Annotated in this window: 52 protein-coding genes, 1 tRNA gene and 2 pseudogenes (1 of these 55 running past the window's edge); 19 read left to right on the forward strand and 36 right to left on the reverse strand. The window is 71.0% G+C overall.

The features are described 5' to 3' along the window. Nucleotides 1-97: 97 nt before the first annotated feature. Nucleotides 98-2,116, reverse strand: coding sequence for a bifunctional glycosyltransferase 87/phosphatase PAP2 family protein (locus ACFTXQ_RS26275; RefSeq protein ID WP_382644821.1), 2,019 nt, complete (start codon nt 2,114-2,116; stop codon nt 98-100). A gap of 119 nt (nt 2,117-2,235) precedes the next feature. Here ACFTXQ_RS26275 and ACFTXQ_RS26280 point away from each other — a divergent pair, with 119 nt between their 5' ends. Then, nucleotides 2,236-2,562, forward strand: a complete 327-nt coding sequence (locus ACFTXQ_RS26280) for an antibiotic biosynthesis monooxygenase family protein (RefSeq protein WP_382644823.1) — start codon at nt 2,236-2,238, stop codon at nt 2,560-2,562. A gap of 136 nt (nt 2,563-2,698) precedes the next feature. On the opposite strand, the gene ACFTXQ_RS26285 is transcribed toward ACFTXQ_RS26280, so the two are convergent. After that, nucleotides 2,699-3,094, reverse strand: coding sequence for a nuclear transport factor 2 family protein (locus ACFTXQ_RS26285; RefSeq protein ID WP_382644825.1), 396 nt, complete (start codon nt 3,092-3,094; stop codon nt 2,699-2,701). Nucleotides 3,095-3,201: 107 nt separating this feature from the next. Between ACFTXQ_RS26285 and ACFTXQ_RS26290 the strand changes: the two genes are divergently transcribed. Then, complete coding sequence (locus ACFTXQ_RS26290) at nt 3,202-3,696, forward strand: GNAT family N-acetyltransferase (RefSeq protein WP_382644827.1); 495 nt, start codon at nt 3,202-3,204, stop codon at nt 3,694-3,696. Between the two features lie 32 nt (nt 3,697-3,728). Here ACFTXQ_RS26290 and ACFTXQ_RS26295 read toward each other — a convergent pair whose 3' ends face one another. Continuing rightward, nucleotides 3,729-5,798, reverse strand: coding sequence for a DHA2 family efflux MFS transporter permease subunit (locus tag ACFTXQ_RS26295; RefSeq protein ID WP_382644829.1), 2,070 nt, complete (start codon nt 5,796-5,798; stop codon nt 3,729-3,731). A 224-nt stretch (nt 5,799-6,022) separates the two neighbouring features. Between ACFTXQ_RS26295 and ACFTXQ_RS26300 the strand changes: the two genes are divergently transcribed. Beyond that, on the forward strand, nt 6,023-6,769 hold the full coding sequence (locus ACFTXQ_RS26300; protein ID WP_382644831.1) for a peptidoglycan-binding protein: 747 nt from the start codon (nt 6,023-6,025) through the stop codon (nt 6,767-6,769). A gap of 135 nt (nt 6,770-6,904) precedes the next feature. After that, a complete protein-coding gene (locus ACFTXQ_RS26305) occupies nt 6,905-7,597 on the forward strand; it encodes an HAD-IA family hydrolase (protein WP_382644833.1) in 693 nt (230 codons plus the stop codon). 16 nt (nt 7,598-7,613) lie between these two features. On the opposite strand, the gene ACFTXQ_RS26310 is transcribed toward ACFTXQ_RS26305, so the two are convergent. From ACFTXQ_RS26310 to ACFTXQ_RS26330, 5 genes are all read right to left on the reverse strand, one after another. Continuing rightward, a complete protein-coding gene (locus ACFTXQ_RS26310) occupies nt 7,614-8,102 on the reverse strand; it encodes a carboxymuconolactone decarboxylase family protein (protein WP_382644835.1) in 489 nt (162 codons plus the stop codon). Between the two features lie 104 nt (nt 8,103-8,206). Beyond that, the gene (locus ACFTXQ_RS26315; protein WP_382644836.1) at nt 8,207-9,178 is read right to left on the reverse strand and encodes an LLM class flavin-dependent oxidoreductase; all 972 of its coding nucleotides are present in this window, start codon (nt 9,176-9,178) and stop codon (nt 8,207-8,209) included. 13 nt (nt 9,179-9,191) lie between these two features. After that, a complete protein-coding gene (locus tag ACFTXQ_RS26320; protein WP_382644838.1) occupies nt 9,192-9,710 on the reverse strand; it encodes a hypothetical protein in 519 nt (172 codons plus the stop codon). Between the two features lie 42 nt (nt 9,711-9,752). Next, the gene (locus ACFTXQ_RS26325) at nt 9,753-10,637 is read right to left on the reverse strand and encodes an alpha/beta hydrolase fold domain-containing protein (RefSeq protein WP_382644840.1); all 885 of its coding nucleotides are present in this window, start codon (nt 10,635-10,637) and stop codon (nt 9,753-9,755) included. Nucleotides 10,638-10,729: 92 nt separating this feature from the next. After that, nucleotides 10,730-12,145, reverse strand: coding sequence for an MFS transporter (locus ACFTXQ_RS26330; protein WP_382644842.1), 1,416 nt, complete (start codon nt 12,143-12,145; stop codon nt 10,730-10,732). Between the two features lie 166 nt (nt 12,146-12,311). Between ACFTXQ_RS26330 and ACFTXQ_RS26335 the strand changes: the two genes are divergently transcribed. Continuing rightward, complete coding sequence (locus tag ACFTXQ_RS26335; protein ID WP_382644844.1) at nt 12,312-13,232, forward strand: helix-turn-helix domain-containing protein; 921 nt, start codon at nt 12,312-12,314, stop codon at nt 13,230-13,232. An 18-nt stretch (nt 13,233-13,250) separates the two neighbouring features. Here the strand turns inward: ACFTXQ_RS26335 and ACFTXQ_RS26340 are convergent, their stop codons facing one another. The 11 genes from ACFTXQ_RS26340 to ACFTXQ_RS26390 all read right to left on the reverse strand — a co-directional run bounded on the left by ACFTXQ_RS26340 (nt 13,251) and on the right by ACFTXQ_RS26390 (nt 26,581). Next, the gene (locus ACFTXQ_RS26340; RefSeq protein WP_382644846.1) at nt 13,251-14,531 is read right to left on the reverse strand and encodes an acyltransferase family protein; all 1,281 of its coding nucleotides are present in this window, start codon (nt 14,529-14,531) and stop codon (nt 13,251-13,253) included. A 206-nt stretch (nt 14,532-14,737) separates the two neighbouring features. Continuing rightward, nucleotides 14,738-15,985, reverse strand: coding sequence for an FG-GAP repeat domain-containing protein (locus tag ACFTXQ_RS26345; protein WP_382644848.1), 1,248 nt, complete (start codon nt 15,983-15,985; stop codon nt 14,738-14,740). Beyond that, nucleotides 15,982-16,755 (reverse strand): hypothetical protein, encoded by a 774-nt coding sequence (locus ACFTXQ_RS26350; protein ID WP_382644850.1) that lies wholly within the window; start codon nt 16,753-16,755, stop codon nt 15,982-15,984. The genes ACFTXQ_RS26345 and ACFTXQ_RS26350 overlap by 4 nt, the downstream gene beginning before the upstream one ends. Before the next feature lie 23 nt (nt 16,756-16,778). Further along, complete coding sequence (gene wecB / locus ACFTXQ_RS26355) at nt 16,779-17,975, reverse strand: non-hydrolyzing UDP-N-acetylglucosamine 2-epimerase (protein ID WP_382644851.1); 1,197 nt, start codon at nt 17,973-17,975, stop codon at nt 16,779-16,781. 322 nt (nt 17,976-18,297) lie between these two features. Then, entirely contained in the window at nt 18,298-19,983 is a 1,686-nt protein-coding gene (locus tag ACFTXQ_RS26360; RefSeq protein WP_382644853.1) for an FAD-dependent oxidoreductase, read from the reverse strand. A gap of 9 nt (nt 19,984-19,992) precedes the next feature. Further along, nucleotides 19,993-21,297 carry an MFS transporter gene (locus ACFTXQ_RS26365; RefSeq protein ID WP_382644855.1) on the reverse strand — a complete coding sequence of 435 codons (1,305 nt, stop codon included), beginning with the start codon at nt 21,295-21,297 and terminating at the stop codon, nt 19,993-19,995. A gap of 8 nt (nt 21,298-21,305) precedes the next feature. Continuing rightward, complete coding sequence (locus tag ACFTXQ_RS26370; protein ID WP_382644857.1) at nt 21,306-22,091, reverse strand: SDR family NAD(P)-dependent oxidoreductase; 786 nt, start codon at nt 22,089-22,091, stop codon at nt 21,306-21,308. Between the two features lie 154 nt (nt 22,092-22,245). Then, a complete protein-coding gene (locus ACFTXQ_RS26375; protein WP_382644859.1) occupies nt 22,246-23,682 on the reverse strand; it encodes an MFS transporter in 1,437 nt (478 codons plus the stop codon). A 78-nt stretch (nt 23,683-23,760) separates the two neighbouring features. After that, nucleotides 23,761-24,807, reverse strand: coding sequence for a ParB/RepB/Spo0J family partition protein (locus ACFTXQ_RS26380; protein WP_382644861.1), 1,047 nt, complete (start codon nt 24,805-24,807; stop codon nt 23,761-23,763). Nucleotides 24,808-25,005: 198 nt separating this feature from the next. Continuing rightward, nucleotides 25,006-25,929: a UTP--glucose-1-phosphate uridylyltransferase GalU gene (galU, locus tag ACFTXQ_RS26385; protein WP_382644863.1), complete on the reverse strand. Its 924-nt coding sequence runs from the start codon at nt 25,927-25,929 to the stop codon at nt 25,006-25,008. Nucleotides 25,930-25,990: 61 nt separating this feature from the next. Further along, nucleotides 25,991-26,581, reverse strand: coding sequence for a TetR family transcriptional regulator (locus ACFTXQ_RS26390; protein ID WP_382644865.1), 591 nt, complete (start codon nt 26,579-26,581; stop codon nt 25,991-25,993). A 350-nt stretch (nt 26,582-26,931) separates the two neighbouring features. Between ACFTXQ_RS26390 and ACFTXQ_RS26395 the strand changes: the two genes are divergently transcribed. After that, nucleotides 26,932-28,125: an IS701 family transposase gene (locus tag ACFTXQ_RS26395; RefSeq protein WP_382644867.1), complete on the forward strand. Its 1,194-nt coding sequence runs from the start codon at nt 26,932-26,934 to the stop codon at nt 28,123-28,125. A 19-nt stretch (nt 28,126-28,144) separates the two neighbouring features. Here ACFTXQ_RS26395 and ACFTXQ_RS26400 read toward each other — a convergent pair whose 3' ends face one another. From ACFTXQ_RS26400 to ACFTXQ_RS26410, 3 genes are all read right to left on the reverse strand, one after another. Then, nucleotides 28,145-29,512 carry a phosphomannomutase/phosphoglucomutase gene (locus tag ACFTXQ_RS26400; protein WP_382644869.1) on the reverse strand — a complete coding sequence of 456 codons (1,368 nt, stop codon included), beginning with the start codon at nt 29,510-29,512 and terminating at the stop codon, nt 28,145-28,147. 103 nt (nt 29,513-29,615) lie between these two features. After that, nucleotides 29,616-30,593, reverse strand: a complete 978-nt coding sequence (locus ACFTXQ_RS26405; protein WP_382644871.1) for an NAD-dependent epimerase/dehydratase family protein — start codon at nt 30,591-30,593, stop codon at nt 29,616-29,618. Further along, nucleotides 30,590-31,276, reverse strand: coding sequence for a ScbR family autoregulator-binding transcription factor (locus ACFTXQ_RS26410; RefSeq protein WP_382644873.1), 687 nt, complete (start codon nt 31,274-31,276; stop codon nt 30,590-30,592). The genes ACFTXQ_RS26405 and ACFTXQ_RS26410 overlap by 4 nt, the downstream gene beginning before the upstream one ends. Before the next feature lie 103 nt (nt 31,277-31,379). On the opposite strand from ACFTXQ_RS26410, the gene ACFTXQ_RS26415 reads away from it, so the two are divergent. Beyond that, nucleotides 31,380-32,363 (forward strand): ScbA/BarX family gamma-butyrolactone biosynthesis protein, encoded by a 984-nt coding sequence (locus ACFTXQ_RS26415; RefSeq protein ID WP_382644874.1) that lies wholly within the window; start codon nt 31,380-31,382, stop codon nt 32,361-32,363. Between the two features lie 71 nt (nt 32,364-32,434). Here the strand turns inward: ACFTXQ_RS26415 and ACFTXQ_RS26420 are convergent, their stop codons facing one another. After that, on the reverse strand, nt 32,435-33,016 hold the full coding sequence (locus ACFTXQ_RS26420; RefSeq protein ID WP_382644876.1) for a TMEM165/GDT1 family protein: 582 nt from the start codon (nt 33,014-33,016) through the stop codon (nt 32,435-32,437). Nucleotides 33,017-33,529: 513 nt separating this feature from the next. Here ACFTXQ_RS26420 and ACFTXQ_RS26425 point away from each other — a divergent pair. The 4 genes from ACFTXQ_RS26425 (at nt 33,530) to ACFTXQ_RS26440 (ending at nt 37,581) form a co-directional block, all read left to right on the forward strand. Next, nucleotides 33,530-34,174: an HNH endonuclease family protein gene (locus ACFTXQ_RS26425; RefSeq protein ID WP_382644940.1), complete on the forward strand. Its 645-nt coding sequence runs from the start codon at nt 33,530-33,532 to the stop codon at nt 34,172-34,174. A gap of 104 nt (nt 34,175-34,278) precedes the next feature. Beyond that, nucleotides 34,279-35,937 carry an alkaline phosphatase D family protein gene (locus tag ACFTXQ_RS26430; protein ID WP_382644878.1) on the forward strand — a complete coding sequence of 553 codons (1,659 nt, stop codon included), beginning with the start codon at nt 34,279-34,281 and terminating at the stop codon, nt 35,935-35,937. 150 nt (nt 35,938-36,087) lie between these two features. Beyond that, nucleotides 36,088-36,714, forward strand: coding sequence for a DedA family protein (locus ACFTXQ_RS26435; protein WP_382644880.1), 627 nt, complete (start codon nt 36,088-36,090; stop codon nt 36,712-36,714). Nucleotides 36,715-37,086: 372 nt separating this feature from the next. Beyond that, nucleotides 37,087-37,581: a hypothetical protein gene (locus tag ACFTXQ_RS26440; protein ID WP_382644882.1), complete on the forward strand. Its 495-nt coding sequence runs from the start codon at nt 37,087-37,089 to the stop codon at nt 37,579-37,581. 48 nt (nt 37,582-37,629) lie between these two features. Here ACFTXQ_RS26440 and ACFTXQ_RS26445 read toward each other — a convergent pair whose 3' ends face one another. Both ACFTXQ_RS26445 and ACFTXQ_RS26450 read right to left on the reverse strand, forming a co-directional pair. After that, nucleotides 37,630-37,860, reverse strand: coding sequence for a DUF2277 family protein (locus ACFTXQ_RS26445; protein ID WP_382644884.1), 231 nt, complete (start codon nt 37,858-37,860; stop codon nt 37,630-37,632). Nucleotides 37,861-37,875: 15 nt separating this feature from the next. Then, complete coding sequence (locus tag ACFTXQ_RS26450; protein ID WP_382644886.1) at nt 37,876-38,538, reverse strand: hypothetical protein; 663 nt, start codon at nt 38,536-38,538, stop codon at nt 37,876-37,878. A 120-nt stretch (nt 38,539-38,658) separates the two neighbouring features. Here ACFTXQ_RS26450 and ACFTXQ_RS26455 point away from each other — a divergent pair, with 120 nt between their 5' ends. Continuing rightward, nucleotides 38,659-38,859: a DUF6150 family protein gene (locus ACFTXQ_RS26455; RefSeq protein WP_382644888.1), complete on the forward strand. Its 201-nt coding sequence runs from the start codon at nt 38,659-38,661 to the stop codon at nt 38,857-38,859. A gap of 227 nt (nt 38,860-39,086) precedes the next feature. On the opposite strand, the gene ACFTXQ_RS26460 is transcribed toward ACFTXQ_RS26455, so the two are convergent. Next, nucleotides 39,087-39,404, reverse strand: a complete 318-nt coding sequence (locus ACFTXQ_RS26460) for an HGGxSTG domain-containing protein (protein ID WP_382644890.1) — start codon at nt 39,402-39,404, stop codon at nt 39,087-39,089. A gap of 204 nt (nt 39,405-39,608) precedes the next feature. Here ACFTXQ_RS26460 and ACFTXQ_RS26465 point away from each other — a divergent pair, with 204 nt between their 5' ends. The 3 genes and pseudogenes from ACFTXQ_RS26465 (at nt 39,609) to xerC (ending at nt 42,699) form a co-directional block, all read left to right on the forward strand. Beyond that, nucleotides 39,609-40,973 carry a pentapeptide repeat-containing protein gene (locus ACFTXQ_RS26465; protein WP_382644892.1) on the forward strand — a complete coding sequence of 455 codons (1,365 nt, stop codon included), beginning with the start codon at nt 39,609-39,611 and terminating at the stop codon, nt 40,971-40,973. 204 nt (nt 40,974-41,177) lie between these two features. After that, nucleotides 41,178-41,424 (forward strand): annotated as a pseudogene (locus ACFTXQ_RS26470) (replication initiation protein); the annotation flags it as partial. Nucleotides 41,425-41,607: 183 nt separating this feature from the next. Beyond that, nucleotides 41,608-42,699, forward strand: a pseudogene (gene xerC, locus ACFTXQ_RS26475) (tyrosine recombinase XerC). Between the two features lie 63 nt (nt 42,700-42,762). Here xerC and ACFTXQ_RS26480 read toward each other — a convergent pair. Further along, nucleotides 42,763-42,837: transfer RNA gene (locus ACFTXQ_RS26480), tRNA-Val, on the reverse strand. Nucleotides 42,838-42,942: 105 nt separating this feature from the next. Here ACFTXQ_RS26480 and ACFTXQ_RS26485 point away from each other — a divergent pair. From ACFTXQ_RS26485 to ACFTXQ_RS26495, 3 genes are all read left to right on the forward strand, one after another. Beyond that, nucleotides 42,943-44,190 carry a hypothetical protein gene (locus ACFTXQ_RS26485; protein ID WP_382644894.1) on the forward strand — a complete coding sequence of 416 codons (1,248 nt, stop codon included), beginning with the start codon at nt 42,943-42,945 and terminating at the stop codon, nt 44,188-44,190. 71 nt (nt 44,191-44,261) lie between these two features. Beyond that, the gene (locus tag ACFTXQ_RS26490) at nt 44,262-45,002 is read left to right on the forward strand and encodes a DUF4383 domain-containing protein (RefSeq protein ID WP_382644895.1); all 741 of its coding nucleotides are present in this window, start codon (nt 44,262-44,264) and stop codon (nt 45,000-45,002) included. Nucleotides 45,003-45,061: 59 nt separating this feature from the next. Further along, a complete protein-coding gene (locus ACFTXQ_RS26495) occupies nt 45,062-45,283 on the forward strand; it encodes a zinc ribbon domain-containing protein (RefSeq protein ID WP_382644897.1) in 222 nt (73 codons plus the stop codon). Between the two features lie 34 nt (nt 45,284-45,317). Here the strand turns inward: ACFTXQ_RS26495 and ACFTXQ_RS26500 are convergent, their stop codons facing one another. From ACFTXQ_RS26500 to ACFTXQ_RS26515, 4 genes are read right to left on the reverse strand one after another with little or no spacing between them, the layout of a single operon-like run. Continuing rightward, on the reverse strand, nt 45,318-45,977 hold the full coding sequence (locus ACFTXQ_RS26500; RefSeq protein ID WP_382644899.1) for an O-methyltransferase: 660 nt from the start codon (nt 45,975-45,977) through the stop codon (nt 45,318-45,320). Beyond that, nucleotides 45,974-46,801, reverse strand: coding sequence for an HAD family hydrolase (locus ACFTXQ_RS26505; RefSeq protein WP_382644901.1), 828 nt, complete (start codon nt 46,799-46,801; stop codon nt 45,974-45,976). Before ACFTXQ_RS26505 ends, ACFTXQ_RS26500 begins: the two co-directional genes overlap by 4 nt. Beyond that, complete coding sequence (locus ACFTXQ_RS26510) at nt 46,798-49,332, reverse strand: phosphoribosyltransferase (RefSeq protein ID WP_382644902.1); 2,535 nt, start codon at nt 49,330-49,332, stop codon at nt 46,798-46,800. Before ACFTXQ_RS26510 ends, ACFTXQ_RS26505 begins: the two co-directional genes overlap by 4 nt. Before the next feature lie 8 nt (nt 49,333-49,340). Beyond that, nucleotides 49,341-50,516: an HpcH/HpaI aldolase/citrate lyase family protein gene (locus tag ACFTXQ_RS26515; protein WP_382644904.1), complete on the reverse strand. Its 1,176-nt coding sequence runs from the start codon at nt 50,514-50,516 to the stop codon at nt 49,341-49,343. 194 nt (nt 50,517-50,710) lie between these two features. On the opposite strand from ACFTXQ_RS26515, the gene ACFTXQ_RS26520 reads away from it, so the two are divergent. Beyond that, complete coding sequence (locus tag ACFTXQ_RS26520) at nt 50,711-51,496, forward strand: TerD family protein (RefSeq protein WP_382644906.1); 786 nt, start codon at nt 50,711-50,713, stop codon at nt 51,494-51,496. A gap of 39 nt (nt 51,497-51,535) precedes the next feature. On the opposite strand, the gene ACFTXQ_RS26525 is transcribed toward ACFTXQ_RS26520, so the two are convergent. The 5 genes from ACFTXQ_RS26525 to ACFTXQ_RS26545 form a co-directional block, all read right to left on the reverse strand. Then, nucleotides 51,536-52,276 carry a Tellurium resistance gene (locus ACFTXQ_RS26525; protein ID WP_382644908.1) on the reverse strand — a complete coding sequence of 247 codons (741 nt, stop codon included), beginning with the start codon at nt 52,274-52,276 and terminating at the stop codon, nt 51,536-51,538. A 118-nt stretch (nt 52,277-52,394) separates the two neighbouring features. Continuing rightward, nucleotides 52,395-53,534, reverse strand: coding sequence for a DUF475 domain-containing protein (locus ACFTXQ_RS26530; protein ID WP_382644910.1), 1,140 nt, complete (start codon nt 53,532-53,534; stop codon nt 52,395-52,397). A gap of 25 nt (nt 53,535-53,559) precedes the next feature. After that, nucleotides 53,560-54,135 carry a TerD family protein gene (locus ACFTXQ_RS26535; protein WP_215013771.1) on the reverse strand — a complete coding sequence of 192 codons (576 nt, stop codon included), beginning with the start codon at nt 54,133-54,135 and terminating at the stop codon, nt 53,560-53,562. 121 nt (nt 54,136-54,256) lie between these two features. Further along, nucleotides 54,257-54,832, reverse strand: coding sequence for a TerD family protein (locus ACFTXQ_RS26540; RefSeq protein WP_030160471.1), 576 nt, complete (start codon nt 54,830-54,832; stop codon nt 54,257-54,259). Nucleotides 54,833-54,935: 103 nt separating this feature from the next. After that, nucleotides 54,936-55,028: the 3' portion of a peroxiredoxin gene (locus tag ACFTXQ_RS26545; protein ID WP_382644912.1), read on the reverse strand. The gene runs 366 nt beyond the window's last position; only the last 93 of its 459 coding nucleotides appear in the window; its start codon lies off the right edge, out of view — the gene reads right to left on this strand; it ends in the stop codon at nt 54,936-54,938.

A 55,028-nucleotide genomic window follows, 5' to 3' on the forward strand; every position in this document is an offset into this window, starting at 1 on the left:
GGCACCCAAGTACGTCCAGTAATCGGGAGCCTCTCCGCCTTGCGATGCACGGCACCGGACGACGCGGGCTTAACCGGCAAGATCCGAAAGAGACGACCTAAGTACGGGCGGGGGCCCTGACCTGGGCTTCTCCGCTCGCCTCGGCGCCCGTCCGCTGCGCCGGCACGGTCAGCTGGAGGCGGCGCGGGCCCGACAGCGCGTACACGAGCCCGAATCCGGCGGCGACGACGGCAGCGCCGCCCACCGCGTCGAGCACCCAGTGGTTGGCGGTGGCGACGATCGCGCAGACCGTGATCAGCGGGTGCAGCACGCCGAGCAGCTTCTGCCAGCCCTTGGGCGCCAGCACCACGATCACGATCCCGCACCACAGCGACCAGCCGAAGTGGAGCGAGGGCATCGCCGCGTACTGGTTGGAGATCGCGGTCATGGCCCCGTACGAGGGGTTGGCCAGGTCCTGCGGCCCGTGGACGGTGTCGATGAAGCCGAGGCCGGGCATCAGGCGGGGCGGGGCGAGCGGGTAGAGCCAGAAGCCTATGAGGGCGAGGACGGTGGCCAGGCCGAGGGAGGCCCGCGCCCAGCGGTAGTCGCCGGGGCGGCGCCAGTAGAGAACGGCCAGGATCGTCAGCGGGACCACGAAGTGGAAGGAGGTGTAGTAGAAGTTGAAGAACGCCTCCAGCCAGGGCGTGTTCACCACGGCGTGGTTCACGGCGTGTTCGATGTCGATGCCCAGGGCCCGCTCGATGCCGTGGATCTGGCTGCCGTTGCCCTCGGCGAGGGAGCGGCTGGTGGGGGCGGCGGCCCGGATGTGCGAGTAGAGCGAGTAGCCGACCCGTATCAGCAGGAGTTCCAGCAGCAGGTTGGGACGGGACAGCACGCGCCGCCAGAACGGCAGCAGCGGCACCCGCGACCAGCGGGCGGCGGCGGGGCGCCCGTAGGCGGTGGGGACGGGTTCGCGCCAGTACGTCGACGAACGCGGCAGGAACGGCACGGCGCAGGCCGCGGCGAGCGCGGCGATGAGCGGCACGTTGTCGCGTACGGGGGCCAGCGCGGCCAGGTTCGGCAGCAGCACGTCGCTGGGCAGGGTCATGGCGAGGACCACGGCCACCGGCCACACCGGGCGGTCGGCGGCCCGCCGGCCCACCTTTCCGGCGACGGCGAGCAGCACCCACAGCAGCTGGTGGCGCCAGCCCGCCGGGGACACGGCGACGGCCACGCAGCCGGTGATGGCGACGGCGAGGAGCAGCTGCCCGTCGCGGGCGTAGCGGGTGGCGCGGCGCAGGCCGAACCAGACGACCGCGGCCGCGAGGGCCACGTAGAGGACGATCTCGCCGGGGCCGCTGAGCCCGAACCGCAGGAGCGCGCCGTGCACGGACTGGTTGGCGAGGCCGTCGGGGGCGCCGCCGAGGCCGGTGCCGGCCAGGTGGCGGATCCAGTACGTCCAGGAGTCGCGGGGCAGCGCCGCCCAGGACAGGGCGGTGGCTCCGGCGAAGGTCAGGGCGGCCGTGCGGGCGGTGGGGCGGCGGCCGGTCAGCCACAGCAGCGGGGCGAAGAGCAGCAGCGCGGGCTGCAGGGCGGCGGCGAGGCCCACGAGGAACCCGGCCGGGCGGTCGCCCGGGACGCGGAACACGGCCAGGAGCACCAGCAGCACCGGCAGGACGGCGGTCTGACCGGGCGAGGAGGCCTCGCGGACGGGCAGCGAGACCATCATCAGGGCGGTCAGCACGGGCGCGGCGAGCAGCGCGGTGCGGCGCGGCACGGGGTCGGGCAGGCCGCGCGCGGCGACGAGCCCGATCGCGGCGACGAACAGCAGCGTCACGCAGGTCCAGGCGACCTCCAGCGACGGCGCGGCGAGGCCGAGGAGGGGCTTGAGGACCAGCCCGGCGAAGGGGGTGCCGGTGAACTGGCCGGTGTCGTAGAGCGAGCCGGGAAGGCTGCCGGGGAGGTGGATGCCGCTCAGCCACTCGCCCGGTGGGACGCGCAGCACGGCGGCGGCCTGTCTGACGGCGAGCGCGCCGGCCAGCGCCCACAGCAGGAGGCGTGCCGCCCCGAGTCTGCCGCCATCGCCTATGACTCCGGCATGTCCGTTCGCACCACTGTGCTCTGCCGCGTTAGCCACGCCTCGCCGGCCTCCCGCCCTGTTGACCGCAACCCCGACTTTGCCTGGCTGCCGCGTTTCGTGCCCCGTTCCATTACCTGGACGACGATATCCCGGGCGGGATACCTAGGATGGCCCGCATGAGCATCGTGAAGATCAACGCGCTGACCGTCCCTGCTGAGCAGCGGGAGGTGCTGGAGCAGCGGTTCGCCTCGCGGGCGGGCGCCGTGGAGTCCTCGGACGGGTTCGAGTGGTTCGAGCTGCTGCGGCCGGTGGAGGGCACCGACCAGTACCTCGTGTACACGCGCTGGCGGTCGGAGGAGGACTTCCAGGCGTGGATGGAGGGGCCGATGAAGGCCGCGCACCAGGGCGGCGAGGGCGGCGGCGAGCGGCCGAAGCCGGCCGCTTCGGGCTCGACCGTGTGGTCGTTCGAGGTCGTTCAGCAGGCCGCGCCGAAGAAGGCCTGAGGCACCGGGAGGCCCGGGGCGAACGCCCCGGGCCTCCGAGCCGCACCGGCGCTGCATCCAGCCCCGCCGGCGTTTGAGGAGCGGGGTCCGGGGCGGAGCCCTGGGTCTGTGAGCCGCACGGCGCCACCCCGGCGGCTCAGCTCCAGAACGTGTCCTCCTCCTCGATGTCCTGCGTGCAGCCGTCGATGTCGCTGATCTTGCCCGCGACGATCGTGAAGAAGAGGCCTTGCTGGATCTCGATCCCGCGGTCGCCGCGGTCGGCGCGGGCGGTGTGGACGGTCATGACGTGCCCCCGCCCGTCGGCCAGCACCGTGTGCAGGTCGATCCGGAGGGTGCCCTTCGTCTCCTCCCCGAGCTTCCGGTAGAGGTCCAGTACGGCTTCCCGGCCTTTGTGGTGTCCGGAGGTCGGGTTGTTGCCGGGCACGTGGTGGATGACGTCCGCCGTCATCATCGTGCCCAGCTTCTCCATGTCGCCCTTGGCGAAGGCCTCGTAGCCGCTGCGGACCAGAATGGCGTCGGGATGCTGGGACATGGCGTTCACACCCTCCACTGGTGAGCGATTTAACCCTTTTCCTATCATCGGCCCGCTCCTGTGGATATTCCACGGCAGAGATCCGCCGCGGTCTCCACAATGACGCCATGAGCACTTACACCGCTTCGTGGACCGTGACCCCCGAACCCTTCGACACCCCGGACGCCACCGTCCTGCGCCGCGCGTACTACGCGGAGGTCGCCGGCCGGTACTGGAAGCGGTCCGTGACCGAGGCCGAGATCGACCAGGGGCTGCTGGACTTCCCCGACGAGGGCCTCGTGCCGCCGACGGGACAGTTCGTGGTCGGCAGACTCGACGGCGAGCCCCTCGCCTGCGGCGGGATACGCCTGCTCGACCCCCTCACCGTCGAGCTCACCCGCGTGTACGTCGACCGGCGCGCCCGCGGTACCGGCGGCGGGGCGGCGCTGCTCGAGGTCCTGGAGGCGGAGGGCCGTGCGCTGGGCGCCGAGCGGGTCCGGCTGGACACCAGGTCGGATCTCGTGGAGGCCCGGGCGTTGTACGCGCGTCAGGGGTACGAGGAGATACCCGCCTACAACTCGGGCCCGTATGCGGAGCACTGGTTCGAGAAGCGCCTCGTCTGAGCGGTCCCCGCGGCCGGGCGGCGTGGTCCGCGTCAGCGGAGGGCGTGGTCCCGCCGGGGTGCGGTGTCGTAGGGCTCCTCGGCGTCGGATCCGCACAGCTCGGCGTTGATCTCGCTCACCAGCTTGACCAGGTCGGTCGGCCGGTCCGGGCCCCACCAGTCGCCGAGCAGTTCGGCGAGGGATTCCTGGCGGGCGGCGGCGAGCCTGCCGGCGGCGACGCGGCCCTTGTCGGTCAGCACCAGCGGCAGTCCGTCGCGGACGGCGAGGCCGCGCTCCTCGATCTGACGGGCGGCCTCGGTGATGGCCTTCAGCGGGACGATGGTGCGCTCCGCGAGCAGGGCGGGTTCGGCGGACCCGTACTTGTTGATCCGCAGCAGCATCCAGCTCGCGGCGGGCAGCAGGTCGTAGCCCGCCTTCTCGGTGATCTTCTCGTAGACGTGCCGGCGGCCCTCCTTGGTGCCGAGGACGGACAGGGCGCGGGCGACCTCGTCGTGGGAGGAGCGCTGGACGGGGTTGGAGGCGAGGGTCTCCGTCACGTCGGGGGCGGTGACCGAGGCGCGGAGCTTGTCCTCCTTCAGGAACCAGGCGATGACGAAGGCCAGCAGGACGACGGGCACGGCGTAGAGGAAGACGTCGGTGATGGAGGCGGCGTAGGCGTCGAGCACGCGCGGGCGCAGCTCGGCGGGGAGTGCGCCGATGGCCCGCGGGTCGGCCTCCAGTCGCGCGGCGCTCACGCCGGGCGGCAGCGGGATGCCGGCGAGGGCGGTGGCGAGTTTGTCGTCGAGCCGGTTGGTGAAGACCGTGCCGAAGATCGCGACGCCGAAGGAGGCGCCGATGGAGCGGAAGAAGGTGGCACCGGAGGTGGCGACGCCGAGGTCGGCGTAGCTGACGGAGTTCTGCACGACCAGGACCAGGACCTGCATGACGAGGCCGAGTCCGACGCCGAAGACGAAGAAGTAGGCGCTCATCTCCCAGGTCGAGCTGGTGCGGTGCAACTGGTGCAGGAGGAGCAGGCCGATGGCGGTGACGGCGGTGCCGGCGATGGGGAAGACCTTCCACCGGCCGGTGCGGCTGACGATCTGGCCCGAGGCGGTGGAGGAGATCAGCATGCCGAGCACCATCGGCAGCATGTGGACGCCGGACATGGTCGGGGAGACGCCCTGGACCACCTGGAGGAAGGTCGGGAGGTAGACCATCGCGCCGAACATCGCGAAGCCGACGACGAAGCTGATCACCGAGCAGAGGGTGAAGGTGCGGATGCGGAAGAGACCGAGCGGCAGGACGGGTTCGGCGGCCCTGCGCTCCACGAGGACGAAGGCGACGAGGAGCACGGCGCCGAGGACGGCGAGCCCGATGATCCGGGCCGAGCCCCAGCCCCAGGTGCCGCCGAGGGAGGCGACGAGCACGAGGCAGGTGGCGACGCAGGCGACGAGGAAGGTGCCGAGGTAGTCGATGGTGTGCTTCGAGGGGCGCACGGGGATGTGCAGGGCCGCGGCGATCACCACGAGTGCGACGAGACCGATGGGGAGGTTGATGTAGAAGACCCAGCGCCAGGACAGGTGGTCGACGAAGAGGCCGCCGAGCAGCGGGCCCAGGACGCTGGTCGCGCCGAAGACGGCGCCGAACAGGCCCTGGTACTTGCCCCGCTCGCGGGGCGGGACGATGTCGCCGACGATCGCCATGGACAGCACGATCAGTCCGCCGCCGCCCAGGCCCTGGAGGGCGCGGAAGCCGATGAGCTGGGGCATGTCCTGGGCGAGGCCGCACAGGGCGGAGCCGATGAGGAAGAGGACGATGGCGTACTGGAAGAGCTTCTTGCGCCCGTACTGGTCACCGAGCTTGCCCCACAGGGGGGTGGCGGCGGTGGAGGCGAGCATGTAGGCGGTGACGACCCAGGAGAGGTGTGCCATGCCGCCGAGGTCGCTCACGATGGTGGGCAGCGCGGTGGAGACGATGGTCTGGTCGAGTGCGGCGATGAGCAGGCCCAGGAGCAGGGCGCCGATGGAGACGAGCACCTCGCGGGAGGCGTGCTCGGCGGCCGGGCCGGACTTCTGCGGGCGGGGGCCGGGGTCCACGGCGTCCGTGGTCACATCCTGAGCCATCGATTCCTCCTCAGGCCGGATCAACATCTCCATCCTGCGTGGTGTGTCCGGTTATGGCCTCTCGGACGGGGTTGGGTGGGGCCCTGTGGGTCTGCATAATCGCTGGCAATGGCCAGGGAGGAATTCCAGTGAGCGGTGAGCACTGTCCAGATTGCGGCGCTGTGGGTGCCGCCTGCCGGTGTGCGCCGGGTGCGGGTTTCGACCCCTTGCGCATCCGTCCGTACGTGACGTTGCCCGACCCGGGCGAGCCTGACGGGGCGGCTCCCGAGCCGTCGCCGCCGCTGGCGCGCGTGGTGGTCCCGGAGCAGGATGACACCCCGGCGTACGGGATACCGCCCGTACCGCCGGTGGCGCGGCAGCCGTGGCCGGGCGCGGACGAGACGGCGCCCCTCCCGGCTGCCCCGCCGGCCCGCGGGCGGGCTTCGCGGCGGCTGCTGCCGCTCGTGCTGGGTGCCGCCGCGGTGGTCGCCCTCGGTGGTACGGCGGTGGCGCTGTGGGCGCTGCCGGATTCCTCGGGGAGCGGCACCGCGCTGCTCGACGCGAAGGCCTCTGCGCCGGATTGGAGCATGGCCCCGGCCCCGTCGTCCGCGGCCCCGAGCGCCGCGCCGACGGGCAGCCCGTCGCCCTCCGCCTCGCGTTCCGCGTCGCCGAGCGCCTCCAAGTCGGCTTCGCCGTCCCCCTCGGCGAGCGCGTCCCGTTCGTCGGCGCCCCCTTCGCCCAGCCCGGTGAGTACGAGCCGCGCGCCCAGCCCGACGCCGGCGGCGCCGACGCTGCGGTACGGCGACTCGGGCCCGGAGGTGGAGAAGCTCCAGCGGCTGCTGGCGGCGCGGGGCCTGTACTCGGGGCGGATCAGCGGCAAATTCGACTGGAAGACCGAGAACGCGGTGTCGACCTTCCAGTACCAGAACAACATCGACGACGAGGAGTGGGGCGTCTACGGCCCCGTGACCCGTCGGGCCCTGGAGGGATAGGGCTCACATCCGCTGCGGTGGCGCGGACCGCCCCGAGTTTTGTATCGTGTAGGAACAAAGTGGTTCCGTCCGCACTCCCTGACCGGTGGACGGAACCACTTGTTCTCTTTTCCCGCCCCGTCTGGAGCCCCGCCGATGTCGGCCAGCACCACCACCGCACCCGTCGTCCTCACCGCCAAGGCCCTGCTCCTGGACATGGACGGCACGATCGTCAACTCCGACGCGGTGGTCGAGCGCTGCTGGCGCGCCTGGGCGGTGTCCCACGGGCTGGATCCGCAGGAGGCCCTCAAGGTGGTCCACGGCCGACAGGGCTACGCCACCATGGCCGTCCTCCTTCCGGACCGCCCGATGGAGGTCAACCACGCGGAGAACGCGGTGATGCTCGCCCGCGAGACCGCCGACACCGACGGCGTGGTCCCCGTCGCGGGCGCCCCGGAGTTCATGGCGTCGATCGACGGACTCCCCCACGCCCTGGTCACCTCCGCCGACGCGGCCCTGGCCACGGCCCGGATGACCGCCGCCGACCTGCCGATGCCCGAGGTCCGGGTCACCGCCGAGTCCGTGCGGGCCAGCAAGCCCGACCCCGAGGGCTTCCTCAAGGGCGCCGCCGCGCTGGGCGTGGACCCGGCCGACTGCATCGTCTTCGAGGACTCGGCCGCCGGCATCGCCGCGGGCCGGGCCGCGGGCATGCGCGTGATCGGGGTCGGCCCCCGCGCCGCCGCCCATGCCCCGACGGCCCACGTCGCCGACCTGACGGCCCTCGGCGTGACGGCCGCCGCCGACGGCTCGATCCGGCTCACCGTCCGGCCGGCGGCGGCAGCCGCCTAGCGGCCGCCCCCGGAGGTCAGTCCCACTGCTGGTCCGCGAGGGAGGTCACCGGCTGCGGCTTGCCGATGACGGCCAGGGCGATGAAGAAGTTGATCTGGCCGATCGCGATGGTGAGCGTGGCCAGCGCCTTCTCGTCGTAGTGCTTCGCCACCTCGGCGTACAGCTCGTCGGAGACGCGCTCCTGGCCGCGCGGGGCGGGCTGCAGGGTCGCCTCCACCAGGGCGAGGGCGGCGCGCTCCGCTTCGGAGAAGTACGGGGCGTCCTGCCAGGAGGAGACGGCGGTGATGCGGTCCTCGGTCTCCCCCGCCTTCCGCAGGAAGGCCGTGTTCAGGATCGTCAGGTAGGTGTTGCCGACGATCTGCCCGGCCCGCAGGTGGACGAGGCTCATCGTGGTGCGCGGCACCGACCGGTTGCCCGTGGCCCGGAAGAGGGCGGCACTGACGTCGGCCAGCTCGGGCACGAACTCGCCGGGGTTGGGCATCCGGGAGATGGAGGGGTTCGTCATGGCTGCTCTCCTTCGGGTGGACCGCCTGGTTGGCGTCCTCACAGCACTGACGGATGCGCCCGCGCAGATGTGACAGGAACGCGGAAAGGATTTTTCCGGCGCGCTCAGACCCCGGTCGCGACGGCCGCCGAGGCCGTCCGCCCGGCCGGCGCGAGGTCGAAGGCCTCGGCGAGCAGCTCGTACGAACGCTGCCTGTCGGCCGGGTCCGGGGTCAGCGTGTTGATGATCAGCTCGTCCACGCCGTGGGTCAGGGCCAGTGTCGTCAGCGAGCCGTGCACCTGCTCGGGCGTCCCGGAGACGAGGGCCGTGCGGTGGACCTTGGCCCGCTCCAGCTCCGCGCCCGTCCAGCGGTGCCGGCGGGTGGACTCGTACGAGGGCATGGGCCGGTCGTGGCCGAGGTCCTTGCGGGCGCGCCACAGCAGCAGGCTCTGGGCCAGTTCCTCGGCACGGTCGGCGCTGTCGGCCGTCACGACGCGCACGGCGAGCGCCCCGCCCGCACGCCGGCCGGTGGAGGCGGTGAGCTCGTCGCGGTAGTCGCCGAACGCCTCCCGGCCGCCGCCCGGGGAGAAGAAGTGCCCGAACGCGAACTCGGTGCCCAGCCGCCCGGCCAGCCGGGCGGACTCGCGACCCGCGCCCAGCAGCCACATCTGCGGCGGTACGGGGGCGTGCGGGACGACACCGTCGGGGCCGAGCAGGGCGCGCAGCCGGGCCAGGCGCTCGGGGAAGTCACGCGCGGGGCCGCCGGCCCGCCCGATGCCGAGGTCGACGCGCCCGGGATACAGGGAGGCGAGGACCCCGAAGACCTCGGCGACCTTCGACGGCTCGTAGCGGGGCAGGAGCACCCCGCCGGTGCCGATCCGCATCCGGGAGGTGTGGGCCAGCAGGGCCCCCGCCAGGATCTCCGGCGCGCTGCTCGCGAAGCCCGGGGAGCCGTGGTGTTCGGCGGCCCAGTAGCGGGTGTAGCCGAGCGCTTCCGCGGCGCGGGCGAGGTCCACGGAAGCGCGCAGCGCCTGGTCGGGGGTGTGGTCCTCGCCGACCGGGGTCTGGTCCAGTACGGACAGGCGCAGCTTCGTCATGAGGTGGTGCCTTTCAGTGCTGGTGGGCGGGAACGCCGGAGGCGCCGGACATGGTCGCGGGCACGATCCTGAAGTCCGCCTGGAAGACGAGGTTGTGCAGGTCGGCGGCGGCGATGGCGCGCAGGGTGGGGAGCTCGGCGGCGGCCTGCGCGTCGTCGAAGACGTTGAGCGGCCATTCGGAGACGGTGGCTCCGCGCAGGTGCGGGTGGTGGAAGGAGCTTCCGTAGTGCGCGTACAGCGTCACGGGCGGGATGTCGGCGGCGGACTGCTCGTCCCACCACAGGGTCCAGGCGTGGAAGAGGCTGCCGTCCGTGGCGCGTTGGACGCCGGTGGCGTCGATCACGCCCTGTCCGAGGAGCAGTTCCTCGTTGAGTTCGCGCAGTGCCTGGCGGGCGTACGGGTCCAGGAGCCCTGCGGCGGTGCGGAAGTGCTCCTCCTTGTCGGGGCGGGTGACGGCGTCGCCGTGGACGCCGTCGCGCAGATCGGCGAAGTGCCGCAGCAGGGCGTCGAGGTTGGGGACGTCGGGGGTCATGTCAACTCCGTGAGGTGTGGGAGAGAGAGGGGGGAACGGGCGTCAGGCGCCCGCGCCTTCGGGTGAGGTGAGGAGGTGCAGGGCCAGTCCGAGCCAGCCGCGCAGGGACACGGTCGAGTGGCCGGTGGGGCCGCCCGGGGCGGGGCCCGGCTGCAGGAACACCCCGTGGCCAGTCTGCTTGAACTCGCGCAGGGCGACTTCGACCCCGGCCGCCCGCAGCAGGCGCCCGTAGCGGTGCACGTCGTCGCTGACGGGGTCGAGGTCACCGGTGGCCATCACGACGGGTGCCAGACCGCGCAGGTCGGGCGCCTCGAAGGGGGTGCTGTAGAGCCGTGTTCCGTCGGAGGCGACGGGCCGGCCGGGCTGCCGGTAGTCCTGCCAGGCGGCCGTCAGGTAGGGCGCCGTCGGGAACATGTCGGGGAAGCGGTGGTACGAGGCCGCCGCGCAACCGGGGTCCAGCGGCGGGTAGGCGAGGACCTGGGCGGCCAGTTCCACTCCGCGGTCGCGGCAGGCGAGGGCGGCGGAGGCGGCGAGGGTGCCGCCCGCGCTGTCCCCGCCGACGGCGAGGAGGGGCCGCCGGCCGCCCGCGGCCCCGGCGGCCGCGGCCTGCTCCCCGGCCCAGGCCAGCGCGGACAGGACGTCCTCGACCATGGCCGGGTGCCGTACGTCGGGGGCCAGCCGGTAGTCGACGCTGACCACGGTGAAACCGGAGAAATGGGCGAGCTCGGCCGTCGCGCCGTGCCAGTCCCGGGCGGATCCGGCACGCCAGCTTCCGCCGTGGGCCCACACCAGCCAGCCCTGCGGGGAGGACGCGGCCGGCGGGAACACCCGGGCCGGGAGGGGCCCGGACGGGGTGGGGATGGACACCTGCTCCCAGCGGACGGCGGCACGGCTCGCACCGTCTGCTGAGCGTGTGGGTGTTGCCATCGGGGGTTCCTTTCCTTGGGTGGTCGGCGCTCGCGCCGTGCCCGAGGCCAACGTTCGTGGCCCGGGCAGGGCTGTCACAAGGCGGAGTTGCCTTAGTGGTTGCGTGCGCGGAGGAAGAGGACGGTGGTGATGGTGCCGAGGACGACCAGCGCGGTGTTGACGATGACCGCGGTCGTGATCCCCGCATGAATATCGGCATTGGCAGCGGCGATCGCCGACATGATCGGCGTACCCATCGTGATACCGATCTGCTGCGTCATCGTCGCCAGACCCGTCGCCATGCCCTGCTCGTGATCCGGCAGACCCGTCGTCGCCGTCACCATGAACCCGACGATCACCAGCATGTTCCCGATACCACCCGCGAACGTCGCCGCCAGCAGCAGCCACATGCTCGACGAGGACTCACCCAGCGCGATCAGGCTCAGCGTCGCCACCGCCTGCAGGAGACCGCCGACGATCAGGGTCGTGCGGGTGCTGGTCGCACCGATCACCCGCGGCGCGATCGAACCACCGATCACCGTGCCGATACCCAGAACACCGAACGACAGACCAGCCGTCAGCGGCGAGAAGTCCAGCACCTCCTGCAGGTAGAGCGTCATCAGGAAGACCAGACTCGTCTCCGTCAGGAACGCGATCAGACCCGCGATATTGCCCCAGGCCACCGTCTTCTTCTTCAGCACACTCACCGGAACCAGCGGACTCGCCGTCTTCGCCTCGACCGCATAGAACACGACCAGCAGGACCACGCCGGCAGCCAGCCAGCCCAGCGCGGAAACCGAACCCCAGCCGTGCTCACCCGCCTGCGTCAGCCCGTAAATCAGCGCCAGCAGACCCAGGGTGACAGCAGTGGCACCCGGCAGATCCAGCTTGGGCCGCTCGGACGGACGCGACTCCTTGATGACCGCGGGGGCGATCACCAGCACCGCGAGAGCGACCGGAACGTTGATGAAGAACGCCCACCGCCACGACAGCAGATCCGTCAGAACACCACCCAGAATCGCGCCCGTCGTGAAGCCGGCCGACATCAGAGCGCCGTTGAGACCCAGCGCCTTCTGCCGCAGCGGACCCTCCGGGAACGACGTCGTGAGCAGGGACAGACCAGCCGGGGTGACCGCAGCCGTCGCAAGACCCTGGAACACACGCGCCACGATCAGCATCTCAGGGCTCGTCGCCAGACCACCCGCCAGCGACGACAGACCGAGAACGGCCAGACCCACCAGGAACAGACGCCGACGCCCGAACAGATCCGCAACCCGCCCGAACAGCAGGGTGAAACCGGCCGCGCACAGTGCGAACGCCGTCGCGATCCACTGCAGGTTCGACAACGAGAACCCAAGACCGTCACCGATCACCGGCAACGCCACATTCAGGATCGAGAAGTCCACCGCCAGCATGAACTGCGCCACCAACAGCACCACCAGCACCAACTTCAAACGCCCGTCCAAACGGGTCGGCGCATCCCCCTCCCCCACAGCCGCGTCAACCCGCGCGCCCTCCACAACCGACATCGCCACACATCCTCTCGATCACGCAACCCGGTGTTGCGGAATCGACTCTGGACCGGCCGGAAAGGGTTACCCAGCCCCCTGGTTGTGCTGGCGCCGCGCAAGCTAGCACTCCCAGGGCCACCTTCAGGGGCCGCGCCCGGCGCCCTCTCCCGGCACACTGGAACGCATGGACACACCCACTGCCCTGGGCGAATTCCTTCGCACCCGCCGGGCCCAGCTCCAGCCCGAGGACGTCGGGCTTCCCTCCCACGGCACCCGTCGGCGTGTGCCCGGACTGCGCCGCGAGGAACTCGCCCTGTTAGCGGGCGTGAGCATCACGTACTACACGCACCTGGAGCAGGGGCAGAGCACGAACGCCTCGGACAGCGTCCTCGACGCCCTGGCCCGTGCCCTGCGGCTGACCCCGGACGAGCACGCCCATCTGCTCAACCTCGCCCGTCCGCCGCGGGCCAAGCGGGTGCAGTCGCCCCGTCCCGAGTACGCCCGGGAGACCACGCGCCGGCTGATCGGGTCGATGCCGCAGGTCCCCGCGGTCGTCCTGGACGGGCGCAACAACGTGCTCGCCTGGAACCCGCTGGGCCATGCCCTGCTCGCCGGGCACCTGGACTTCGCGAGCCCCGAGGATCCCGCCGTACGCCCCAACCTGACGCGGATGCTGTTCCTGGATCCGCACACGCGGGAGCTGTACACGGACTGGAAGAACGAGGCGCGGGTGGCGCTCGCGGCGCTGCGCCTGGTCGCCGGCCGCCATCCCGAGGACCGGGCGCTGGCCGAGCTCATCGGCTCGCTGATGTTGCAGAGCCCGGATTTCGCGACCCTGTGGTCGAAGCACCCGGTGCGGGACTGCACCGTCGGCACCAAGACGCTGCACCATCCCGTGGTGGGTCCGCTGACGCTCGACTTCGAGAACCTGCACCTCACGGACGGTACGAACCACCGGATGCTGCTCTACAGCGCCCCCGAGTCCTCGCCGTCCGACGCGGCGCTGCGCATGCTGGCGAGCCTGACGGCGGGTGCCGTGGGCGACCTGGGGCGGGAAACCCCGAAGCCCGCGTCGGCGGATGCGGACGCGGGCGGGGATCGGTAGCGCTGGGTCGTACGGAGGTCAGCCGGCGCGGCCTGCCGTCGCGGCGGGGACCGGAGCCGGGGTCGGGATCTGGTCCGCGGACGGGGCCTGGGCGGGGACGGGGGCCGGTGCCTGGCCCTCGTACGGCTCGCTCACCGCGGTGGGGGCCTGCTGCGTACGGCGCCGGCTGCGGCCGAAGCGGCGCATGGCCGGCATCTCGACGAAGCGGAACAGGAGCCAGCCGCCGAGCAGCGAGGTGCAGAAGAAGCCGGCGATGACGAGGAGGGCGACCGGGACGCTGTAGGTGGCGGTGCCGAGCAGCGAGCGGAGGTAGAAGATCGTGACGCCCTGGACGAGGTAGAAGCCGAAGGACACCTCGCCGAGCCAGACCATGGGCCGGCTGCGCAGGAAGGTGGTGCGGCCCTCGACGTCGGCGTTGGCGGTGGCGCCGATGAGGGCGGCGACGGGGATGATCGTGGCGACGACGAAGCCGTACTGGAACGGGGCGACGAGCGCGGCGGCGTAGCCGAGGGCGGTCAGGGCGGCGGAGACGCCGAAGCCGACGTGGCGCGGCCAGAAGCCGGCCAGGACGATCCGGGCGAGCAGGATGCCGAGGACGAACTCGAAGAGGCGGCCGGCCGGCAGGAGGTAGCCGAACCAGAACTGCATGCCGGAGATCGGGGTGATGGTCGACTTCGGGGTGTCGGGGACGAAGTAGGTGGCGATCAGCTGGATGGCGACCATGCCGGCGATCATCGCGGCGCTCCAGCCCCACAGGGCGGCCTTCCCGCGGAGCTTGCGGATCGGGACGATCAGCGCCGGGAAGAGCATGTAGAAGAGCAGCTCGCTGCCGAGGGACCAGCTGGGCGGGTTGACGCTGAGGTTGACGGTGGGCTGCGGCCACCAGGTGTGGATGAGGAAGAGGTTCGGCAGCCAGTCGGCGACTCCGGTGACGGCGGAGCCGGCGAAGAGGATCATCGCGGCGGCGAAGACGACGACGTGGTTGGGGAAGATCTTCAGGAGGCGGCGGCGGAGGAAGGCGGTGACGCGCTCGCCGGGCTTGGCGGCCCAGGCGAGGACGAAGCCGGAGAGGACGAAGAAGAAGGAGACGCCCAGGTAGCCGGCCTTTCCGAAGGCGGTGGAGTACCAGTCGGCGATCGAGGCGTCGGCGAAGGGGTTGATCGGGGCGTTCGGCGGGATCGGGGAGTCGGTGAGGGAGGAGTGGAAGAAGAAGACGGAGAGTGCGGCGAAGAACCGCAGGCCGGTCAGGGAGGGCAGCTTCGCCCGCTTCGCGGCGTCGGTGGACGTCGTGGAGGCCACAGGGATCGCTCTTTCGGAAGAGGTTCGGAAGAGGTTTCGTGAGGGTCGGCCGCCGGGGGCCGTGTTCCGCCGGGGGCGGCGGGCACGGTCCCGGCGGCGCGAAGGGGCGTCGCGGGACTGCCCGGTGGGACCGAGGGGCGGCCGCGGGGGCCGCACAGCCGGCCGAGGGGGCCGCAGGACCGGCCGGGGGCCGGCCGGGGTGTGGCCTACTGCTCGATCTCGTTGCGGTAGACCATGAGCTTGGCGTCCTTGGCCACGTAGTAGTTCTGTACGGAGTAGGCGATGGTGGCGAAGTCCAGCCGGCCGTCCCCGTTGAAGTCGGCGGTGGCGATGCGGGCGACGGACTCCTCGGAGACGCGCCACTTGGCCCAGACGCCGTTGGCCGCGTCGATGGCCTTGTAGTACATGACGCCCTGCCACGGCCACGGGCCGCGCAGCGCCACGAGGAACTCCTCGTCGCCGTCGCCGTCGAAGTCGGCACAGACGATCTGGTGGCCGGGGCCCTCGCCGTTCTCGTTGGGGTCGCCGTACACGTCGAGGAGGACGCGGTTCCAGCCTTCGCCGCCTTCGGCCTTGGTGTAGACGGCGACGGTGTTGCCGTGGAAGGGCTCGATGGCGGCGACGTACGCCATCGGGTCGTCGCCGAGGCGGCCGGCGTTGAGGTCGCCGCTGCCGCGGAAGCCGGTCTGTTCGAACTGGGTGAGTTCGCCGGTGCCGATCAGCTCGCGGATCCACTCCTGGCGGGCCTCGTCGTAGTAGAGCCAGGTGACGCCCTCGTCGGAGGCCAGGAGGAGCGATTCGAGGTCGGAGCCCGGGATGAGGCCCTTCTTCTTCTCGGCGCCGTGGATCATGCGGAAGTGGGTGTCGTCGACGACGGTCATCGGCCATTCCTCGGCCGTGTGGACGTCGTCGGGCTGGGTGAACAGGACGACGGGCAGGACGGCGTGGACGTCTTCCTTGGCGACGATGGGGAAGCCGATGATCTGGAGGCGGTCGGTGCGGGTGAAGTGGCCGGCGCGCAGGCGGTGCATTCCGGTGGCGCGGCCGACGTAGTGGCGCTTCCAGCGGGACTCGTCCTTGTCGGGGGTGCCCGGGTTCTCCAGCCAGTCGATCTTGCCGCCCTGGGTGTTGGCGTCGTGGATGGTGCCGATCGGGCCGTAGAGGTCGTAGCAGACGATGACGTCGGGGTGGCCGTTGCCGCTGACGTCGGCGAAGTCGGCGCCGACGGGCATCTTGATGCGGTCGGCTATGAGGCGGCGGGTCCATTCGCCGTCGTTGGCGTACCAGTAGATCTCGCCGAGGCGCAGGCCGTAGCCGAAGAGGTCGGGCTTGCCGTCGCCGTCGATGTCGGGGGATTCCAGCCAGTAGCCGTCGCGGAGCTGGTCGGCGACGACCTCGGCGGTGAACTTGGGGGCGCGCAGGGTGGCTTCGGTGTTCTTGCCGGCGGCGGTCATGACTGGGTCTCCAGGGGGGTCGTGAAGGGCAGGGTGCGCAGGGCGAGGGGGACGGGGTGGTACTCGAGGGCGAGCCAGATGCAGTCGGTGTCGGCCCGGTACTGGTGCATGGGGTAGTGGTAGGTGCACTGTGGGCCGGTCGCGCAGAAGGGGTCCGGGGTGGTGTAGCCGGGGCTCATCAGGACGTCCTGGTAGAGGGAGGCCTGGTCCTGGTTGCGGAACCGCTGCATGCGTCCCAGGCCGTGGACCTGGGTGTGGACCTCGATGAAGTCGTGCTTGTTGTGGATGAAGCAGTCGGTGCCGGCGGGTGAGAACCACAGGTTGGCGCGGACGTCGAACTCCCGCAGGTACCCCTCCGACCGGCTTTCGCCCAGCACGTAGTTGGGGTCGAACAGGACGGTGTTGATGTCGTCCTGGGCGCTGCGGTAGAGGGGGGTCTCGCGCGGGAAGTCCCCGTGGTCGTCCAGGTCGGCCAGGTGCGCCCAACCGGGTTCGGCGGTGATGCCGGTCATCTCGGCGTCTTCCGCTGCCGGGCGCAGCAGGAGCAGTGCGTCGGCCTGTTCGATCCGGGTGTCGGCGAGCACCGTGGAGGAGAGCGGGGGGATGGTCTTGCGGAATTCCTCGGCGATGGTCACGGGCGTCACGCCCGGGTTGACGACGATCGTGCGGCCTTCGACGGTGTAGTCCACGGCGTCGCGAACGAGCGCGGCCCTCAGGTACGGGGAGCTGAAGTTCAGCGGGCGTTCTGTGGCGGACGGGGTGGCGGCCATGCGGGCCTTCCTCTCGGTGTCGGTCAGGTGCGGGCGAAGTCGGCCGTGCGGGCGAGCTCGACGCTGAGCTCGTCGACGGTGGTCTCGGGGACGAAGGGCACGGGGGCGGGTCCCAGGCCGAAGAAGTGGGCGAGGGCGGCGACGGTGCGCTCGGTGGCGCGGCCGTCGCCGTACGGGTTGGCGGCGTTGGCCATGCGGTCGTAGGCCTGCCGGTCGCGCAGCAGCTCCAGGGTGTGGGCGACGATTCCGGGGGTGTTGGTGCCGACGAGGCAGGCGGTGCCGGCGACGATGGCCTCGGAGCGTTCGGTGACGTCGCCGAGGACGAGGGTGGGCTTGCCGAGGGCGGGGCCCTCCTCCTGGCTGCCGCTGCTGTCGGAGACGATGACGTCGGCGCGGGCCATGAGCTTGCAGAAGCTGAGGTAGGGCAGCGGGTCGACCACGGTGATGTTCGGGTGGCCGCCGATGTACGGGAGGAGGGCCTCGCGGACGACGGGGTTGCGGTGCAGGGGGACGACGACGCGGACGCCGGGCTCGTCGGCGATCTGGGCGAGGGCCTGGCCGATCTTCGGCAGGTGCGGCCAGGCCTCGCGGCGGTGCGCGGAGGCCAGGACGACGCGGCGGGGGTCGGTGTCGAGGTCGGCGAGGGCGGGGTCGCCGTAGTGGGTGGCGCGGCCGCTGGCCCAGCGCAGGGCGTCGATGACGGTGTTGCCGGTGACGGTGATGGTGTCGGCGGCGATGCCCTCGCGCAGCAGGTTGGCCAGGTTGCCGGGGGTGGGGGCCAGGTGGAGGGCGGCGACCTGGGCGACGAGGCGGCGGTTGCCCTCTTCGGGGAAGGGGGAGCCGAGCCGGCCGCTGCGCAGACCGGCCTCGACGTGGACGACGGGGATCCGCTGGTGGAATCCGGCAAGGGCGCCGGTGAGGGTGGTGGCGGTGTCGCCGTGGACGAGGACCGCGTCGGCGGGGGCGGTGGCGAAGTAGTCCTCCAGGCCGCGCAGGGAGCGGTAGGTGACCTGGGAGAGGGTCTGCTTGGGCGCCATCACGTTGAGGTCCACGTCGGCGGTGAGGCCGAAGGCGTCGAGGGTTTCGTCGAGCATCTGGCGGTGCTGCCCGGTGGAGATCACGACGGGCTCGAAGCGCGGGTCTTCCCGGAGGGCGCGGATGACCGGGGCGAACTTGATGGCTTCCGGCCGGGTGCCGAGGACTACGGCGACGGAACGCATGGTTTCCTCTTCTTCCTTGTACGGGGTACGGATGGATCGAGCCAGGGCATGAGGCGTCAGGGGGCGGCGCGGCATGGCGGTGCCGCGGGGCTGCTGACGGGTGGTGGCCAGGGGATCGGATCTCGCTGCGAGGGGCTTTTCGGCTGCCCTCTTCCGGCCAAGACACAGCTTTCCCGGAGCGGCCCGGGGAGTCAACGAACCCCCTCGGGCACTCGAACACCCGCACGGAAAACGCCAGAAGCCCTGTGCGCCGGAGACCGGGCACAGGGCTTCTGAGCTGGGAAAACGTAAGCGTACTTAACGCGCCGCAGGGCGCGGCCGGCTAGCCGCGGGCAGGCTTGATGGACATGGAGTGCCGGAAGAAGTCGGAGGGGTCGTACCGCTTCTTCACCTGCTGGAGGCGGGGGTAGTTGTCCTTGTAGTAGAGCGTGGTCCAGGGCACGCCGGAGCGGTTGCGCTGCGGGTCGGTGATGTCGCGGTCGGGGTAGTTGATGTAGCAGCCGTCGGTGTTGTCGTCGATGAGGGGCACGCCTCCGGTCGCCGAGAAGAAGTCCTCGTACAGCTCCCGCAGCCAGCCCAGGTAGAAGCCGTCCTCCTTCTCGTCCTCCCAGAAGGTCTGGAAGCACATCTTGAAGATGGAGGACCGCTGCGCGTTGGCGGTCGCGTCGGGGGCGGCGGCGTTGACCTGCCCGCCGAAGGAGAACAGCACCAGCATGGTGTCCGGGTTGGTGAAGTCCGGGCGGCTCATGTAGCGGTAGAGCGCGGCGATCTGATGGTCGCTGAAGTTCTTCTTCATGTAGGCGGACTTGTGCGCGCCGCGCGAGGTGGGATTGGTGATGGTCGGGTTGTTGGTGCCGACCAGCCTGGTCGCCTGGAGCCACGGCAGTGTCTTGGGTTCGGCGAACTGTGGCATGGCGGGCAGTTCGCCGGTGGGGCGGGTCAGTGCCTTGGGTGTGACGCCGGTGCCGGTCGTGATGGCGGCGAGGTAGTCGTCCAGGAGTTTGCGGGCGTTGGGCACGGTCGCGTCGACCTGGGTGAACATGCCCAGGCTGCCGTGGGCCTTGGAGCTGACGTTGAAGAGGCTGGAGAGGTTGCGGTAGGGGGAGTCGGGTGCGCTGTTGGCCGCGTGCCAGGCTCCGAAGTTCTTCAGGAGCCGGGTGAACTTGGCCTCCGTCAGCTGCTCCCAGGGGAAGTCGACCGCGCTCACCAGGACCGTCGACGGCGGGGATATCAGCTGCTGGGACGGCTCGGAGCCCTTCGCGTCCGGGGAGCGGAACCAGTAGCGGGTGACCAGGCCGAAGTTGCCGCCGCCCCCGCCCGTGTGCGCCCACCACAGCTCGCGGTTCGGGTCGTTCTTCTCCCGGGTGGCCACGACGGTGCGTACGCCGCCCTTCCCGTCGGTCACCACCACCTCGACGGCGTACAGGTGGTCGACGACGAGGCCGTGGGCGCGGGAGAGCAGGCCGTAGCCGCCGCCCGCGATGTGCCCGCCGGCGCCGACGCTGTAGCAGATGCCGCCGGGGATGGTGACGCCCCAGCCCTTGTACAGGGCCTCGTAGACGTTCATCAGGCGGGCACCGGGCTCGACGACGAACGCGCGGAAGGCCGGGTCGTACCCCACGTGCGTCATCTCCGAGAAGTCGATGATGACCTCGGTTTCCGGGTGGGCGGCGAAGTCGGCGAAGCAGTGGCCGCCGCTGCGCACCGAGACGCGCTTGCCGGCCCGGACCGCGTCCCGCAGGGCGCGCTCGGCGTCCGCGGTCGAGCGGACCATCTTGACGTACTCGGGGCGGGCGACGAAGCGCTGGTTGTTGCCGGTGGTCAGCAGCGGGTAGCGCGGATCGCCCGGTGTGACGACGGCTCCGGTACCGGCGCTCCCGGCGGCCGCGCCGGAGGGGGCGGGGGAGGCGGCGGCCGCTACGGGGCCGGAGAGCGCGCCGGCGACGGCCGCGCCGCCGACTACGGCCGCACTGCGGGTGAGCATGGTCCGGCGATCGACACCGTTCATGGGTCTACCTCAACTTCCGTTCGATGGTGGGGTGCCGTGCCCGGCACCGGCGGGGAGGGTCTGAGCGGGACGTACGTGAGCGGAGGGTGTGGCGGGGGCTGGGGCCGGTCGGCCGGGCGCCGGTTGAGCGGTGCCCGGTTGCTCCGGCAGCGGGCTCGGCGGCCCGTTCCTGCGGTCGAGCCGCCCGGACAGCGCCGCGGTGCCCAGGCCGGCCGCGGCGAGCCCGGCACCGATCCAGGTCGGGGCGGTCCAGCCCAGCCCGTGGGCGACGGCGAGGCCGCCGAGCCAGGCCCCGAGGGCGTTGCCGAGGTTGAAGGCCGCGATGTTCGCCGCGGAGGCGAGGGCCGGAGCCCCGGCGGCCTGCTGCATCACACGGGCCTGCAGCGGGGGTACCGTCGCGAACCCGATCGCCCCGAAGACGGCGAGGGTGATCGCGGCGGGCAGGGCGGCGTGCGAGGTGAAGGTGAACACCACCAGCACCAGGCTGAGGCCGCCCAGGATCACGTACAGGCTGGGCATCAGGGTCCGGTCGGCGGCCCGGCCGCCGAGCACATTGCCCACGCACAGCCCGACACCGAAGAGGACGAGGAGCCAGGCGACCGCTCCGTCGGAGAAGCCGGCGAGTTCCGTCATCATCGGCGCGAGATAGGTGAAGGAGGCGAAGACGCCGCCGAAGCCGAGCACCGTCGTCGTCAACGCCAGCCACACCTGCGGCTTGCGGAAGACGGCGAGTTCGCCGCGGAGCGCGCCACTCTGGGGCCGCGGTTGCGCCGGGACCAGAGCGATGATGCCGAGCAGGCCGGCGACGCCGATGCCGGTGACGGCCCAGAACGTCGAGCGCCAGCCGAACTGCTGGCCCAGCAGGGTGCCCAGCGGTACGCCGAGGACGTTGGCGAGGGTGAGGCCGGTGAACATCAGGGCGATGGCACTGGCCTTGCGGTCGGGTGCCACCAGGTCGGCGGCGACGACGGACCCGATGCCGAAGAAGGCGCCGTGGGTGAGGGCGGCGATCAGCCGGCCGCCCATGAGGGCGGTGTAGTCGCCGGCGAGCGCGCACAGCAGATTGCCCGCGATGAAGATGGCCATGAGCGCCACGAGCATCGTCTTGCGGGGCAGCCGGGCGCCGGCCGCGGTCATCAGGGGCGCGCCGACGACCACGCCGAGGGCGTAGCCGGTGACCAGCATGCCGGCGGAGGGAATGGACACGGACAGGTCGCCGGCGACGTCCGGGAGCAGGCCGACGATGACGAATTCGGTGGTCCCGATGCCGAAGGCACCGAGCGCGAGGGCGAGGAGGGGGACGGGGAGTCTCATCGGCCGGATCAGATCTGCCGCAGAGCGCCGCCGTCGACGCTCCATTCGGCGCCGGTGACCTGGCCCGCGAGGGGGGAGAGCAGGTACGCGACGACACCGGCGACGTCGTCGGGGGTACCGATGCGGCCGCTGGGGAGCCGGCGTTCCTCGCGGATGAAGTGGTCGACGGCCTCGTCGGCCGGCAGGCCGAAGCGCGCGCCCAGCTGTTCGGCGAAGCCGCCGGGCGCGTCGAAGAGGGCCGTGCGGGTGGGCCCCGGGGAGACCACGTTCGAGCGCACGCCCCGTACGCCGAACTCGGCGGCCAGGGACTTCGAGAGCGACAGCAGCGCCGTCTTGGAGGCGGCGTAGTCGACGATGCCCGGGTCGGGGAAGCGGGCGGCCTCGCTCGCGACGTGGACGAGGACTCCCGATCCCGCGTCCAGGAGCGGGGGCAGGGCGGCGCGGGTCATGCGGACGGCGGAGTGGAAGTTGACCTCGAAGGTGCCGGCCCACTGCTCCTCGGTCACGTCGAGGAAGCCGGTACGGGATTCCAGCGCGCCCACGTTGTTGACGAGGCCGTCGAGCCGGCCGTGGCGCTCCAGCACGGTGTCGACGACCTGCCGGGCCGCGTCGGGGTCGGTGAGGTCGGCGGTGACGGTGCTCGCCCGGTCGCCGAGGGAGTCGGTGCTCCACGGCTTGCGGGCGACGCCGACGACAGTGGCGCCTTCGGAGGCCAGCAGGCGGGCGGTGGCCTCGCCGATTCCGGAGGAGGCGCCGGTGACGAGGTACACACGGTCTTCTATACGCAGGTCCATCAGGGTCCTTGGGAAGGGGAGGCCTTGGAAGGAAGAGACCTTGGGGAGAGGAGTTCTCGGGAAAGAGGGGCGACCCGGCTTCGGTCGGCGGGTCCGCGCGGGGCGGACGGCGTGCCGGGTCGCCCTCGTGGGGGGATTCCTCGGTGCGGTGCGCTCAGCCGGCGGCGGCGAGGCCCTTGGCGGCCTTGGCGCGGAGGAAGAGGACGGTGGTGATGGTGCCGAGGACGACCAGCGCGGTGTTGACGATGACCGCGGTCGTGATCCCCGCATGAATATCGGCATTCGCCGCGGCGATCGCCGACATGATCGGCGTACCCATCGTGATACCGATCTGCTGCGTCATCGTCGCCAGACCCGTCGCCATACCCTGCTCGTGATCCGGCAGACCCGTCGTCGCCGTCACCATGAACCCGACGATCACCAGCATGTTCCCGATACCACCCGCGAACGTCGCCGCCAGCAGCAGCCACATGCTCGACGAGGTCTCACCCAGCGCCACCAGACTCAGCGTCGCCACCGCCTGCAGCAGACCACCGACGATCAGGGTGGTGCGGGTGCTGGTCGCACCGATCACCCGCGGCGCGATCGAACCACCGATCACCGTGCCGATACCCAGAACACCGAACGACAGACCGGCAGTCAGCGGCGAGAAGTCCAGCACCTCCTGCAGATACAGGGTCATGAGGAAGACCAGGCTGGTCTCCGTCAGGAACGCGATCAGACCCGCGATATTGCCCCAGGCCACCGTCTTCTTCTTCAGCACACTCACCGGAACCAGCGGACTCGCCGTCTTCGCCTCGATCGCATAGAACACGACCAGCAGCACTACGCCGGCAGCCAGCCAGCCCAGCGCGGAAACCGAACCCCAGCCGTGCTCACCCGCCTGCGTCAGCCCGTAAATCAGCGCCAGCAGACCCAGGGTGACAGCAGTGGCACCCGGGAGGTCCAGCCTGGGCCGCTCGGACGGACGCGACTCCTTGATGACCGCGGGGGCAATCACCAGCACCGCGAGAGCGACCGGAACGTTGATGAAGAACGCCCACCGCCACGACAGCAGATCCGTCAGAACACCACCGAGGATCGCGCCCGTCGTGAAACCGGCCGACATCAGCGCACCATTGAGACCCAGCGCCTTCTGCCGCAGCGGACCCTCCGGGAACGACGTCGTGAGCAGGGACAGACCAGCCGGGGTGACCGCAGCCGTCGCAAGACCCTGGAACACACGCGCCACGATCAGCATCTCAGGGCTCGTCGCCAGACCACCCGCCAGGGAAGACAGGCCCAGGACCGCCAGACCCACCAGGAACAGCCGTCGGCGCCCGAACAGGTCCGCGACCCTACCGAACAGCAGGGTGAAACCGGCCGCGCACAACGCGAACGCCGTCGCGATCCACTGCAGGTTCGACAACGAGAAACCAAGACCGTCACCGATCACCGGCAACGCCACATTCAGGATCGAGAAGTCCACCGCCAGCATGAACTGCGCCACCAACAGGACGACCAGGACGAGCTTCAAACGCCCGTCCAAACGGGCCGGCGCATCCCCCTCCCCCACAGCCGCGTCAACCCGCGCGCCCTCCACAACCGACATCGCCACACACTTCCTTTCACACACACATTTACGGAGGCCTTCCAGCGCGGAAGGCCGGTACTTGCCGGGGGAACCGGCTCAGGCAGAGGTCTCCACCGAGGCGCGACGGCCCAGTTCTTCGGACAACTCCTGCCAGCCCCGCGCGACTTGGGCAGCGGCGGCGGCCGCGGTCTCGGCGCGGTACGGGGGAACCGCGGCGACGATCCGCTCGCGGTGGCGCAGCCCGCTCACCTGGAGGTCGAGCATGCGCAGCAGGAGCCGGCCGGCTTCGCTCAGCCGCAGCAGGGGGTCCTTGCACAGGCTGGCGACCAGGGACGGCAGTGCCTGCCCCCGGGCCGGGCCCCAGTCCGGGCCCCGGTCCGGCGCCGTTGCCGGGCCGGGGGCCGCATGGTTTCCGGAGCGGCGCTGGGTGGCGGGTACGGGATCCGCCCCCTCGCCGATCCGGCGCCGCACGTCCCGTACGGTCGACGGGGCGATGCCCGCCTCCCGGGCGATCTGGCGCAGGGAGGCGGTGGGACGGCCGGCGAGGAGCCGGGCGGCGGCCTCGCGGCCGCGCGCCGGGTCGGACGGCCGCAGCCGCCCGTCCTGTCCGACGCGGGCGTACGGCACGGGTGTCGCCGGACCCTCGCGTCTTCGGAGGGCCGCCACGGTCTTGGGTGCCAGCCCGGTCCGCCGCGCGATGCCGCGGTCGGACCAGTCGGGGTGGGAGCGCAGGATCCGCAGTGCCGCGGCGGTCCGTTCCGTGTGGGTCAGCGGCAGTCCGTGGCTGATGTTGGCCTCGACGGAGAGGACGAACGCGTCCTCGGCGCTTCCGTCGAAGTACGTCACCCCCACCGTGCGCAGGCCGCGCAGTTCGGCGGCCCGCAACCGGTGCGTCCCGTCGATGATCCGCATGGTGGCGCGGTGCACGAGCAGCGGGGGCAGCGGCTGCCCGGACTGGGCGAGGGCCTGTGCGTGGCTCTCGTCGATCCGGACGGTGCGGGGGGAGTCGGCGGAAAGCAGTGCGTCGAGCGGTACTTCGACCACGGCGGCAGGGGAGTCCGCCGTGGTCGCCGCACCCGCAGGGCGCGCGGCGTTCACGTCGTTCAGCGCGTTGACCGCGTTGACCGCGTTGAGCTTCCTCATGTGGTTCACCTCCCTTCGTGCACTCGATGGGCCGGACGGCGCTGTCTGCGTTCGGCTCCGGGAAAGAAATTACGTAACTACTGTTCGGTAACTACACCGGGCGCCGAACCCCGGTGAGATTTCGGCAACTTGGCGAAGTGGCGGTGTGGCGGGGTGGGCGACCGGCTAAGGTCCGCGGTCGCCCACCGGGCGGCCCGATCAGACCCCGACGAGCTCCTGCGAGCCCATGAACTCCCGCAGCCAGGCGAGGAATTCGGGCCCCAGGTCGTCGCGTTCGCAGGCGAGCCGGACCGTCGCCCGCAGGTACTCCGCCCGGTCCCCGGTGTCGTAGCGCCGGCCGGAGAACACGACGCCGTGCACGGGGCGGCCCGCCTCCACGAGGGCCCGCAGCGCGTCCGTGAGCTGGATCTCGCCGCCGCGGCCGGGGGTCGTGGACCGCAGGACCTCGAAGATCTCGGGGTCGAGGAGGTAGCGGCCGATGATCGCGAGGTTGCTGGGCTCGGTGCCGGGTGCCGGCTTCTCCACGAGGTCGGTGATGCGCACTCCCCCGTCGCCGGCCGCGAGCCCGGCGAGCCCCGGCTGCTCGACCGCGGCGCATCCGTACAGGTGGATGGAGTCCGGGTCCACCTCCATGAGGGCGACGACGCTGCCGCCGTGCCGGGCCCGGACCTCGGCCATACGGGCCAGCAGCGGGTCGCGGGGGTCGATCAGGTCGTCGGCCAGGAGGACGGCGAACGGCTCCTGCCCGACGTGCGGGGCGGCGCACAGCACGGCGTGGCCGAGGCCCTTGGGGTCGCGCTGGCGCACGTAGTGGATGTCGGCGAGCTCGGTGGAGGCGCAGACGCTGTCGAGCTTGTCCTGGTCGCCGCGGCGCTGGAGGGCCTCCTCCAGCTCGTAGTTGCGGTCGAAGTGGTCCTCAAGGGCCCGCTTGTTGCGTCCGGTGACCATGAGGATGTCGGAGAGCCCGGCGGCGACCGCCTCTTCCACCACGTACTGGATGGCCGGCTTGTCGACGACCGGCAGCATTTCCTTCGGGGTCGCCTTGGTCAGCGGGAGGAAACGCGTACCGAGTCCGGCGGCGGGAATGACCGCCTTGGTTATGCGGGAAGGTGTGGAATTCATGCCACCGAGGCTAGATGCCGCCGGTCCCCGCGGGCCTGAATTCCTCTTCTTCTCCGCCTACTTAGGCATTTTCGGTCCAGGACGGCGCCGCAATGCCGCGGCAGATGACCCGCCACAGTTCGCGCAGTTCGCCGACGGCCGTGCCGGGGCGGCGCATCCGGCCGCTGCGCACCCGCGCGAGCGTTCCGCCCATCAGGTGCGCCGTCAGCAGGGCGACCGGGCGCGGGTCCACGTCGGAGCGCAGGTCGCCCTCTTCGACCGCCCGGCCGAGCAGGGCTCTGAGCTCCGGAAGCCAGCAGCTGCACCACTCGGGGCCGGCGCCGGCGCGCTCCTGGGTCAGCCGTGCGGCGGCGCGTACGACCGCGTCCGCCTCGATTAAGCGGCCCAGGGCGAGGACGAGGGCGGAGACGGTGTCCAGCGCCGTTCCGCCACCGGCGCCGCGGGCCGTGACGCTCTCGACCACGGCGCGCGTGGTGGAGCGCCCCGATTCCTCCACGGCCGAGGCGAGTTCCGCCTTGGCCGAGAAATGAAAGGTGAGGGCGCCGATGGAAACCCCGGCGGATCTGCTCAGCCGGGAAAAAGACGTCCCGTCATATCCATTGCGGTCGAATTCGACGCCGGCCACCGCGATCAGATGATTCCGGGTGAGCACTCCGCGCTCTTGCTTTACCAATGCACTCTCACTGCCATCCAGGTTGTTCGCGACTCGCCGGACATGCGGGCCGGCGAGGCGACACCAGCCTCGTCCGGGTGTCGCGGGCACCACAACGCCGACTTGGCGAAGAAGCGCCCGCGCTCCCCTCCGCCCCCGCCCGCTCCGAGGGGGGTGTCGACGGCCTCCGGTACCAACGTGCCGAAGTCGTGGGGCAGATGCCAGCCCTGAGCTAGAAAAAAAACGAACGTTCTGTATTCTAAAAAGGTCCACCACCGCCGCCGCCCGTCGGCGTCCGCAGTGAAGGGGGAGAGATGACGGCACACACACGGCCCAGAGCCCTGGTTGCCATGGACACCACACTGGACGACTTCACCGAACGCCTCTTCGGCCACTTACCGCGCGCCGACCAGCGGCGCTGGGCCCGGGTCTACCTCCAGGGGCTGCTGACGACCCCGGGCAAGAAGTCCGTACGCCGGCTCGCGGCCTCGGTGACCGCGTCGCCCACGGCCTCCCAGTCCCTGCAGCAGTTCATCAACGCGAGCCCGTGGGACTGGGATCCGGCCCGCCGCGAGCTGCTCCGCTGGATCGAGGAACGGCACCCGGTGCACGCCTGGACCATCGGGCAGGCCGTCTTTCCCAAGCGGGGCGAGCACTCGGTCGGCGTGCACCGGCGCTTCGACCCGGCCGCCGGCCGCTCCGTCAACTGCCAGTTCGGCTTCGGCCTCTTCCTGTCCCTGGGCGGTATGAGCCTGCCCGTCGACTGGCGGCTGCTGCTGCCCGAGACGTGGGCGGCCGACCCGGTCCTGCGCCGCCGGGCGCGCATCTCGCCCGAGGTGGCGCACCGGACGCCGGAGGCGCTCGTCCTCGAACTCGTCGACTCGATGGCCGCGCACACCTCCTCGGTGCACGCGCCGGTGGTCGCCGACCTGAGCCGTCTGGCCGGTGCCGGCCCGCTCATCGGCATGCTCGGCCGTCGGGGCCACGACTTCCTGGTGTCCGTCCCGCCGGCACTCGCGGTCAGTGCCGCCGGCTTCGCCCCCGGGCGCGGCGAACCGGTCGGGGTACCGGGCAGGGAGACCACGGCGGGCGACTTCGCCCGCGTGGGCAACACCCGCCATCCGTACACGGCGCTGCTGGCCGGACCCTCCGCACAGCCGCAGAGGCTACGCATCCACTCGGGGCTGGTCCGGGTGCCGGGGGCCGAGACGGGCAGCCCCGGGACGCGGCAGACGTACCGGCTCTTCGGCGAACGGCGGCCGGGGCCCGGCCACCGGGGCGGCCCGGTCTGGATCACCAACATGACCGAGCACCGGATGGACGACCTGCTCCACCTGGTGCGGCAGTCGGCCGCGTCCGCCCGCGCGCTGGGTTCACTGGCGGAGGATTTCGGCCTCCTCGACTTCGAGGGCCGCTCCTTCCCCGGCTGGCACCACCACATGACCCTGATGTCCGCCGCGTACGCGTACAAGGGTCTGCCGGCCCTGCGGGAGCGGCAGGGCCGGCAGGGCTATCCGGTGATGGAGGTCCGGCAGTCCGCCTGAAACTAACCTGAAACGACGGCTATCCGCGGATGAGGGTCAGGGCCTCGTCGCAGATCTTGGCCAGGGTCGCCTCGTCCCGGGCCTCCACGTTCAGGCGCAGCAGGGGCTCGGTGTTGGAGGCGCGGACGTTGAACCACCAGTCCTCACCCGTCACGGTCAGGCCGTCGAGCTCGTCCAGCGTGACGTCCTCACGGCCCCCGAAGGCGGCCTTGACCGCGGCCAGGCGGGCCCCCTGGTCCGCGACCGTCGAGTTGATCTCCCCCGACCCCGCGTAACGGTCGTAGGAGGCCACCAGCGCGGACAGCGGGCCGTCCTGCCCGCCAAGGGCCGCCAGCACGTGCAGCGCGGCCAGCATGCCCGTGTCCGCGTTCCAGAAGTCCTTGAAGTAGTAGTGCGCCGAGTGCTCGCCCCCGAAGATCGCACCCGTCTTCGCCATCTCCTCCTTGATGAAGGAATGACCCACACGGGTACGGACCGGGGTGCCGCCGTGCTCCCGAACCACCTCCGGCACCGACCACGAGGTGATCAGATTGTGGATCACCGTGCCCGACCCGCCATTACGGGCCAGCTCACGCGCCGCCACCAGGGCCGTGACCGCCGACGGGGACACACCCACACCCCGCTCGTCCACGATGAAACAACGGTCCGCGTCCCCGTCGAACGCGATCCCCAGATCAGCGCCCTCCGCGATCACCCGCGCCTGCAGGTCCACGATGTTCTTCGGGTCCAGCGGGTTCGCCTCGTGGTTCGGGAACGTCCCGTCCAGCTCGAAGAACATCGACACCACATCCAGCGGCAGGCCCTCGAACACCGTGGGGACCGTGTGACCGCCCATACCGTTGCCCGCGTCCACCACCACCTTCAGCGGACGGATCGCCGACAGGTCCACCAGCGACTTCAGGTGCGCGGCATAGCCGGTGAGGGTGTCCTGCTCCGTGACCGTGCCCGCAGTCGTGCCCTCCGGGATCGCCGGGGCACCCTCCTGCGACCACTTCTCCACCAGCTCGCGGATCCGCGACAGACCCGTGTCCTGACCCACCGGAGCCGCACCCGCACGGCACAGCTTGATCCCGTTGTACCGGGCCGGATTGTGCGACGCCGTGAACATCGCACCCGGCAGACCCAGCGAACCCGACGCGTAATACAGCTGATCGGTGGAACACAGCCCGATCAGCGTCACGTCCACCCCACGCGCCGCGGCACCACGGGCGAACGCGGCCGACAGGCCCGGAGACGACGGACGCATATCGTGCCCGATCACGATCGCCGAACCACCCACGACCTCGACGAAAGCCGCACCGAACAGCTCCGCCAGGGACTCGTCCCACTCGTCCGGCACGACACCACGCACGTCATACGCCTTGACGATGTTCGAAAGGTCGGGCATTTCAGCTCCTTCAGGGATGACCGGCTGGATCCGGACGCTACCCCGCCGGCCTCCCGCAACGGCCCGACCGGCTCGATCGCGTTGAGGCTTTGGCACATCGCCGTCACCCGGGCACCGGCCCACCCCGCTCCCTGTACCACTGGGCGGCCTCGCCCAGCCGGGCCAGCGGGCCGGGCCCCGGCTCGATCCCGGTGAGCTGCCACACCGCGTCGGAGCGGTACCAGTGGTCCCGGGCGAGCAGCGTGAACTGACGCTCGCTCACCCAGCCGGGCCGCTCGGCCAAGGCTTCCAGGCACCTGTGCCACGGCCAGTCCTCGGCCGGGCCCCTCGGCAGCACCCCGTGGCCGGCGAGGGCGTCCATGAGGTCGCCGTTGCGCACCGGCGCGGGGTGGTGGGCGTGCAGGACGCCCGTCGCCCCGGCCGCCGCCGAGGTCCCGTCGGCGAGCGCGAACGCCGTGATCAGCCGCGCCAGATCGTCGACGTCGACGAACGAAGCCATCCCCTCGCCCCCGCCCCACCCCGCCGGTACGCGCCGGAAGGCGTCGACGAGGGCCGGTACGACCCACCGGTCGCCCCGCCCCAGCACCAGACCGGCGCGCAGCACCAGGCCCCCGGCGTCGAGGACCGGCTGTTCTCCCGCCAGCCGGCTGCGGCTGGCCGGCGATACCGGCGCGGGGGTCAGCTCGCCCACGTCCTGTCCGCGGTGGGGGCCCGGACCGTAGACCGCGCAGGTCGACAGCTGGACGATGCGCCCGACGCCGGCCCGCCGCGCCTCGGTCACGAGGGCCGCGGTGCCGGTGGCGTTGACCGCTTCGCACCGTGCCTCGTCCGCTCCGATGTAGGAGGCCAGGGAGAGGACGACGTCCGCGCCGTCGCACACCCCGCACAGCGAATCCGCGTCGGCCAGGTCCGCGTCGGCCCAGCGGACACCGGGACCGGAAGCGGTGGCCGCGCCGGCAGGTGGGGGCGTACGGGAGACCGCGCACACCGAGACGTCCGGCCCGGCTTCCGCTAATCGGCGCAGCACCGCCGAGCCGACGAAGCCCGTGGCCCCCGTGACGACCACGTGGCGCACGCTCACGCGGGCCGCTCCAGCTCCTGCTCGTGGCCCTGTTCCGGCTGGTCCGCCTCCGGGTTCGTCGGAGGCAGCGTCAGACGCATCTCCCTGCGGGTCGCTTCGGTGGCGACGGCGGGCAGCAGGTAGCGCCACAGCGAGGCGATCCGCTGCGGCAGGTCGGCCCGTCCGGTGGAGGCCTGCGAGAAGAGCTGGGCCCCGGTGAAGGAGCTGACGAGCACCCACGCCAGCTCGTGGTCGTCGACGTCCGGCTGGAGTTCGCCCTTGGCACGGGCGAAGCGCAGCTGCTGGCGGAACTCCAGCAGCCAGGCCTGGTAGGCCACGTCATCGCGCAGGCCGAACTCGCCCTGTTCCACGGCCAGTCGCACGCCGGCGCGGAGCACCGGATTGTGCTGGAGCTGTTCGGCGAGGTAGAGGGTGATGTCCACCAGGTGCTGGAGGCCGTCCTCACCGGCCGGGAACTCCAGGCCCTCGCCCTGCCCGACCATGACGGCGTAGGCGAGCTCCTCCTTCGAGCCGAAGTGGAAGTACATCCCGCCCTGGGTGACGGCGGCGCGGTTCATGATCTTGCTGATGCTGGCCCCGCTGAAGCCGAACTCGTCGAAGACCTCCGCAGCCGCTCGCAGGATGGCCGCTCTGGTCTGCACTGCCCTCTGCTGGGGTGCGCGTTGCCGCTTGCGGTCTGACATGGAGCCTCATTCCCCTCGACAAAAAAAACGAACATCCTCTATTTTAAGTCCTGGCGCCATTCAAGCACCAGTTCGCGTCCGACGTTTCAAGGGGGGCTCACCCGTGACCGTGTTAGCCGAACATGCAACTCCGCCGATCCTCGCGCTCAGCAGCGCCTTGCCGCGTGAGTACGTGCACAAGAGCGCGCACTCCGAAGTCCTGCTCACAGGGTGGCGTGAGATCGCGCCCGACGAGTACGTCATCACCGCCCAGTGGCCGCGGACCCACAGCTTCTACACACCTGTCGCGGGCCGCCACGACCCCCTGCTCCTCGCCGAGTCCGTACGCCAGGCCATCCCGCTCCTGAGCCACGTCGCGTACGAAGTCCCCTTCGGGCACCGGCAGATCTGGGACACCTTCAGCTACGCGATCAACCCCGAGGCCATGGTCGTCGGTTCGTCGCCCGCCGACATCACGCTGCGCGTCAGCTGCTCCGACATCACGCGCCGCGGCCGTCGGCTGGCCGGCCTCACCATGCACGTCACGGCCACGCGGGACGGCGTCTTCCTGGGTCACGCCGAGGCGGCCTTCACCAACCAGCCGCCCGCCATCTACCAGCGCCTGCGCGGGAGTTACGCGGACATCGAGCGGGTGAACGCCCGGATGCTCCCGCTGTCGCCGCCGCTGACGCCCCGTCGCGTGGGCCGCGACCGCTTCCACGACGTGGTCCTCGCCCCGACCAGCTCCACCCACCGCACCCAGCTGCGGACCGACATCACGCACCCGATCCTCTTCGACCACCCGGTCGACCACGCTCCCGGCATGCTCCTCCTGGAGGCCGTCCGCCAGGCCGCGTACGGCGCCGCCTTCCCCCGGCAGGGCTTCCTGACCGCCATGGAGATGCGGTTCTTCCGCTACGCGGAGATGGACGCACCCTGCATGATCGAGACGCTCCCGGCGCTCGAGGGCATGAGCGCCGCGGGCCGCCTCCCCGTCCGCGTCCACGCCCGGCAGAACGGCGAGGACGTCTTCACCGCCACGGCGACCGTCACCGCCACCGCGGCCGTGACGCCGGCCGCCCCGCTGCGGAGCTACGCCGCGGCCTGATCCTCCCCGCCGGGGGCGCCGCACCCCATCCCCCCTGCGGCGCCCCGGGGGCTCCCCCCTCCCCTCGCGGGTCAGCCCGCGATCGCCTCGTACAGCGAGAAGACGGCCAGCGCCGCCATCACCGCGGCCGCGACCTTGGTGATCAGCCGCAGCGGTACGTACTTCATCAGCGTGCGCCCGCCCAGGATGCCGATGCCGGCGACCGCCCACAGGGCGAGCACGGCGCCGACGCCGACGGAGAGGGGGTTGTCGTAGCGCGCGGCGAGGTTGGCGGTCATGATCTGTGTCAGGTCGCCGAACTCCGCCACGAGGATCAGCATGAAGCCGGCCCCCGAGACCTTCCAGAAGGACTGGTCGGCGGGCGCCTTGACCTCCTCGTCCCCGTCGTCCTTCTTCAGGAGCAGCATGGCCGCGCCCGCGAGGAAGAGGAGGCCGACGACGGCCTGGACGAGCCGGTGCGGGAGCAGGGTCAGCACGCTGCCCGCGGCGATGGCGAGCGCGACGTGCACGGCGAAGGCGGCGGCGACGCCGGCGAAGACGTACGAGGCGCGGTAGCGGGTGCCGAGCATCAGGCCGGAGAGGGCCGTCTTGTCGGGGAGTTCGGCGAGGAAGACGACGCCGAAGGCGATCGCCGTGACGGTGAAGCTGAACACGGGGGTGAAACCTCAATCGGTCGGGCAGGACGCCATCGGACCGAGAGACCTGGGGTGTATCAGGGGTCGCTTCGGCTCGGCGGCACCCTGGCTTGCGTGTGCGCGCACGAGCGCGCCTACGCCTGGACAGGACACTGCGGCCGAAGGTCTCGCTGGCCGGCCGCTCGCGCGGCCTGCCTCCGGGCGCCGGCTGGGGTGACCCAGCAGTATGTCGACGGTCCGGCGAAGAGCTACTCCCCTTCTGCTCCGTACAGGGTACGCGACGCCGGCGGGTGCCCGGAATAGGCCTTTGGTCCCGAACGCCCTCCCGGTGATCGCCACACCCCTCCCCTCCAGGCCGGAATTCCAACTTCCGTTTAAACAAAGGGTCTTGTACGGCTTGATGTGACGTGCACATGTCGCCACGCTGTCACCTGGCGCCCATCCCCGCGAAACCCGGCGCCGCCAGCATGGCCGCGGCCCACCGGGCCGCACGGCCTTCCCCCCGCATCAAGGGAGCCCCTCATGGCAGTCATATCCAGCATCTACGCGCGTCGAATCGGTGTGCTCGCGTCAGCCGCCGCGCTCGCCGCCCTCACCTCCCTCGTCGGCGCCCCGACCGCCCAGGCCTCCCCTCCCACCCCCATCAGCGCCGCGGCCGCCCGCTCCTACCTGGCGACGGTGACCCCGAAGGCGGAAGGCTCCACCAGCGGCTACAGCCGTGACCTCTTCCCGCACTGGAGCACCGTCTCCGGCGCCTGCAACACCCGGGAGACCGTCCTCAAGCGGGACGGCGTGAACGTCGTCCAGGACTCCGCCTGCGCCGCGGTGAGCGGCAGCTGGTACTCCGAGTACGACGGCGCCACCTGGACCGCCGCCTCCGACCTCGACATCGACCACGTCGTCCCGCTCGCCGAGGCCTGGCGCTCGGGCGCGAACTCCTGGACCACCTCCAAGCGCCAGCAGTTCGCCAACGACCTCACCCGCCCGCAGCTCATCGCGGTCACCGACAACGTCAACCAGGCCAAGGGCGACCTCGACCCCGGCAAGTGGCTGCCGCCGCGGACCGCCTACCGCTGTACGTACGCGCGGATGTGGGTCCAGGTGAAGCAGTACTGGGCGCTGAGCATGGACTCGGGTGAGAAGACGGCCCTGGTCGGCATCCTCAACGGCTGCTGACGGACGCCGCCCGAGGCGGTCGATCTTTCCCCCGCCAGGGGGAGGCGAGGCTCCCCCTCCCCGTCGTACCGTGATCGAAGGGGCTACGGAGGAGGGGGAGTTGCATGGCCGGATTGCGTCTGGGGCCACTGCTGCGCCATGTCGACTGGGACACGGGCGGCGCCGCGACCATCTGGGTCGAGGCGGACCGCCCGTGCACGGCCGAGGTGCGGTGCGCCGACGGGGCGGGCGGCAGCGAGCGCACCTTCCAGATATCCGGTCACCACTACGCGCTGGTGCCGGTGACGGGCCTGACCCCGGGGGCCACCACGGCGTACGAAGTACTGCTCGACGGCGTGCGGGTCTGGCCGCTGCCCGACAGCGGCTTCCCGCCGAGCACGATCACCACCCCGGCCGTGGCGGGCCACGGCCGGCCCGCGCCCGGGCTCCGCGTCACCTTCGGCTCCTGCCGGCAGGCCGCGCCGCCCGCCACCGGCCGCCGGCCGCACGGCGCGGACGCCCTCGACACCCTCGCGGCGCGGCTGGCCGCCGATCCGCAGGCGGCGCGGCCGGACCTCCTGCTGCTGCTCGGCGACCAGGTGTACGCGGACGCGCTGTCCCGGGAGACCCGGGCGTGGCTCGCGGCCCGGCGGGATCTGCGGGAGCCGCCCGGAGCCCAGGTCGCGGACTACGAGGAGTACACCCGCCTCTACTACGAGTCCTGGCTCGACCCGGAGATCCGCTGGCTGCTGTCGACCGTGCCGAGCCTGCAGATATTCGACGACCACGACGTCATCGACGACTGGAACACGAGCGCGGCGTGGCTGGCCGAGATGCGGGCGACGCCGTGGTGGCAGGAGCGGGTGCTCAGCGGGCTGATGTCGTACTGGGTGTACCAGCACCTCGGGAACCTCTCCCCCGCCGAGCTCGCGGCCGACGGGCTCTACGGCGCGATACGCAAGACCCCGGACGGCACCGATCTGCTGCGCGCCTTCGCGGCCGCGGCGGATGCCGATCCGGGCACGGTGCGGTGGAGCTACCGGCGCGACTTCGGCCGGACCAGGCTGCTGATGGTGGACACCCGGGCCGCTCGGGTGCTGGCCGAGGACGGCCGGGCCATGCTCGACCCGGCGGAGCAGCAGTGGCTGCGCGACAACGCGCTGGCCGGGCACGGCGGTTACGACCACCTGCTGATCGGGTCCTCCCTCCCGTGGCTGATGCCGCCGCTGATCCACGACGCGGAGACGTGGAACGCGGCGCTGTGCCGCGGGGAGCGGGGGCCGCGGTGGGCGCGCCTGGGCGAGGACCTGCGGCGGCGCAGCGACCTGGAGCACTGGGCGGCGTTCCCGGCCTCGTTCGCGGCGCTGACCGATCTGATCGAGGAGGTGGGGACGGGCCCGCGGGCACCGGCGACGGTGTGCGTGCTGTCGGGGGACGTGCACCACGCCTATGTGGCCGAGCCCCGAATAGCCAGCACGGCGCGCGTGTTCCAGCTGACGTGCTCGCCGGTGCACAACTCCATCCACACCGCGGTGAAGCTCGGCTTCCGGCTGGGCTGGTCCCGCACGGGCCGCTGGCTGGGCCGCGCCTTCACCCGGCACGCCCGCACGGGCCGACCGCCGGTGACCTGGCACCGTACGGGCGGCCCCTGGTTCGGCAACCAGTTGATGACCCTGACCCTCACGAACCGCTCGGCCCGCCTCCAACTGGACCAGGCCCGCAGAAGGGGCAAAACGGCCCGCCTGACGACGACTCTGGACCGCGTCCTCACGCCCCCGGAGTAACCCGCCCGAAAACCGCCCGGTTCCGCCCCGGGGGTCCGGGGCGCGGGCGCCGGGCGTACGCTGTATGGCTGTCAAGCCGCTCCAGCCGCTCCCCCGCGACGCCGCGGCGCTTCATGCCGCAGCACGTGAACCGGACTGGGGAGTCCCGCCTTGTTTGAGACTCTGGGGTCGCTGACCGCGAGCCCATGGATCTACGCCGTGGTGGCGGTGTCCGTCGTGCTCGACGTGTTCCTCCCGGTGCTGCCGAGCGGGGTCCTGGTGATCACCGCCGCGGCGGCCGCAGCGGCCGCCGGGGCGGCCGGTCCCGTGCCGGTGCCCGCGCAGGTGCCGGACATCCTGGCCCTGCTCGTGATCGCCACGACCGCTTCGGTACTGGGTGACATGGCCGCGTTCCGGCTGGCCCGGCGCGGCGGGGCCCGGCTGGACCGGGCCATCGCCCGCTCCCGCCGGCTGACCCGGGCCCACGACCGCCTCGGCACGGCTCTGGCCCGCGGCGGCGGCGCCCTGGTCGTGATCGCCCGCTTCGCCCCGGCGGGCCGCTCGGTGGTCTCCCTGGGCGCGGGCAAGACCCACCGCAGGGCCGCGGAGTTCCTGCCCTGGTCGGTACTGGCGGGCATGGCCTGGGCCGGCTACAGCGTGGCCCTCGGCTACTTCGGCACCCAGTGGCTCGGCACCCAGTGGCTCGCCACGGCCCTCTCCGTCGTGGCCCTCTTCGCCGCCGGCGCCCTGGCCGCCTTCGTCCTCCGCCGCCCCCCAACCCCCACCCCGGCAACGTAACCTCCACCGCTCGAGGCACCTCCAGCCCCGCCGGGCGCCTGCGCCTACGCCTACGCCTTCGCCATATCCAGCCTCGCCGGCGTTTGAGGCGCGGGGTCTGGGGCGGAGCCCCAGGGGCCCGGGCACAGCCCGGTGCCCGGAGCACGCCCCCGGGCACCGGGCGGGAATCCACGGGCCGAGGCCCGCCCCGCCCCCCACCACCCCCCGGGAGGGAATCGGCTCGGCCGGCCGGAGCAGTGCCTCACCCGTTCACCCGGCCCCGATCGCCGCCCACGTCCCGGGCTCCTAGCGTCACAGCACGGTGCGCAACCGAATCCGCGTCACATCCGTGCCCTGGCCGCGCCGTTTCGAGGAGCCCGAGGAGTTCTCTCCATGCCCGCCAAACCCGCCCCCGCAACGCGCCGCCTGCTGGCCGTCGCCGCCGCGACCCTGGTCGTCGCGGCCGCCACTCCCGCCACCCTCGCGTACGCCCGCCCCTCCGCCACCGTCTCCCCGAGCACCGTCGCCCCCGGCGGCCGGGTCGGCCTCAACATCGTCGGCTGCCGCACCCGAGTCGCCCGGGCCTCCTCCAGCGCCTTCGGCGACGTACGGCTCACCCCCGGCAGTCCGCAGGGCACCAGCCTCTTCGCCAGCGCCACCGTCTTCCCCAACGCCAGTCCCGGCGCCCACCGCGTGACCTTCGAGTGCGACGGCCCGGGCGGCGAGTCCGTCACCGTCTCGCTCCAGGTCACGCCGGGCGCGGCCCGCGGCGGCACCGGCGGCAGCATCGACTCGATGAGCCCGGGTCAGATCGCCGTCGGCGGCACCCTCGTCGCGGGCGCGCTCGGCGCCGGGGTGTGGGTCATGCGACGCCGCTCGTCCGCCTGACGGACCCCCGGGCCAGCGGTACGCAGGGGCAGGGCCAGGGGCCGGCCGTCACACGGTGGCGGCGGCGGCCCGTCCCCGTACGACCATCCCGTCGAGGAGCAGCCGGGTGGCCTCGGCGACGGCTTCCACGGCCTCCTCGAACACCTCGCGGTTGTGCTCGGCGGGGGCCCGGAATCCGGACACCTTCCGTACGTACTGGAGGGCGGCGGCGCGGATCTCCTCCTCGGTGGCCTTCTCGGGGATGGCGGGCGGGCGCAGGGTCTTAATGGAGCGGCACATACCTCCACTATCGCGCTAGCGCGGCAGCTCGGCCCCGGAAAGCCGCAGGATCAGCGCGGCCTGCAGCCGCCCGCGCAGTTCCGGGTCCGCGACCTCGTCCAGCAGCCCGATGGCCTGCTGGGTGGATTCGGCGCCCCGCCGGTCGTCGCGCAGCGAGGCGGTCTGGTCGGCCATGTGCTTGAGGGCGATGTCGGCCCGCCGGTGGAAGAGCTGGCCGATCAGGGCCGTGACCAGCCCCACGGAGCTCGTCACGATGCCCAGGTACAGCTCCCCGCCCGCCTCGGCCTTCCACACGGCCAGCCCCACGCCCACCAGCAGGATCGTCGTCCCGACCGCCGCGAAGAACTGGCTGGTCAGGAAGCTGCTGCGGGCCTGCGTGAGCCCGTAGGCGTAGTACTCGACGAGCAGGGGCGTGAAGTCGTCGCGCCGGTCACCGAGCTGGGCCGGCTGCTCCGGGGAGTGCCGGATCGCCCCCACGTCGTCGAACTTCGGCGCCTTCACCGCGCGCGGGAACTCGGCGCCCGAGGTGGGCTCCACGACCGGTGCGAGCAGCCGGGCCCGCTCCTCGGCCCGCCTCCGCTCGAACCCACCGCTCACCGCCCGCTGGAACATGACCAGCGCCACCGAGGCCGCGGCCACCGCCCCGACCACCCCGCCCCACGCCAACCACCCGCCCATCCCCCGACGATCCCACGCCCCGCCCGCCCGGCATAGCGCCCCGACACGTGCAGCCCGTCGGCACAAGCACCCTCTGTACGCTGCCAGTTGATCAAAAACCGCCAGTAGGGGGAGTGGGCCGTGCCGAAGGTGCTTATCGTCAACCAGGTCTGGGAAGCGGACGAGAAGGTCCGCATCGTCAACCAGGTCTGGGAGGCGGACGAGAAGGTCTACGTCGTCAACCAGCCCTGGGAAGCCGACAAGAAGGTCTACGTCGTCAACCAGCCCTGGGAAGCCGACAAGAAGGTCTACGTGGTCCGGAACGTCTGGGAAGCCAGCTGACCCGTCGGCCGCGAACGCGGAAGACCCCCGACCGCTCCCGGTCGGGGGTCTTCCTGCTGGTGGGCGCGGACGGTTTCGAACCGCCGACATCTGCTTTGTAAGCTCCCCCGGCCCCCACCCATCATCCATTCAGACCAGGCCGCAACACCTCTCCGCAACCGCCCGGCACTGTCGGTGTCAACCTGTTGATGTCACCCATGGATGTCAGAGGCAGACCACCCACCAGCTCACTTCTTCTTCCGAAGCTTCCGCATCTTGGCCTGAGCTTCCTTCTTCTTCTGCTGCGCCACTCCGTAGCTCGACCAGCCGCCCTGGTGTAACTGGCACCGGGAGCCGTTCATGATCGCGGGCTTCGTACACGGCCGCCCCTTGGCCGTCCGCGCCCCACACCTGGGCTGAGTCATCCGCCCCCACCTACTTCCAGCATCGTCGACGGTCTGACCTCGGGATGGTCTCGCCAAGGAAGGCCGCAGGGAAGGCGCAGGCAGGGCGGACAGGCGCGCAGCCCGCACACGGCTTCTGGGAGCGCTGTGAGTCTCAGACATTTGAGCAGGTCAGGGGTGCAGAGGTACCCAAGCGAGTCCGGACGTCCACGCGCAAAGGCAGGGATCACGCGGGACTCGCCACTCAAGTTGTCCTTGTGGTGGTTCCACGACTGCCTCTCGCTGGCGTCCACCCAAGCTCAGGTAAAGCTCTGAGATTGCAAGTCCGCACTCGTAACCCTCCACAGCTCAGGCACACTGCCGTTCATGAAACCAAGCACCAAAAGGAAGATTTCCCTTGGACTTGCCGCCCCATTCGGGGTGGCTTTATTTGCCCTTCTCTTTTGGCGTCTACCGTGGTGGCTCGACGGCTCTCACTTGCGTAACGGGAACCTCCAACCAGCCGATGGAGTCATCATCACGGGAGTACGAACCGGGCTAGTTGCCCTTGGCGCCGCCCTTGTTGCCGGACTCGGGCTTTTCTACACCCATGGCACACTGCGGCACACCAGGGAGAGAGACCGAGAGCAAGCCGAACTAACGCGAGAAGGCCAGGTGACCGATCGCTACATCGAAGCGATTAAGCTTTTGGCCGAGAAGGACTCCATGAGGCGACTTGGAGGGGTTTACGCACTAGAGAGAATCATGAAGGACTCCGAGAAAGATCACTCGACTGTGGTGGAAGTCCTAGCATCGTTCGTCCGCGAACACGCCCCCGTGCGAATTCCGTCCAAGAATCCCAAAGGCTCCAGTTCTTTGGAGTCCTATAGCAATGCTAGGCCAAGCAGAGCCATTCAGGCTGCCCTGACCGTACTTGGGCGGCGACCAATTCGACCCGAGAAGAATCGCATTGACCTCCGCCATGTCGACTTGCGCGGCGTAGATCTCTCGGGCGGCTACCTGGTGGGGGCCGACTTCACGGGTTCGGACCTAAGAGGGGCCGACTTTTCGGCATCCCACATGCACAGGGTGACCCTCCGAGAGACACGCCTTGACGGCGCCCACTTCGTGGAGTCATTGATGGACGGATGCTTCCTCGATGGGTGTCGGGGCATCGACGTAAACTTCAACTGCGCCATTCTTCGAGGGGCTAGCTTCGGAGAAGTCAATCTCACCACAGTCGACCTCTCGGGGGCCGATTTATGGGCATCACGGCGGGTCGGCTCCACAGTCCTGGGAGTTAAGTTCGACTCCGCCGATCTCCGCTTCGCCCTATTTATCAATTCGACCATACAGAGGGCGATCTTCAGATGTGCAACACTCTCGCTCGCCCAGGTGGCCGGCACAGAGTATCCCGAATGCGACTTTGAAGGAGCCAATCTGGACGGCGCAATATTCATTGCTGGAGACTTGAGTGGCGCAACTCTGGCGGAATCCAAGGTGTTCGAGAAGGCCATGTTGCACCCTGAGGTAAAGCTACCCGACTCGATTTCAAGCGATCCATTGATTGCCGAACGCGTTCAAGCCTACGACCAGCTGACGTCCGTCCCAATGTGGAGAATCGAGACAGAGAAGCCTTCCTGCTGCTTGGGTGACGACACCATAAGCCACGACGTAGGGTTGATGAACACCATCCCGGATGAGAGCGAAAGGGATATCATCATTTCGCAAGCCATGGAGAGTTGGACTTAGAGTTGAGTGCAAATTCGTGACGGTAGGAAACCCCTCTCTTGCCGAGAGAGACGGCTCCGCCGCAGGCCTACCCGCTGTCACGAACCGACCGGCAGCCGCACGACTGGCCCCTGTCATCCCGGAGCCTTAGCGTCCCCGCCGGAGGCATCAGTCCTGATAGTCAGCCGACGGACCGGGCCGGGCCCCATCAAGCCCTTAGTCACACACTCCACCACCCTCAGCGCCCTCCGTCAGACCCGCGCCGACTACCGCACCGCCCAGGAACGCGAAGCCCGCGGCCTCGCCGACATCGAGCCGGACATCCTTGCCGCCTGGCAGTACGCCGGCCACGGCCACTCCCCTGGCGAAATCCGTCCTCGCCGCCACTATCGCCCGCGACATCCACCTCAACCGCCAAAGGGCCAGAGAAACCATGTACGACCAACTCGCCCTGGAGAGAGCCGCGTCATGACCTCCGCCACCGCCGAACTGCTGACCGTGCCGAGGTCGTGGAGCGGCTCAAGCTTCGGACGTTCGACCGTCTACGGCCTGACCAGGTGCGGCGCCTTGTGCCCAGCAGCATCAGCCGCCCCCGCCGCATTCCCGCTGACGCCGTTCGGGACTTCCTCGGCCACGAGATCGAGGAGCCTGCCTGATGGCCACCCAGCGCAAGCGCAACCCAAACGGTGCAGGTGCTATCACCAAGCGCAAGGACGGCCGCTACGTGGCTGCCGTTTACGTGCTCCATCCCGGCGGCACACGGGCCCGGAAATGCGCCTATGCCAGAACTTGAGCCGAGTGCGACGCCAAGCGCCGCGAGCTGCTCGCCAAGGTGGGCAAGGGCGTACCCGTGCCCACTCGTTCGGCCAGGCTCGCCGAATGGCTGCCGTACTGGCTGGAGACATCGTCCAACCGCACCGGAAGCGCACGACCTACGCCAAATGAGACCCATGTCCGTCTCTACCTGGTGCCGTTGCTCGGTACGAAGCAGTTGGAGTCCTTGAGCGTCGCCGACGTGCGGCGGGCCCTGGTGCAGCTGCAGCAGCAGAACAGCGCGGCAACGGCCAAGGAGTCGCATCGGGTGCTGAGGACCGCCATCGCCGCCGCCTGCCAGAAGGAACTCGTCAGCCGGAACGTCGTCTCACTCGTCGAACCGTTCAAGGTGCAGTTACGGGAGCTGTCGCCGTGGGAGTTGGACGCGACCCTCGACTTCCTCGCCGCCGCCCGCAAGAAGCAGGAGAGCCGGGTGCGCAGTCAGCGGCAGCACGTTCGCGGCGAGGCCTACGAACACGACCTCAGGGGCGGCGGCGCCGATAGACCCTGCCCCTGCCCCTGCTCGGGCTCTGTGTCGCTCCCCTGCGGTGGTAGCAAATCCGGCAGGCAGCCATGTGGAAGGCCGCCGGGGAGAAGTGGGAGGGGACACCGATTTGTGTTCACCGCTCGGACCGGCCGGCCCATCGAACCGCGGAACGTGTACCGGTCCTTCACCCAAGTGGCCAAGGACGCAGGGCTCCGGGTGGTCCGGGTGGTCCGGGTGGTCCGGGTGGTCCGGCTGCACAATGCCCGGCATGGGTCCGCCACTCTCCTGACCGCCGCTGGCGTGCCGCCTCGAGTGGTGATGGAGATTGTCGGGCACTCGCAGGTCGTCGTCACTAGGAACGTGTACACGCACGTCGTACAGGACACGCAGCGCGAGGCTGTCGGACACCTGGACCGGCTGCTGCGCCGACGGCGTCCGGCCGACTAGGCAACTGCCGTCACTTTTAGCCGCCAAAGGCCCCCCGCCCTGATCGGCGGGAGGCCTTTGCATTGGTGGGCGCGGACGGTTTCGAACCGCCGACATCTGCTTTGTAAGAGCAGCGCTCTACCCCTGAGCTACGCACCCGTGGATGAGTGGACAGCCTACATGGCGGGCACACCCCCCACGCAAACCCGTTCCAGTGGGAGAGAATGGTCCGGGGCAAGGCGGACGCGGCACGGGAGAGGGATTGTGACGACGGCATCCCGGCGTTGGTTCGGTGGGCGGGACGAGAGTCGGCGGGCGGATGCCCAGGCGGCGAAGGATGCCGCCGCCGCGGCGTTCTACGAGCTGGACACCGCGCAGCGGGATCTGCGGATCTCGATCGAGACCATCGCCGCCGCCGACGGGTCGCCCGCGGCGCGGCAGGCGGGCGAGGGGTTCGCGGCGCTGGGGCAGCGGATCGACCAGGTCAGCCACGTGTACATCGAGGCCGTCGACGCGCACGACCTGGACCGGCCCGAGCTGGAGGGTTCCGTGGCGGCCCGGGCCCGGGAGCAGCTGACGCGGGCGCGCGACGAGCTGGTGCGGGTCAAGGGGGAGCTGGACCGGTTCGCGCAGGGGATCCAGCCGCTGCTGGACAAGGCCGAGACGCAGCTGGCACGGGTCGCGCCGGCCCGGGAGCGGGCGAAGGCGGCGCTGCTGGCGGCCAGTGACGCGCTGGACGCCGTACGGGCCAAGGGGATGCGGGCCGATGACCTGGCGGCGCGGCTGGCCGCGCTGGGGCCGGAGCTGACCAAGCTGAACGAGGGCGCGGGCCGGCACGGGGTGCAGGAGACGGTGCAGCGCGCCGACCGGATCCTGCGGGACGCAGAAGGCGTACGGGCCGAGGCGGCCCGGCTGCCGGAGCGGGCGGCGGAGGTCGACCGGCGGCTGGTGAGCCTGCGGACCCGGGCGCAGGCGCTGCGCAACCGGGCGGACCGGGTGGATCCGGTGCTCAGCGAGCTGCGCCGGCGGTTCAGCGCGGCGTGCTGGCAGGACCTCCAGCACGTCCCCGACCAGGCGGTACGGGACATCGCGCACGCGGAGGACAGGCTGCACGAGGCCGCCCAGGCCCGGGACGAGCAGCGCTGGGCCGACGTAGGGGTGCTGATCGACGCCGTACGGGGCGCCCTGGAGGCGACCGACGAGGCGGTGTCGGCGGCGCAGGACCGGCTGACGCGGCTGGAGGAGGTGGCGCGGAACCCGCAGGCAGAGGTGGACAGGACCCGGTTCGCGATCCGCGACGCGCAGCGGCTGGCGATGGCGGGCCGCAGCGTGCCCGATCCGCGGCACGCGCGGCCGCTGGACGATTCGGTGGCCCGGGTGGACCGGGCGCTGGCAGGGCTGGAGGGGCGGCACCCCGACTACTGGCACTTCCTCCAGGAGATGGAAGGGGTCCGGGCGGCGGTGGGCCGGGTGGTCGCGGACATACGGGACGGTCGCGCCACCGCCGGCTGAGGCGCGGAGTTGTCCCCGGGTGGGCATCGGCGGATGCTGGAGGTTCCGGGAACGGACCAGAGGAGGGCGGGATGGCTGCCCACGTTTTCCACAGGACCCGTACGCCCCGCGCACCCCGCGCCACCCGGGTGCGACAAGCGGCCCCCGTACCGCACGCGCACGAGACCTACGCGCCCCATGCGCTCTACGGCTGCCACGAGCCGCACGAGCACTACGCGCCCTACATGGCCCACGAGCCTTACGGGCCCCCGCCACCCAAGCCCACCCACGGGATGCTGCAACGCGTCCTGCACCCCGTCAACGCCCGCCTCGACGAGCACCTGCCCGCCGATCACAAGCTCAGCAAGGTCTACCGGGCCGGCGCCGGCCTGACCGGGCTGCTGCTGGTCGCCTTCGGGATCCTGGGGCTCATCGACCGGATCGGGTTCTTCGACACCGGCGGGGACACGGTGCTCGCCCTGAACACCAACGGCGCGCTGAGCGTCCTGTCGATCTGTATCGGGGGGCTGCTGTTCACCGGGATGGTGATCGGCGGAACCTTCGCCTCCACCCTGAACATCGTGCTCGGCATCGCGTTCATCCTGAGCGGGTTCGTCAACCTCGCCCTGCTGGACACCGGTTTCAACTTCCTGGCCTTCCACATCCAGAACGTGCTGTTCAGCTTCGTCGTCGGCGTGATGCTGATGTGGTTCGGGATGTACGGGCGGGTCGGCAGCGCCCTGCCGCACGACAACCCGTACTGGCGCGCCCGCCACCCCCAGCAGGCCGACCGGGAGCGGCGGGCACACGTCGCCGGGCACGCGCACCCGTAGCGGCGGCCACGCCGCGGCAGCGCTTCCGGACCGGGGGTCCACTGCGTAGCCTGGTCCGCATGCCTCGTTACGAATACCGCTGCCGGACCTGCGACGACACCTTTGAGGTCAGCCGGCCCATGGCCGAGTCGTCCGCGCCCGCCGACTGCCCGGCCGGGCACGCCGACACCGTCAAGCTGCTCTCCGCCGTCGCCGTCGGCGGGACCAGCAGTGCCCCCGCGCCCTCCCGGCCCATGGGCGGCGGGGGCGGGGGCTGCTGCGGTGGCGGCGGCTGCGGCTGACCCCCGTAAAGGCTGACCTCGTGAAGGGCGGGCGTCAGCGCTTGCGCGAGAGCGTGAGCCCGTCCGAGATCGCCAGCAGCACCGAGTCCATGCGGGGATCCGCCGAGACGTGGTCGTTGAAGGCGCGGACGCCCGCCGCCGAGCCGGTGGCCGACTCGTCGAGGACCGTGCCGTGGTACAGCGTGTTGTCCGTGACGATCAGGCCGCCCGGACGCAGCCTCGGCACGAGCTCCTCCCAGTACGCGATCTGGCTCTCCTTGTCCGCGTCGATGTAGGCCATGTCGATGTGCGGTTCGGCCGGCATCGCCCGCAGGGTCTGCAGGGCCGGCGCGATGCGCAGCTCGATGCGGTCGGCGACCCCCGCCCGCTCCCAGGCCTCCCGGCCGTAGGCCGTCCACTCCTCCGAGACGTCGCACGCGATCAGGCGGCCGCCGTCCGGGAGCGCCTGGGCCATGGAGAGGGTGGAGAAGCCGGTGAAGGTGCCGATCTCCACGATGAGGCGCGCGCCCGTCAGCCGGACCAGGAAGGCCAGCAGCGGCCCCTGCTCCTCAGCCGACTGCATCCCGGCGACGTCCGGGAACTTCGCGTACGTCGTCTCCACCAGCCCCCGCTGGACCGCGTCCAGCGGGGGGTTGTGGTCGAGCATGTACCGGTAGAGCTCGTCCGTGATCTTGGTGCTGTTGCCCTTGGTCATGCGCCCAGTGTGCCGTGCTCCACCTCGCGGGCGAAGGCCCGGACGATCTCCTCGCCGGCCAGGACCCCCGCCGTGGTCAGGGCCGTCACCGAAGGCGCCGTCCAGCCCGCGTCCGCCAGTTCGCCGTGGCCGGGGCGCCATCCCGCGTCCGCAGCGAGCAGCAGGTCCGCGTCGAGGAGGGAGTCGCCGGCCGCGAGCGTGGCGGACGCTCCGGTGCGGCGGGCCACCTCGCGCATCGCCGCGCTCTTCGTGAGCGGGCGCGGCACCGCGTAGATCTTCCGGCCCTGGAGGGAGACGGTCCAGCCGCGTGCCTCCGCCCACTCCGTCAGGGACTTGAGCCATTCGTCCGGTACCAGGGCCCGCTCGACGACGAGGTACGCGAACAGGTCCTCGGCCACCCGTGCCTTGCGCAGCCACGCCGGGTCGGCCGCCGCGAGCAGGTGCCCGTGGACCTCCTCCAGCGGGGCGCACTCCTGCGCCAGGCGCGCCGCGACCTGCCGCCGCCAGTCCCGGTCCGGCACCCCGTCGACCAGCAGCTGGCCGCCGTTGGCGCAGATCGCGTACGGGGCCGGGCGGCCGGGGAAGCGGATCCGCTGGTACTGCTTGCGGGTCCGCGTGGTCGTCGGGACGAAGACGGCCGACGGGTCCTGCGTCAGCTCCGCCAGCAGTCGCGCCGCCGTTTCCGTCATGTAGGACAGCGGCTTGCTCTCGTGGACCTCGACGCACAGCAGCCGCGGGGCCACCGGGTCGGGCATGGTCAGGCCGAGGGCGGCCGTCGAGTAGATGAGCGTACGGTCGAGATCACTGGCTACCAGGACAGTCACTTCGAGGCCACAGCCTTTCCGTCGGCGCCGGTGGCGCCGCGCGTGAATCGGGGGTGGATGAGGCCGACGCACGTGTACGGCAGTCCGTCGACCTCTTCCACCGGGACCCCGCGCTGCTCGGCGAGCAGCCGTACGTGGTCCAGATCGGCCCCTGCGCCGCGCTGTGCGAGGATCTTCCACGGCACGCGGCGCAGCAGCACCCGGGTGGTCTCGCCGACCCCCGGCTTGACGAGGTTCACGTCGTGGATGCCGTACTCCTCGCTGATCCGTTCGACGGCCGCCCAGCCCTCCCAGGTCGGCGTGCGGTCGGCGGCGAGGAGCTCCTTGACCTCTTCGTCGACGGCGTCGGCGACCTCGTCGAAGTGGGCGGCGACGGTGTCGACGAAGGCGGCGGAGACGTCGGCGCCGGCGAGGTCCCGGTAGAACTTCGCGCCGTGGAAGTCGGCGGGACCGACCAGGTCGGACCTGAGCACCGTACGCGAGACGAGGCCGGAGACGGTGGAGTTGAGGCAGGCGGAGGGGATCAGGAAGTCATCGCGGGTGCCGTAGGTGGGCACGCAGGAGCCGGGGTCGGCGAGGACGACGATCTCCGGGTTGAAGCCCTCGAACTCGGCCAGGGCCGCGTTCAGTTCGCGGGTGATGGCGCCCTTGCCCGTCCAGCCGTCGACGAAGACGACGTCGGCCGGGTCGTGGTGGGCGGCCAGCCAGCGCAGGGCGTTGGCGTCGATGCCGCGGCCGCGCACGATGGAGACGGCGTAGTGCGGCAGGTCCAGGCCGTGGCGGGCGCGGGCCCAGCGGCGCATCAGCACGCCGACGGGGGTGCCGGCGCGGGCCAGGGAGACCAGGACCGGGGAGGGGGAGCGCTCGGCGAGGACCGTCTCCGTGACGGTTCCGACCGCGCGGGCCACGCGGGCGGCCGAGGCGGCCAGGGCGCTCTGGTAGAGCTCCTGGTACTGGGAGGACGGCTGGTACTCGACGGGCAGCGACTCGGCGTAGTGCGCGCCACCGGCCTGGATCGCCTCCTCGCGCTCCTCCGTCGGGGCCTCCAGCTCCACGTCGGAGAGGTCCTGGAGCAGCCAGCCGACGTCTTCGGCGGCGTAGGAGGAGAAGGCGGGTCCGCGCAGGGGCTCGGGCAGGATCGGCTCGGGCATGATCGGCTCCTGCCGGTCGGGTACGGAGGGTACGGCGGTCGGCGGCACGTAGGACGGTACGGCGGCCAGCAGGACGCGGCCGGTGTGCGGGGCGAGGGCCGCGAGCAGCCCGGTGCGCAGTTCGGGGGTGTCGCCGGCCGAGTCGACGACGGCGACGACGGCGTCGAAGCCGGCGCCCGCGACGTTGTAGGCGTAGCGGTCGCCCGGGCCGTCCGCGGGAGCGTCGTGGGCGGGGAAGACGAGCCGGGTGCGGATGGCGTATCCGGGGTCGTCGACGGCGAGCACGGGCGAGCGGGTGGTGGTCGAGAAGCGGACCTCGGCTGCCGCACCCGACTCCTCCAGGGCCTTCGCGAGGCGCAGCGGGGCGTACATCAGCTCTTCGTTGCCGAGTACGAGGACACGGCCGGGCTCCTCCCCCAGCGCCTCGGCGAGCCGGCCGGTCAGGGCGGGGAGCGCCGCGTTCAGCGCTTCCCGGTGCGCGGGCGTGAACCCGTGGCGGCCGCCGTCCGGGAGGCCGGCGGGCCAGGCGAGCGGGACGCGCGTGATCGGCTGCGGGCCGTCTGCCGGGGCTCCGCCCCGGACCCCGCTCCTCAAACGCCGGAGGGGCTGGATTTGCCCGGCCTGCGCCTCGTACTCCTCCACCAGCGCCTGCCCCTTGGCCAGGACCCCCTCCGGGAGGGACACGGTGCCCGACGCCAGGGCTATGAGGTCGACGCGGGCACCGATTTCGGCGGCGAAGGCCGTGAGGCGGTCGCGGTCGGCCGGGGAGCGCATGTCGACGAGGGCGACGACCACGTAGTGCCCGCGGGGGTGGCGGGCGTGCAGGTCGCGGATGGTGTTCAGGACCGTGTTGCCGGTGGAGAACTCGTCGTCGACCAGGACCAGCGGGCCGGTGCCCGCCAGCAGCTCGGGGTCCTCCGGCAGCAGCAGGTGCGAGGTGGCGTGCGAGTGGGCCTCCTCGAAGCCGCCCGCCGGTGCGAGGCCCGCGACCGGGCGGCGTGTGGAGTGCAGGTAGGGGGCGGGGCCCAGGCCGTCGGCCACGCAGTGGCCCAGCCCGGTGGCGGTCTCGGCGTAGCCGAGGACGACCGCCGCGGCGGCGCCCTCCGGGCCGAGGAGCTCGCGGACGCGCTCGCCGAGCCCGTGGCCGGCGGCGTACACGGCCGCCGGGGACTGCGGGACGTGCTTGCCCAGCACCTGCGACACCAGCAGGTGCGCCCGCTTGGGGTTGCGCCGCAGGGCCAGTCCGAGGAGTTCCGTCAGCGGCGGCGCCCCTGCCGCCCCTTGGGCATCCTCCAGCCGGACCCCCAGCCGGTCCGCGACCCACGTTCCCGACCACACCGTGTCGATCGTCTTGCCTTCCCTCGTCCTGTGCGTCGTCAACGGCCCGCTCACACCTGGAGCCCGGCCGTGAGGAGGTCGACGAAGCCGACCTCCTCCTTCGCCACGCCGAAGGCCTCGGCGCGCAGCATGGTGCGCTCCGCCCAGGCCCGGTGGGGCTTCACCTCGTTCATCTTGTTCGTGTAGGCGGAACGCATCACTCCGCCGCCGCCGCGCTCGGGCCGCAGGATGTCCTGCGCGTCGCAGAACTCCTCGTGGGAGACCACCGACAGGGCGTGCACGGGTGTCACGTGCGCGGGGTGGATGCAGGTCTTGCCGAGCAGCCCGTTGGCGCGGTCCAGCTCGATCTCGCGCAGGAGCCCGTCCAGGTCGTGCTCGATCAGCGCGGTGCGCAGCTCCTCCACGCCCTCCTCCAGGAAGGGGCTGCGGCGCAGCTGGGGCTTGAAGAGGCGCTGCTGGCTGCGGAAGTACTCCCATACCGGGCCGGTGACCGTGAAGCCGGTGCCGTCGGCGCGGCTCAGGACGTTGACGACGTCGGCGATCACCCCGGCCACGATCTTGACGTCGTAGGCGGTCATGTCGGGGGTGCGGCGCAGCCCGTAGGCGGAGCAGAAGTCGGTCACGCCGAGCCGCAGCGCGAGGACCCGCTCGCGGTGGGCGTCGACCGTCCGGTAGATGGCGGCGAGGGCCGCGGCGCGGGTTTCGAGGTGGAGGAGGTCGGGGGTCTCCAGGACGGGCATGGCATACAGGCGGGCCAGCCCGGCGGCGGCCTCGGCCTGGGCCACGGCGTCGAGGAAGCCGCTGCCGCTGCTCTCGTTGAACTTGGGAAGTACGAATCCGGCCAGCCGCCGCGCGGAGGCGCCCAGGCGGCGCACCAGGTCCGGTATCTGCTCGGGGGTCCGCACGCGGATGAACAGCAGCGGCAGCTCCGAGGCGTCGGGCCCCTCGGCGTCGAGCTCGGCGAACTGCCGGACGAGGTTCTCCTCGGCGCCGGTGACGTCGCCGTCGCTGATGGAATCCTCCAGGCAGAGGACCATGGAGACGACTCCGCGGCCGGCCTGCTTGCGGACGTCCCCGGCGAGGTGGGGGCGGGTGGCCGGGCTGTAGAGCGTGGCGCCCAGCGCGGCGGCGAGGGTACGGGCGGGCGAGGCACCGGTGAATTCCGCCGGTTCCTGGTGGAAGAGGTCCTTACGGACGGTGGGCGATATGTGCCCAAAGTGACGCATGTGCTTCCCCCGTACTGCCTCGGCGGCCCAACTGGCGTGGCCGGTAATAGTACGTACGAACGTGAGTCAAGAGTTCCTCAAGCACATGAAGTTCAGGTAACCCTCTTGCACGATGACCGGCTCTCGGGTTCCGGACAAGGCCCTACGGGGGGCCGCATTGTCCCGCTCCACCCCGGGAGGGCAGGATGACGGGCATGACGCACGCGATGCAGAAGGGCTCGAACATCCCGGTGGCCGCCGTGGCGGTCCGGGCGGTACTGCGCTGGACCGACGGCCCCGACGTACCGGACGTGGACGCTTCCGCGCTGCTCGTGGGCCCGGACGGCCGGGTGCGTTCCGACGAGGACTTCGTCTTCTACAACCAGCCCCGCCACCCCTCGGGAGCCGTCTGGCGGCTCGGCAAGAAGCAGCTCGGCGATTCGATCACCGACGCCGTCCAGGCGGACCTGCGCACGGTGACCCCGGTCGTGGACCGGATCCTCGTCGTCGCCTCCGCCGAGGACGTCCCCTTCCAGAAGGTCCGCGACCTGCGGATCCTCCTCTACGACGCCACCGCGGCCGGCGGCTCCGAACCGCTGGCCTACTTCGACGTGCGGCCCGAGACGGGCGCCGAGACGGCACTGATCTGCGGGGAGCTCTACCGCCGGGGCGAGGGGTGGAAGTTCCGCGCCCTCGGCGAGGGGTACTCCAACGGGCTGGTGGGGCTGGCGACCGACCACGGGATCTCGGTCGACGAGAGCGCCCCCGAGGCACAGGCGGGCCCGCAGGCCACGCCCGCCACGCCCGCCACGCCCGCCGCACCCGGTGACGACGACCGGACGGCCGCCATGGCCCCGCCGGCGCCTCCCACGCAGGCTCCGCCGGCCGCGCAGCCCGCCTACGGGTACCCGCAGCCGGTCTCCCCGGCCCCGGTGCCCGCCCCGGGCGGCGACCCGTCCTTCCGGCTCCCGGTGCAGGGCCCGCAGTTCATCCGCCGCTGACCCACGTGCGCCTGGCCGGACCCCCGCCCGGGGTTCCGGTCAGGCCTTGGTGTTCTTGTAGCCCCGCCCCCACTGGAGCCCCCAGCCGTAGAGCCGGTCCAGCTCGGCCTGGAACCCGTACACGAACTTCACCTCGCGCCGCACGACCAGCTCCCCCTTGACCTTCTCCAGGGAGACGACGGCGCAGGAGCGGGCCTGCGGGGCGCGCTCGTCCAACGGGATCTCGATCCGCGGCCCGGTGACCGGGAAGAGGGTGACCTGGGCGTGCGTGCGGTCGAAGGCCGGGGTCTGGTCGTAGATGTAGACGAAGACGAGCAGCCGCTTGATCTCGTCGGCGTGGTCGAGGTTGATGTAGACGGTCTCCCCCGACGGCGACCCGAACCGGTCGTCGCCGCTGAGCTTGATGTACGGCGGGTCGTTGAGGTCGCCGAGCAGGTTCCCCAGTGGCTGGACGACGCCCCGGGTGCCGTCCGTCAGCTCGTAGAGGCAGCCGATGTCGAGGTCGACGTTGACCATGCCCTGGGTGTGCGCCTGCACCATGTCCGGTTTGAACAGCTTGAACGGGTGCCGGAACAGCCGGCCGCTCTGCCCGGTGCCGCCGCCGATGTCCGAGGTCCGCATGCGCCAGGACAGGTTGACGCGCAGGTTGCCGTGGACCGCCCCCTGTTTGGTGAGCGACACCGTCGGATGTCGTTTGGTCAGCTCGATCGCGTTCGACGAGGCGCTGCCCGACTGGAACTGCACGGCACGGCTGCCCCTGATGCCGTCGAAGAAGCCCATCCCTGCCCCCCTGATCCCCACGGAAACACGGGGGCGGCCGCGCGGTCCTGTGGCGGTATCCACAAGACCGTGCGCGGCCGCCCCTTCGTACTGAAATGGTTCCGCAGTCAGGGCCGGGTCACACCCCGGCCTTGACCTCCGCGGGCTCGTCGCCCTCGCCGCCCTCGGCTTCGAGGCGCTTGTTGCGGCGCACCGAGGACCAGAAGGACCACGCGATCAGGACGACGCCGACGAGGCCGGTGATGACCTCGTTGATCTCGTACTGGATGGTGACGAGCAGGATCACGGCGAGCGCGCCGATGGCGTAGTGCGCGCCGTGCTCCAGGTAGACGTAGTCGTCGAGGGTGCCCTGGCGGACCAGGTAGACCGTCAGCGACCGGACGTACATGGCACCGATGCCGAGGCCGAGGGCCATGAGCACGATGTCGTTGGTGATGGCGAAGGCGCCGATGACCCCGTCGAAGGAGAAGGAGGCGTCGAGGACTTCGAGGTAGAGGAACAGGAAGAAGGCGGCCTTGCCGGCCATGGCGACGGCCGAGACGGACTTGCCGGTCCTCTTCGCCTCTTCCTCGGCCTCGTGCTCGGCCTCCTCCTCTTCCTCGAGCTTGTTCTCGAAGTAGCCGGAGAGGCCGCCGACGATCATGTAGGTGATCAGGCCGAGGACACCGGAGACCAGGACGGTCTGCGCCTTGTCCGCGTGGGCGCCGCCGTGCTGGTGCGCCTGCGTCGCGAAGGTCATCGAGGTGATGACCAGGACGATCAGCGCGATGCAGGCCGACAGCATGTCGATCTTGCCGAGCTTGGCGAGCGGCCGCTCCAGCCAGGCGAGCCACTTGATGTCGCGGTCCTCGAAGATGAAGTCGAGGAAGATCATCAGCAGGAACATGCCGCCGAAGGCGGCGATGGACGGGTGGGCGTCCGTGACCAGCTGCTTGTACAGGTCCTTGTCTCTCAGCGCCAGATCGACGGCCTCGATGGGCCCGATCTTGGCGCTGATCGCGACGATGACGACGGGGAAGACCAGTCGCATGCCGAAGACCGCGATGAGCACGCCGACCGTGAGGAAGATCTTCTGCCAGAAGGCATTCATCTTCTTCAGGATCCCGGCGTTGACCACCGCATTGTCGAAGGACAGCGAGATCTCGAGGATGGACAGGATCGCCACGATTCCAAAAGCGGTCCACCCCCCGTAGAACACCGCTGCGACCAGACCGAGCGCAGTGACTGCGAACGACCAGCCGAAGGTTTTGAGAACCACTGGCACCCCATCGTCTTGTACGGCTTTACGAAACGTTGACCCCGAAGTCTAGAGCGATGCCCCTGAGGCCCGACGCGTACCCCTGCCCTACCGCACGGAACTTCCATTCACCCCCGTACCGGTAGACCTCGCCGAAGATCATCGCGGTTTCGCTGGAGGCATCCTCGGAAAGGTCGTACCGGGCCAGTTCCTGGCCGTCCGCCTGATTCACCACGCGGATGAAGGCATTGCTGACCTGGCCGAAGCTCTGCCGGCGGACATCCGCCTCGTGGATCGAGACCGGAAAAACGATCTTGTCGACGCGCTCCGGGACCTTGGTGAGGTCGATGATGATCGACTCGTCGTCGCCCTCGCCCTCGCCGGTGAGGTTGTCCCCCGTGTGTTCGACGGATCCCTCGGGGCTCTTGAGGTTGTTGTAGAAGACGAAGTACTCGTCCCCGAGGACCCGGCCGTCGCTGCACAGCAGCGCGCTGGCGTCGAGGTCGAAGTCTGCTCCCGTGGTCGAGCGCGCGTCCCATCCGAGGCCGATCAGAACCCGGGTGAGGTTCGGTGCGGCCTTGGAGAGGGAGACATTGCCCCCCTTGGCGAGTGTGACGCCCATGTTGTGGTCCTCCCCGGACGACGGTGTGGCGGTGGTAGGGCCGGCAAGCCGGTACAGCCGTAAAGCCCGTCCGGCGCCGTACACAGGTGCACGGCGCCGGACGGGTGAACTGCTCTCAGGCTCAGACGTTGACGCCGAAGTCCTGCGCGATGCCGCGCAGGCCCGAGGCGTAACCCTGGCCGATGGCACGGAACTTCCACTCCGCGCCGTTGCGGTACAGCTCGCCGAAGACCATGGCGGTCTCGGTCGAGGCGTCCTCGGAGAGGTCGTAGCGGGCGAGCTCGCTGTTGTCGGCCTGGTTCACGACGCGGATGTACGCGTTGCGGACCTGGCCGAAGCTCTGCTGGCGGCTCTCGGCCTCGTAGATCGACACCGGGAAGACGATCTTGGCGACATCGGCCGGGACACCGGCGAGGTTCACCTTGATCGCCTCGTCGTCGCCCTCGCCCTCACCGGTGGTGTTGTCACCGGTGTGCTCGACCGAGCCGTCGGGGCTCTTCAGGTTGTTGAAGAAGACGAAGTTCGAGTCGTTGGCGACCTTGCCCTGGTCGTTGGTCAGGATCGCGCTGGCGTCGAGGTCGAAGTCGACACCGGTGGTGGTGCGAGCGTCCCAGCCCAGACCGACGATGACCGCCGTCAGGTTAGGCGCGGCCTTGGTCAGCGAGACGTTGCCGCCCTTGCTGAGGCTGACTCCCACGGGTCCTCCATTGGGTTCTGTGTGGGGCGGGGCCCCGTCGTGCGGTTGCTACCGGATCAACGCTTCGATCCTAGTGACGGGTTCCCGCTTGTAGGCGGTTTTCTCAGAGGCTGTCGAGGGCCTTGATGTACTCGTTCAGGTCACGGGCGTCGGGCAGGCCGTTGACGACGGTCCAGCGCACGACGCCGTCCTTGTC

The sequence above is a fragment of the Streptomyces sp. NPDC057010 genome, from assembly GCF_042673805.1.
In the GTDB taxonomy this organism is placed as follows: Bacteria; Actinomycetota; Actinomycetes; order Streptomycetales; family Streptomycetaceae; genus Streptomyces.

Bases quoted from the DNA above. Each gene is read 5' to 3' on its own strand.
- ACFTXQ_RS26280 (WP_382644823.1), top strand. From the start codon at position 2,236: ATGAGCATCGTGAAGATCAACGCGCTGACCGTCCCTGCTGAGCAGCGG.
- ACFTXQ_RS26285 (WP_382644825.1), bottom strand. From the start codon at position 3,094: ATGTCCCAGCATCCCGACGCCATTCTGGTCCGCAGCGGCTACGAGGCC.
- ACFTXQ_RS26290 (WP_382644827.1), top strand. From the start codon at position 3,202: ATGAGCACTTACACCGCTTCGTGGACCGTGACCCCCGAACCCTTCGAC.
- ACFTXQ_RS26295 (WP_382644829.1), bottom strand. From the start codon at position 5,798: ATGGCTCAGGATGTGACCACGGACGCCGTGGACCCCGGCCCCCGCCCG.
- ACFTXQ_RS26305 (WP_382644833.1), top strand. From the start codon at position 6,905: ATGTCGGCCAGCACCACCACCGCACCCGTCGTCCTCACCGCCAAGGCC.
- ACFTXQ_RS26310 (WP_382644835.1), bottom strand. From the start codon at position 8,102: ATGACGAACCCCTCCATCTCCCGGATGCCCAACCCCGGCGAGTTCGTG.
- ACFTXQ_RS26315 (WP_382644836.1), bottom strand. From the start codon at position 9,178: ATGACGAAGCTGCGCCTGTCCGTACTGGACCAGACCCCGGTCGGCGAG.
- ACFTXQ_RS26320 (WP_382644838.1), bottom strand. From the start codon at position 9,710: ATGACCCCCGACGTCCCCAACCTCGACGCCCTGCTGCGGCACTTCGCC.
- ACFTXQ_RS26325 (WP_382644840.1), bottom strand. From the start codon at position 10,637: ATGGCAACACCCACACGCTCAGCAGACGGTGCGAGCCGTGCCGCCGTC.
- ACFTXQ_RS26330 (WP_382644842.1), bottom strand. From the start codon at position 12,145: ATGTCGGTTGTGGAGGGCGCGCGGGTTGACGCGGCTGTGGGGGAGGGG.
- ACFTXQ_RS26335 (WP_382644844.1), top strand. From the start codon at position 12,312: ATGGACACACCCACTGCCCTGGGCGAATTCCTTCGCACCCGCCGGGCC.
- ACFTXQ_RS26345 (WP_382644848.1), bottom strand. From the start codon at position 15,985: ATGACCGCCGCCGGCAAGAACACCGAAGCCACCCTGCGCGCCCCCAAG.
- ACFTXQ_RS26350 (WP_382644850.1), bottom strand. From the start codon at position 16,755: ATGGCCGCCACCCCGTCCGCCACAGAACGCCCGCTGAACTTCAGCTCC.
- wecB (WP_382644851.1), bottom strand. From the start codon at position 17,975: ATGCGTTCCGTCGCCGTAGTCCTCGGCACCCGGCCGGAAGCCATCAAG.
- ACFTXQ_RS26360 (WP_382644853.1), bottom strand. From the start codon at position 19,983: ATGAACGGTGTCGATCGCCGGACCATGCTCACCCGCAGTGCGGCCGTA.
- ACFTXQ_RS26365 (WP_382644855.1), bottom strand. From the start codon at position 21,297: ATGAGACTCCCCGTCCCCCTCCTCGCCCTCGCGCTCGGTGCCTTCGGC.
- ACFTXQ_RS26370 (WP_382644857.1), bottom strand. From the start codon at position 22,091: ATGGACCTGCGTATAGAAGACCGTGTGTACCTCGTCACCGGCGCCTCC.
- ACFTXQ_RS26375 (WP_382644859.1), bottom strand. From the start codon at position 23,682: ATGTCGGTTGTGGAGGGCGCGCGGGTTGACGCGGCTGTGGGGGAGGGG.
- ACFTXQ_RS26380 (WP_382644861.1), bottom strand. From the start codon at position 24,807: ATGAGGAAGCTCAACGCGGTCAACGCGGTCAACGCGCTGAACGACGTG.
- galU (WP_382644863.1), bottom strand. From the start codon at position 25,929: ATGAATTCCACACCTTCCCGCATAACCAAGGCGGTCATTCCCGCCGCC.
- ACFTXQ_RS26395 (WP_382644867.1), top strand. From the start codon at position 26,932: ATGGACACCACACTGGACGACTTCACCGAACGCCTCTTCGGCCACTTA.
- ACFTXQ_RS26400 (WP_382644869.1), bottom strand. From the start codon at position 29,512: ATGCCCGACCTTTCGAACATCGTCAAGGCGTATGACGTGCGTGGTGTC.
- ACFTXQ_RS26410 (WP_382644873.1), bottom strand. From the start codon at position 31,276: ATGTCAGACCGCAAGCGGCAACGCGCACCCCAGCAGAGGGCAGTGCAG.
- ACFTXQ_RS26430 (WP_382644878.1), top strand. From the start codon at position 34,279: ATGGCCGGATTGCGTCTGGGGCCACTGCTGCGCCATGTCGACTGGGAC.
- ACFTXQ_RS26440 (WP_382644882.1), top strand. From the start codon at position 37,087: ATGCCCGCCAAACCCGCCCCCGCAACGCGCCGCCTGCTGGCCGTCGCC.
- ACFTXQ_RS26445 (WP_382644884.1), bottom strand. From the start codon at position 37,860: ATGTGCCGCTCCATTAAGACCCTGCGCCCGCCCGCCATCCCCGAGAAG.
- ACFTXQ_RS26450 (WP_382644886.1), bottom strand. From the start codon at position 38,538: ATGGGCGGGTGGTTGGCGTGGGGCGGGGTGGTCGGGGCGGTGGCCGCG.
- ACFTXQ_RS26460 (WP_382644890.1), bottom strand. From the start codon at position 39,404: ATGTCTGAGACTCACAGCGCTCCCAGAAGCCGTGTGCGGGCTGCGCGC.
- ACFTXQ_RS26465 (WP_382644892.1), top strand. From the start codon at position 39,609: ATGAAACCAAGCACCAAAAGGAAGATTTCCCTTGGACTTGCCGCCCCA.
- ACFTXQ_RS26490 (WP_382644895.1), top strand. From the start codon at position 44,262: ATGGCTGCCCACGTTTTCCACAGGACCCGTACGCCCCGCGCACCCCGC.
- ACFTXQ_RS26495 (WP_382644897.1), top strand. From the start codon at position 45,062: ATGCCTCGTTACGAATACCGCTGCCGGACCTGCGACGACACCTTTGAG.
- ACFTXQ_RS26500 (WP_382644899.1), bottom strand. From the start codon at position 45,977: ATGACCAAGGGCAACAGCACCAAGATCACGGACGAGCTCTACCGGTAC.
- ACFTXQ_RS26515 (WP_382644904.1), bottom strand. From the start codon at position 50,516: ATGCGTCACTTTGGGCACATATCGCCCACCGTCCGTAAGGACCTCTTC.
- ACFTXQ_RS26520 (WP_382644906.1), top strand. From the start codon at position 50,711: ATGACGCACGCGATGCAGAAGGGCTCGAACATCCCGGTGGCCGCCGTG.
- ACFTXQ_RS26525 (WP_382644908.1), bottom strand. From the start codon at position 52,276: ATGGGCTTCTTCGACGGCATCAGGGGCAGCCGTGCCGTGCAGTTCCAG.
- ACFTXQ_RS26535 (WP_215013771.1), bottom strand. From the start codon at position 54,135: ATGGGCGTCACACTCGCCAAGGGGGGCAATGTCTCCCTCTCCAAGGCC.